We start from the raw sequence: 57671 nt of genomic DNA on the forward strand, positions 1-57671 counted from the left end.
TTGTTGCGGATTTATTTGACGAATTGCTGAAAACTTACTTTTAAACCAGCCGCCCACGATGAGTGCAACTAAAGCAACCCAAGCTAAACTTAATATCGGATGATTACCGACAAATTCAATATATTGATCCATGCGTCTTCCACTATGAAAATTGTCCCGCGCCTGTAGCACTGGGGTTAAACGTAAGGGCAATGCCCTAGCCACGCAAGTATACGTGCTTGATTAGAAATTACCAGAGAGTGAAATATTTTAATATGTCCCTTTGATTGCTGATCATAACCACAAAACACGGTATGCTAAGGCTAAGCAGGAGCTAATTTTCAGGAACAAAAATGACACAACATAAAAAACCTCTCGTATTAATGATTTTAGATGGTTGGGGATACCGTGAAGATACCCAAAGCAACGCAATTTTAGCGGCAAATACCCCTGTTTTAGACGAACTTTGGGCAACTCGCCCGCACACCCTAATTTCTGCATCAGGTTTAGATGTTGGTCTTCCTGATGGGCAAATGGGCAACTCAGAAGTAGGCCACGTCAACTTAGGTGCTGGCCGTGTGGTTTATCAAGATTTCACCCGTATCACTAAAGCAATAAACGACGGTGAGTTTGCACATAATCCAACACTAGTTGAAAACATTGATAAAGCAGTGAATGCTGATAAAGCGGTGCATTTAATGGGTTTATTAAGCCCAGGTGGTGTGCATAGTCATGAAGATCATATTGTAGCTGCAATTGAATTAGCTGCAGCGCGCGGTGCTAAAGAAGTGTATTTTCATGCATTTTTAGATGGCCGAGACACTCCACCACGTAGCGCAAAAACGTCAATTGAACGTATTGAAGCGCTGTTTAGCAAATTAAACTGTGGTCGCTTAGCATCAATCATTGGGCGCTACTATGCAATGGACCGCGATAATCGCTGGAACCGAGTAGAGCAAGCCTACGACCTAATGGTCAGTGGGATCGCACAACATAGCTACGAAAATGGTGTTGATGCATTAGCTGCGGCTTACGAACGTGATGAAAACGATGAGTTTGTTGCTGCAACTACCATAGCAGCACAAGGCCAAGACGCAGTACAAATTAATGACGGTGATACGGTTATTTTCTTAAACTTTAGAGCCGACCGTGCTCGTGAAATGACCCGCGCATTTGTTGATAAAGACTTTGACGGTTTCGCCAAGAAAAAAGCCCCCGCACTAAGCGGCTTTGTTATGTTGACCGAATACGCAGCAGACATCGACGCACCAGCAGCCTTTGCCACAGTCCCTTTGACTAATGTATTGGGTGAATGGTTTGAAAAACACCATAAAACACAGCTACGTATTTCTGAAACTGAAAAATATGCACATGTGACGTTTTTCTTTAGTGGCGGACGTGAAGATGAATTTGAAGGTGAAACCCGCGAGCTGATCCCATCACCACAAGTTGCGACCTACGATTTACAACCTGAAATGAATTCAGAAATGCTCACCGATAAACTCGTCGAAGCGATTAAAAGCGGTAAATACGATGCAATTATTTGTAACTATCCAAATGGCGATATGGTCGGTCACTCAGGTGTATTTGAAGCCGCAGTAAAAGCCTGTGAAGCAGTCGATCAATGTATTGGTCGTGTTGTTGCTGCCCTTGAAGAATTTGGTGGTGAAGCATTAATTACAGCTGATCACGGCAATGCTGAACAAATGGCTAACCTTAAAACTGGCCAAGCGCATACCGCACACACCAGTGAACCGGTTCATTTCATTTATGTTGGTCGTGATGCAACACCAAGCGAAGGCAAAGCCCTCAGTGATGTTGCGCCAACCATGTTGCACTTAATGGGCATGGAACAACCAAGCGAGATGACTGGCACACCAATCATGACATTGAAATAAACCATGAACAAAAGTATTAACCCATTAATTTTTAGTACGCTCGTTGTTACTGCGTTAATACTCACTTCATTAGTGACGGCCCCTGCCGTCGCTAATGAAGATCGTACTAAAAAAGATCTCAGCGAAATCCAAACAGCATTAAAGCAAAGCCAAGCTGAACTTGCCGCCCAGCGTAAAGACATCGAAAAATCGCAAAAGAACCTGCAACAGCACGAACTCGAGATCGCAAAAAATGCCAAGGCACTGAATATTGCCGAGCAATCAATTCGCGATACTGAAAAACAACAACAGCAGCAACAGCAGCAAGCTGAAGCACTTGAGGAAAAACGCCTAGAGCAGCAACATGCACTCGCCGCACAAATTAAAAGTGCCTATATGTCTGGCGGACATGACTACTCTAAAATGCTATTAAATCAAGAAAATACTGCACAGGTTGAACGCACCTTAAGTTATTATAATTACCTCAACAAAGCGCGTATTGAGCAAATTGATGAGTTAAAAGCACTCCTGATTGAAATAGCGGATGTACAAACCGAACTTGAAAAAACCAAGCAACACTTAGTTGTGCTCCATAAAGAGCAAGCCAATCGTCATCAAGCACTCATTGCAGCGCAACAACAACGAAAAGCCAACATCAGTGAATTAAAAACCAAGCTTAGCTCAACCAAAAACTCAATTGATTACTTAAAAGATAATGAAAAAACCCTAGTAGCTACCTTGCAAGAACTTGAAAAAGAAAAAACTAAAAAGGTTGAGTTGCTGGGCCTATCAGCCAGTAAAGGTAAATTAAACTGGCCAACAAAAGGTAAAATTGAGCACAGCTTCGGCCAACATAAGCACGGTGGTATTGACTGGAAAGGCGTATTAATTGGCGCTAATGAAGGCAATAATGTGCATAGCGTCCACAACGGTCAAGTCGTGTTTGCTGATTGGTTAAAAGGCTACGGCTGGGTTATTGTTATTGACCACGGTGAAGGCTTTATGAGTTTATACGGCCATACTCAAACCTTACTAAAAGACGTAGGTGATATAGTACGCCAAGGCGATATTATCGCTTTAGTTGGTCAAAGCGGCGGACAAGCAAATTCTGGTCTATACTTTGAAATACGCCACAAAGGACGCGCAGTAAATCCTGTAACATGGTGCAGACGCATTTAATTGATTAAACAGCTGCACCCCACTGGGAGCAGCTGATGCTAAATACACAATTACAAATACAGCGGTTACAATACCCTGTTTTTAATCGCATTCTAATAAGCTATTTATTACTCGTTAGCGTTTTTTTGTGCCTGAGTTTTAATTGCTTTGCAGTGACCTCGGTGGGCGATTTAAAAAGCCAACAAAAAAACGAAATCCTCTTTAATATCCATGCCTATTATGTTGAAGACTTAGCTTTACAACAAAGCTTTGAAAGCAGCCAACAATTTGAAGCCCTGCTTGCACAGCTAGACCCATACTCTAAGTACCTTGATGAACACGAGTTAGAAGCGCTATTTAGCAGCACTAACGGCCGCTATACAGGCCTTGGGATTGAAGTAAAACAGCAACAACAAAAAATTATTATTGTAAATACGATCAAAGATTCTCCCGCAGCCATTGCCGGAGTACAAATGAATGATGTGCTACTTGCCGTTAATCAGCAAACGGTCGCACATAAAGACATCAATCAAGTTGCACAAATGATTAAAGCGAGTGACACAGCAACGGTTACCTTAACGATTGAACGAGGTAATTCACCACAAGCCATTTATTTTACTCTGACTAGATCAGAAATTAACTTAGAGAGTGTCACCAGTTCATTATCAGAGTTTGGTATTGGTTATTTGGCAATAAATAGTTTTACCAATCACACCTTGCATGATGTTGCGCGGCAAATAACAGCACTGCAAAGCCATTACGGTAATCCACTTACAGGCTTAGTGCTCGATTTACGCGACAATCCAGGCGGCACATTACAAAGTGCTGTAGCGGTATCGGATCTGTTTTTACAAAGTGGCACCATAGTCACCACCAAAGGTCGCTTTTATGATGCAAACCAGCACTTTCGCGCCAAAAAAGGTGATATTTTAAATGGTGCGCCAATCGTGGTACTTATTAATGAAAACTCGGCCTCAGCAGCAGAGATTTTAGCCGCTGCACTTAAAGACAATCACCGTGCCACACTAATTGGCAGCCAATCATTTGGCAAAGGCTCTGTGCAGTCTCTGATCCCATTAGGCAATGGTAATACAGCACTAAAACTAACCACTGCAAAATACTTTACCCCCTCAGGACAATCAATTGATGGCATTGGCGTAACCCCTGATGTGGCGATTAATCAATCAACCCTTTCGCAAATTGATAAAGTAGTTATAATAAAAAACGAACAAGGAAATGACGATCAGCTATGGTCACGCACAGACTCAGCTGATCCACTGTTATTAAAAGCACAGCAGCTATTAACTATGAAATAAAGCTTTTAGCTCACTATAAATAACTATGAAATAAAGCTTTTAGCTCACTATAAAAAAGATAATAAAAATTATAAACGTGAAAAAATTAACTTGGTTGTTCTGGCTTTTTTTTAGCTTGCCTACGCTTGCCGCAAATAAGCAAATAGCGATTGTAATTGATGATATTGGCAACCATCAACGCGACCTCGAAATCCTAAATTTACCAGGTAAAATATCGTTCTCGATTTTGCCTCATACCCCGTATTCGCAAATTTTTGCGCGCTTAGCCAGTAAATCAAATAAAGAATTACTGCTACATATTCCCATGCAAGCACTGGATAACAGTAAAGCACTAGGCCCCGGCGCACTTACCAGCGATATGAGCAAAGAACAATTACAAATCACCCTCGGCAATGCGCTTGCAACCTTACCTCAGGTGAAAGGTGTAAATAATCATATGGGCTCAGCACTTACTCAAGAAAGCCTGCCCATGAAATGGACTATGGAGGTGCTGAAAAAGCGCAACCTGTACTTTTTAGATAGCCGCACTACTGGCTTAAGCCAAGCGCAAAATGTTGCCAACTTATATGGCGTTGAAAATGTCGGCCGCCATGTGTTTTTAGATAATATTCCCAATGAGAAACAGTTACAATTTCGCCTCAACGAACTAAAGTATAAAGCCGAACGTTATAACTTCGCCATCGCGATTGCCCACCCTTACCCTGAAACCATTGAATTTTTACAGCGCATGCTACCCGAACTTGAACAACAAGGTTTTGAACTCGTGCCGCTATCGCAGCTGGTAGAGCGAAAATATATACAACTCGCACAAGCTGAGCATAAAGGGGTTAGTGCGAGGTAAGCGACAAGTTGCAAGGGAAAAGGAGCGAGGTTCTAGGAAAACAGAATAGTCCGTCGTTAAATTAACTACCGTAGGTTGTGGTTGAGAGCAACGAAACCCAACAATGTAAGAATAAAATTGAGTGACGGCTTCGAGCGATAACCAGTCATTCAGATGAGTCGTCTTTATCTTAGTAATAATAAGAGGAAACTTTCCCCTTTCCAAATGTTTAAATAAGATACAGTAAGCATTATATTTATAGCTGGTAATAACTTACACTATTTGTTATTAATATAAGTTAACAAAATAAGGATGTTTTCGCGCTAAAAAACGAAAAGTGTTCTCTGATAAAGTTGTTATACAACTACCCAATCTACTCATTATTTCGAAAATTAGAAGGTTTAAATGGTATTTAAAAGTTTTAGTAAAAAGAGCTCAGGAGCCCTTTTTCTCGGATCCCCTGAAGCAGAGGCAGAGTCGTTACCTACATCGAAAGTAATGCTGCATAATGTTTATCAAGATCACCATAATTTATTTACCGAATTATCGAATGAAAAATTTATTGTTGTAGGAAGAAAGGGTTGTGGTAAAAGTGCTTTCGCCGAGTATGCTCACGCCTTATCTCAAGATGAAGCTAACTTATTTACCTCGTTTATTAGGCAAGATACTGTAAGTATGGAAGCTCTTGTTCAACTAGGGCACGTCGAAGGGCAAGAACAAAACAGTAAAGAACATTTGTTTAAATGGCTGATATACACTCATATCCTCACATTGTTCTTTAATAATGAAGCCGCAAATCAATCAACTCAATTTAAATTATTAAAAGAATTTTTGAAAAAAAACTCTGGATATATTGATATAGATAAAGGTGAAATAATAGAGTTAATCAAAAAGCATAAATTTGAAGTTAGCATTGAACAATTTAAACGGTTTTTCAAAGGGAAGTATGGTCAAGATATTCAGATTAAGGAATCTAGGGCGCCTTATTACAAGCTACTTCCTCATCTAGAGAAGGTTGTAGTAAGTGTTCTATCCTCAAATGCCAACGTGGATAATGAAAATTCATACGTAGTATTTTTCGATGACTTAGATATCGGTTTTAATTCAGATAACCCTGAGTCTGTTGATACCGTTATAAACCTGTTACGTACAGCTAAATATGTTAACAACAACGTTTTTGCAAAAAATCACACTTCAGCAAAAGCGATAATTCTAATTAGAGATGACGTTGAAAGGTTGTTATCTCCTATGGGAGCCGATATCGCAAAGATATTTTCATCTTATTCTGTAAGCTTAGATTGGTATCAAGAAGAATATCTTAGCAAGCATAAAGAAAACGAATTAGGCCTTAAGAAGTTAATTGAAAAAAGAGCAAAAAATGCCTTCGAAGTAGCTGGGATAAAAATGAAAAAGCAATCTGCTTGGGAAAGCCTTGTTTCAGATAGTTTTCATCCTAAAAGCAGCTTTAAATATATATGTGACCATACTTATCTAAGACCTAGAGATCTCATATTATTTTTTAAACCTTTAGAGACTGGCAGATATTCATTACCTCTTACAAAGCATAGTGTTAATAGTTTATTAGGTCAGTATGCATCGGAATTAGTTAAAGAGCTTAGTAATGAACTATCTTCATTTTATACCCCTGTTCAAATACAAAATATCTTTGATTCATTGAGAGAAATACATAGACAATATAACTGCACATATTTTCAAGCAGTAAATATAATTAAAAAAAATTGTGATATTCCAAGTGCAGAAAATCTACTTGATGATTTATTTGCAAGGTCGCTAATTGGTACTATTGAAAGAGATAACGGTTTTGTGAAGTTTAGGCATAAAACATCTAAAAAAGATGCTGGTGAATATAACTTGAATAAAGATGGCTATTTAATTGTGCATACAGGACTTAATGTATATTTGCAAAATAGATAGTTGTATAACAAGTTGCTTGAACGGACAATGCTCGGTTTCCTTTGCTACAAAGTTTTAGCAAACTAATAAAAGGTGGGTGTTAACGTCCGCTGTTGGCACATTCAAGACAGTCGATAAGTCAAAACTTTGTAGTTTATAGGTTTGGATATTTTTAGTTGGATTTCGCTGCGCTCAAACCAACCTATGTTGATAACTCTAAAGCGCGGCGCCTCTAACCTATTTGTGAATAATTAACTTAAAGTTCTTTTTCTATAATGTTTCGCAAGAGGACAAGAAGATAGTGGTGGCTGCGTTTGTCACTTATGGCTTAAAACTTACCACTTAAAACTAAAAACTAAAAACTAAAAAGAAGCTAGCAGGGCTATATCTGCCCTACTAGCTATAACGTCAAACTACAGGATAAAGGTGGCGACTTTTTCATTTAAGTCAGTGGCGCGGTCTTTCAGTACCTTTGCTTGGCTTAAATGCGTTGTTGCTGATGCCGTGATTTCATCAGTGACATCTTTAATTGCGACCGTATTTCGGGTTATCTCATTTGTTACTTGAGTTTGCTCCTCAGCTGCGACTGCAATGTGCCCTGCCATGTCGGAAATCTCATTCACTGCGTGAGTAATTTCTTCTAAAGCTTGTGCTGCGGCGTTGACGTCGTGAACACTGTTATTAGCTAAACTTTTACTGCTATCCATCAAGCTAACCGCTTTTTTAGTGGTATTTTGCAACGTTTCAATCGTGGTATAAATCTCTGCGGTAGAGTTTTGAGTACGATGTGATAACACGCGAACTTCGTCTGCGACAACAGCAAAACCACGGCCTTGCTCGCCGGCACGCGCCGCTTCAATCGCAGCATTTAATGCCAGTAAATTAGTTTGCTCTGCAATCTCCTGAATCGTCGTTAAAATACTTGAGATTGCTTGTGCATGCAGGCTCAGCTCACTGATCACAACTGTGGTTTCATCAATTTCTGATGCCAATGAGTTAATCGTGGTTCTGGTTTTATCAACTAAGCTTTTCCCCTGAATACTGCTTTGCGCCGATTGCTGGGATGCAGCAGCGGTATTTTCAGCGTTAGCTGCAATTTCATGAGTAGCACTGGACATCTCTGTAACTGCGGTAGCAACCATTGTAACTTCTTGCTGTTGGCGCTGTAGTTCATTAACGCTTGATTGATTGGTTAACAGACTTTTCTCTGCATCTGAGTCTAGATCAGTCGCTAGTTGACGAATATGACTGATCAGCTGATGTTGACTACTTACAAAACTATTAAAGCTATCAGCTAACATGCCGACTTCGTCTTGGCTGTCGACTGTAATACGCTGAGTTAAATCACCATTGCCTGCAGCAATACGAGATAACGCTTGCGACACGCGACTTAGTGGCCTTAGTAACAAACTTAACAACCAAGAAATAGATAATACACTAATGATCAGTGCTAACGTTGCCAGTCCTAACTGGGTGACCATCAAGCTAACTAATGGTGCCTCTAACGTTTGTTTGTCGAGTACAAAAACTAGCTGCCAATCTGTATTGGGGATTTTTTCACTCCAAATTAGCTTATCCCGAGCTTCAGTTTCAAAATAAACAGGCGTAAGTTGGCCTGTTTGGCTACTTGATTCTATTAGTCGGCTGCTTAATTTAGTCTCAATATTGGTGATTTTACCCATCAATTTACTTGAGTCTTTATAGGCGATCACAGTACCGTCTTCATGCATCATGATGGCATAACCGTTTGCCGGTAGAGACATATTGCTAACGCTATCGACAATACTCGCAATTGACACATCACCGCCAACCACACCATTACGCGCTGGATGAGCTATGGTAACGACCAATAGATTAAAGGCAACATCCAAATAAGGCTTGGTAATTATGCTGCTACGAGCTTGCTGTGACTGCTGATACCAAGGACGTGTTCTAGGATCATAACCTGAGCGGTCAATGCTGGGATCAGAGTCCACCATCAGCCCGTCGCGGTTACCAAAATAGGTTAATTGAAAATCGCCAGATACCTGTGCTTGCTGCAATGCATTAAGCGTATCACCTTCAACTTTAGTGGCGACAGAAGCGATCACTCGCTGACGATCGGTTAACCATGCTTCGATACGCGCGGCTTGCTGTTTACCTGCTTGCCTCACACTATCAACACTGTTTTGCAGTAACAACGCTTTTTGCGTGGAGTAGCTATACCATGACAATAATACAACAACAATTACGAGGGCGAGAACAACCGATAATAATATTTTTTTCTTTAGTGAATATGAATTCATATTGAGTGCTAATACTGACTTTAATTAAATTGAAATACGGATATAAATACAGCTTGGGGTTAGCTTAATTTAGAGTATGAATTGAGAGACAATTCTCAATCTTGTTCTATTTTCGCATACAAGATTTGAATAATAAATTAAAATCAGTGATTTAAGTGAATATAAAAAGAATCATTATTAATTCAATGTAAAACTTAAATTAATAACCTAACGAGTGTAAATAAATAGCACGGTATAAATACTGCAGGTATATTTTTATTTAAAATAATTGTAACGCCTAGGGTCTGTTGACCTTTGCGGATTAATATTTGTTCAAACTAGGGGCAATTTAATCGCGGCGCGAGGTTTGTAACCTAGTGGGCTAAGTAAAAATCGAGTAACAAAGAGTTAATTGCCCCTAGGCAGAACCCTTCGGGCAGCGCCTGTTTGGCATTGATGCTGCGTTATAGCCTATTTATGGGGAATAACCACACCACATAGACTCTGCCTTGCCTAAATACCAAACAGACTGCTGCAAATTCAACCTTGAAAGATCAACAGACCCTAGTCATTATATTAAATTAAGCAAAAGTAATAGCCGTGACGACGGAGCAGTCGCCCTGTATGAAATCCATATTATTTTTGCTACTTATGACTTATCGCTTAAAACTTATAGCTTCCCTAAACGCAAAAAGCCCCGCATTTTCATGCAGGGCTTTTAATAATTTTGTAAAACTGTGATTAACTCATTGCAGCTTGTAACTTTTTCATCGCTGTTTTTTCAAGTTGACGAACACGCTCTGCAGATACGCTGTATTTTTCAGCCAGTTCTTGCAGTGTTGCTTTATCGTCTGATAACCAACGAGCACTAACAATGTCTTGTGAACGTTCATCTAGGGTTTTTAACGCACTAAATAAACGTGTATGAGATTGCTCTTGATATTGTTGCTGTTCAACTTCTTCAGCTAAATCATTACTGCCATCAGTTAAGTATTGCACAGGCGAATAGGTACTAGTTGGTGCGTCATCGCTGTCGTCACCGGTTAAATCAAAGCCCATGTCTTGGCCGCTCATGCGCGATTCCATTTCACGAACTTCTTTTTCACTCACACCTAGCTCACTCGCTACGGTAGCAACTTCAGCTTGGTTAAACCAACCTAAACGTTTTTTGTTTTTACGAAGATTAAAAAACAATTTGCGTTGCGCTTTAGTGGTCGCAACTTTAACAATGCGCCAGTTTTTAAGTACAAATTCGTGTATTTCGGCTTTGATCCAATGCACTGCAAATGAAACCAAACGTACGCCCACTGATGGGTCAAAACGTTTTACTGCTTTCATCAGGCCGATATTGCCTTCTTGAATCAAATCAGCTTGCGGTAGACCGTAACCTGAGTAACCTTTAGCTATATGTGCAACAAAACGAAGGTGAGACATGATGAGTTGCTTTGCAGCGTTAAGATCGCCATCTTCCTGTAAGCGAGTCGCTAACTCTTTTTCTTGCTCAGCACCTAGCATAGGTATAGTGCTTACCGCTTGAAGGTAGCCGTCCACACTTGCGCTTTGCTGTCCAACTGTGAGTGCCATTGCGTATAAATCTTTACTCATTTTTTCACCTCAGTGATAAACATTTGAAACCATCTTAGCACTCTTTCACTTAGAGTGCTAACTTCAATGTAAAACTTTTTTTCGATTGAAGCAAGTGGTTTTTTAGTGTTTTTTATTCTACTTTAAACGCCTGAATAAGCGATGAATTCTAGCTTTGCGGTCAGTTGGTTATGATAAAGCAATTCACCACAACCAACTTAATCAATGATTATAAACAATAATTGTTACACTTTATCGGGTTCGATTTCTTTTATATATCGATTAACAGATAAGTAAGAGCCAACAAACCCTAAGCTGGTTGCAAGTAGCACTAACGCGCCAAATTCGCCTAAGCTTAAGCCGATTAAATTAAAGTTAGTTTGATACACTCCAGCGACTTGGGTGACTGCAGATCCAAGCCACCACATCATGAGGGCCACACATATAAAAGCAAACAAACCACCAACAATGCCATACCAAATGCCGGTCCATAAAAATGGCGCATGAATAAAGGTATTGGTTGCACCGACTAGCTTCATCACTTGGATCTCTTCTTTCTTATCCATAATTGATAAGCGAATAGTGTTGCCTATGATCAAAGTTACCGAAGTCAGTAATAACAACGCGATGGTGATCACGCTTTCTTTTAACAGGCTTAATAATGCATTTAAGCGCTCAAGCCAGGCAATATCTAATTTACCAAAATCAACTTCACGCTCTGCTTCAAGCTTTTTTAATAATGCTTGCGCGGCGTTTGGTTGACGATGGCGAGAAGTCGGCGTGACGATAACAACATCTGGCAGAGGATTGCTATCTAAATATTCAAGTGCTTGGCCAAACCCTGATACTTCTTTAAATTCAATGAGCGCATTTTGTTTAGAAATAAAAGTGACATTATCAATTTCTGGGTAGAGTGCTAAGCGTTTAACAAGCGTTTTTGTTTCTTGTTCACTCATGGATTCTTTTACAAATAATGAAATCTCTGCAGCTTCTTCAAAGCCACTGCTGACCTGCTGCACATTTTTAACCACTAAATACAAGGTCGCTGGTAAGGTTAAACTTAAACCCAACACCGCAATGGTCATCATTGACGCCATCGGTGTGCGCCACATTTCCCCTAGGCTATATACACCTTGGCGAAATATATTCAGCACAAAAAAATAGCCGGCTGCAAAAACTGATTTTTTTACTCGTTCATTTTGGCTTTTTCGGCCTTTGAATAACAAACTCATAGTGTTGCCTCTGCCAATGGATCTTCACTCATGCGACCATCTTTTAAGGTTAAGCTACGGTATTTCATTCGCGAGATCAGCCCTAAATCATGAGTGGCAATTAAGACTGTAGTGCCATGATTATTAAATTCTTCAAACAAACGCAAGATATCCATGGAAAGCTCAGGATCTAGGTTACCGGTTGGTTCATCTGCAAGTAATAATGGCGGAGAGTTTACAATTGCCCGGGCAATCCCAACTCGCTGTTGTTCACCACCAGAGAGTGTTGAAGGGTGGCATTTTACTTTATCTAGCAAGCCAACTTTATCAAGTGCGCCATGCACACGCTTTTCAATTTGCTTATGATGCGTACCTTCGATAATTAGCGGCAAGGCAACATTATCAAAAATAGTGTGGCGCTCTAATAAACGGTGGTTTTGAAATATGATACCAATATCACGGCGGACATAAGGAATTTGCCGCGATTTTACTGCATTTAAATCAACGCCATTAATAAAAACATGACCCGCCGACGGGCGTTCCATTAAACTAATGAGTTTAAGTAAGGTACTTTTACCGGCACCACTGTGACCTGTTAAAAAAGCCAATTCACCCGGTTTAACATGGAAATTAACTTTTTCCAGTGCTCGGTGACCACCGGGATATGTTTTGCTGACTTGCTGAAAATTTATCATTTTAGTTATCAATCATCCACAGCTGAAAAGGGAGCAAGCTCCCCTTTGAAATTTAAACTTCGTCCTCATCTTGGCTAAATAGCGCATCAATGAAGTCATTACTATTAAATTCACGTAAATCATCAATGCCTTCACCAACACCAATATAGCGGATCGGAATATTAAATTTATCGGCGACAGCAAAAATAACCCCACCTTTGGCTGTACCATCTAACTTAGACAATGTAATACCGGTAAGGCCAACACACTGATTAAATAAGTTCACTTGGCTAATTGCATTTTGCCCTGTGCCTGCATCGATGGTTAGCATCACTTCATGCGGTGCATCGGGATCAATTTTCTTCATCACCCGGGCTATTTTTTCAAGCTCTTGCATCAAGTTGTCTTTATTTTGCAAGCGACCAGCTGTATCTGCAATTAACACATCAACGTTACGCGCTTTGGCAGCTTGAAATGCATCAAATATCACTGAGGCACTATCAGCACCGGTGTGCTGTGCGATTACTGGGATTTTATTACGCTCGCCCCATACTTGTAATTGCTCAACCGCAGCTGCACGGAAAGTATCACCTGCAGCTAACATGACTGATTTACCTTGATCCTGAAATTGCTTAGCAAGTTTACCAATGGTCGTTGTTTTACCAACTCCATTAACACCCACCATTAATATAACAAATGGTTTTTTATCAGCAGGAATTTCTAATGGCTGTTCTGCCGTTTTAAGCATCGCCGCCATTTCTTGCTTCATTAGCTCATATAATGCATCACCATCCTTTAACTGTTTGCGGTTAGCCGCATCAGTCAAACGATCGATCAGCTTCATGGTGGTATCAACACCTAAGTCGGCTGTTAATAGCTGAGTTTCAAGATCTTCAAATAATTCATCATCAATTTTCTTACCAGTGAAAATCGATGCAAAGCCAGAACCTAAGTTTACTTTGGTTTTTAATAAGCCTTTTTTAAGACGAGCAAAGAACCCTTCTTTCTTAGGCTTTTCAGCTGTTTTTGCTTCCTCGCTGGCAAGCTCGGCTGTTAATCGCTCTTGCTCTAAACGCTCAGCTTCCGCCTCTTCGGCAGCAATACGTTGTTGCTCTACACGCTCAGCTTCGGCCTGCTCTGTGGCAATGCGTTGTTGCTCTGCACGTTCAGCTTCGGCTTGCTCGGCAGCAATACGCTCTCGCTCTACACGTTCAGCTTCGGCTTGCTCTGCAGCAATACGCTCGCGTTCAACACGTTCAGCTTCCGCCTGTTCTGCGGCAATGCGTTGTTGCTCTACACGCTCAGCTTCGGCTTGCTCGGCAGCAATACGCTCTTGCTCTACACGTTCAGCTTCGGCTTGCTCGGCAGCAATACGCTCTTGCTCTACACGTTCAGCTTCGGCTTGCTCGGCAGCAATACGCTCTTGCTCTACACGTTCAGCTTCGGCTTGCTCCGCGGCAATACGCTCTTGCTCTAAACGCTCAGCTTCCGCTTGCTCAGTAACAATACGCTCTTGCTCTAAACGCTCAGCTTCGGCTTGCTCTGCTGCGATACGTTCTTGCTCTAAAAGCATTGCTTCTTCTTGCTGCACTAAACGAGCGGCTTCATCGCGGCGTTGTTGTTCTGCTTGTTCTGTTGCTGCTAATTCAGCATCTGTGATGGCTTGGCGTTCAGCATCACGTGCCTCAGCTTGCTCTACAGCAATACGCTGTTGTTCTAAGCGCTCTGCCTCAGCTTGCTCTGCAACAATGCGCTGTTGTTCTAAGCGCTCTGCTTCAGCTTGCTCTGCAACAATGCGCTGTTGTTCTAAGCGCTCAGCTTCCGCTTGCTCTGCAACAATGCGCTGTTGTTCTAAGCGCTCAGCTTCAGCTTGCTCTGCAACAATGCGCTGTTGTTCTAAGCGCTCAGCTTCCGCTTGCTCTGCAGCAATGCGCTGTTGCTCTGCGCGCTCAGCTTCCGCCTCTTCTGCAGCAATTCGTTGTTGCTCTAAACGCTCAGCTTCAGCTTGCTCTGCGGCAATACGCTGTTGTTCTAAGCGCTCAACTTCCGCTTGTTGGTTATCGGCCTCTTGGGCGGTCTGCTCTACTTGTTGGTTTTTATCTGACTTACCAAAACCAAACCAAGACAGGAATTTATTTTTTTTTGCCATACTTGCTAATAACCACTTATAAAAATCTGATAAACTAACGGTAATACTTTGTGTATTCGCTGCATTGCTTTAAAAGCACAGCCGCTAATAACCACAACATATTGTCTAAGATGCTCATAGTAACACTTTTAGCGCAGTTGAAAAATGACACGCTACTATATGATTGCAATATTATCTGAGCTGGATTCTAGATACCATTTTTTAGTGAGCTAAATGAGAAATAAATCACCACAAAAACAAGTGAGTAATAAAGCCAGCGATGGCGTTATTAGGATCATCAGCGGGCAATTTCGTGGCCGTAAATTACCAGTAAAAGATGTGCAAGGTCTTCGTCCAACCACAGATCGTATCAAAGAAACGGTATTTAACTGGTTAATGCAAGATACTCGCGATACTAAAGTACTCGATTGTTTTGCAGGTTCCGGTGGATTAGGTTTTGAAGCACTCTCTCGTTTAGCTCTCAGTGCACGCTTTTTAGAGATGGATAAACTAGCCGCCAACCAATTACAAACTAATATTGACACGTTAAAACTCACTAATGCTGAAGTAATTTGCACCGACAGTTTGCTTTATTTAAGTAACAATACTCAGCAACAACAGTTTAACTTAGTGTTTATTGATCCACCTTTTCGCCAAGGTTTAGCCCAAAAATGCTGTGACTTACTTACTGAAAATGACTGGCTAAGTAAAAATGCCCTCATTTATGTTGAAGTAGAAAGTGAGATGAGTGCGTTGCAAACGCCTAGCAATTGGCTGTTATTAAAAGAAAAAGCGGCGGGACAAGTATTTTGCCGCCTCTATGAACTACAGTAAAATTAGTAACATAGAAATATTTTTTGTTTCCACTTGGAGCAGACAATATTTATCCTTTACATGTGGTGCGGCTTCGGATTACAATACTGCACCATTTTTGAACCACTTGATCATTGTTTGATCAACTTGAGCAACGCTCATTATTTAGGTAGGTGAATTTTTAATGCCAGTAATTAAAGTAAGAGAGAACGAACCGTTTGACGTAGCACTTCGTCGCTTCAAGCGTTCATGTGAAAAAGCAGGTATCCTTTCAGAAGTTCGTCGTCGCGAGCACTATGAAAAGCCAACAGCTGAGCGTAAGCGTAAAAAAGCTGCAGCGGTTAAGCGTCACATGAAGAAGCTTTCTCGCGATAACGCACGTCGCGTTAAATTATATTGATCAGTATTGGTCTTGTATAAATGAGCCTTTTAATAAAGCTAAAAGATGCGCAAAAAGATGCGATGCGAGCGAAAGACAAATCTCGTCTTAACCCAATTCGTATGGTGCTTGCTGCAATCAAGCAGCGTGAAATTGACGAGCAAATAACACTTGATGATGACGGTATTACCGCAGTATTAGTGAAGCTTGTTAAACAACGCCGTGATTCTTACACTCAGTATACTGATGCTGGCCGTGAAGATTTAGCCGAAATTGAAGCCAATGAGATTACAGCTCTTGAAGAATTCTTACCTCAACAATTGAGTGAAGAAGAAATCATAGCTCTTATTGATGCGGCTATTGCTGATACTAACGCAGCAGGTATGCAAGATATGGGTAAAGTAATGGGTATAATCAAAAGCAAAGCTGAAGGTCGCGCCGATTTAGGTAAGATCTCTGGTTTAATTAAGCAACGATTAACTGCCTAATACTCCCACATACAGATGTATGATTTAAGCAAACCGAGCCATGTGCTCGGTTTCTTCGTTTTTCGCTTTAATAAAAATAGCATTTGTGTTCAAATCTAAATTGTAGAACTAAATTATCTGATATTTCGTTCACCTTATTTTCTATTTATCTCAGGACTACACTTTACTAATGGCTGGAAAGATCCCACGTAATTTTATAGATGATTTACTTGCCAGAACCGATATTGTTGAGCTAATTGACTCCAAAGTTGGCTTAAAAAAAGCGGGCAAAGATTACCAAGCCTGTTGCCCTTTTCATAACGAAAAATCCCCATCATTTACCGTATCTCAAGACAAACAGTTTTATCATTGCTTTGGTTGTGGTGCGAACGGCAACGCTATTTCATTTGTTATGGAATACGACAAGCTTGAATTTGTTGATGCCATTGAAGAACTTGCAAGCATCCTAAATCTCGATGTTCCCCGCGAGCAAGGCACCAGTAATGGCCCAGAGCGTACCGCAGAACAAAAACGCTCAGATTACGATTTAATGCTCCATAGTGCGCGTTTTTATCAACACCAGTTAAAACATCATGCTAATTCAGCAACCGTAATAGACTATGTAAAAGGCCGAGGCCTAAGTGGCGAAACCGTTAAAAAGTTTATGATTGGTTATGCCCCCAGTGAATGGGAAGGCCTTTGCCAACAACTTGGCCGCAATAAAGCACAAAAAGAGCAATTAGTTGAGCTAAAGCTGGCCTCAGAGAAAACCCCAGGCCGCCAATTTGACTTCTTTCGTGATCGCTTAATGTTCCCTATTCGCGATAAACGTGGTCGTGTTATTGCTTTTGGTGGCCGTGTGATGCAAGCGGATCAAGGACCTAAATATTTAAACTCGCCAGAAACCCGTATCTTCCATAAAGGCTTTGAACTATATGGATTATATGAAGCAAAACAAGCGCATAAAAAGCTCGACCATGTACTCATAGTTGAAGGCTATATGGATGTTGTGGCACTGAGCGAGCAAGGTATTGAATATGCGGTAGCTGCGCTTGGTACTGCCACCACCACTGAACACATGCATACATTGTTTAGAGCCACTGACCGGGTAATTTGTTGTTATGATGGTGACCGCGCTGGCCGAGATGCCGCTTGGCGTGCACTCGAAAATGCCCTGCCCTATTTAAATGATGGCAAAGCGCTACTGTTTGTATTTTTACCAGACGGTGAAGATCCCGATTCATTAGTACAAAAAGAAGGCAAAGAAGCGTTTGAACTACGTTTATCTCAAGCCGATGATTTTACTAAAGTGCTATTTAATAAACTCAGCCAAGAGATTGATTTAACTACCGATGCAGGTAAAGCTAAGCTTCTTAGTGCTGTGCTTCCGTTGGTTGAGAAAATCCCTAGTCAGTTTTATCAAGAAAACTTATTAGAGCACTTAGGTCGATTAATAGGCCGCACTAAAGAGCAGTTAAACAATCGCTTAAAAACACCTAAACAGCAGCATGCGATTGAGCGAAAATTTAAAATTACGCCAATGCGTCGCGCAATTGGGTTACTAATTCAGCACCCTAAATTAGCCAATACAGTGCCTTATTTAGCTGATTTAGCACAAATGAATATTGCCGGTATCGCCTTGCTTATTAGGTTGCAACATTGCGCTTTACAAAAAAGTGACATTACTACAGCGCAATTAATTGAATCATTTCGAGAAACACCCGAGTACGAGGCGCTCATTAAGCTCGCTACTTGGCGTCATGAGATCAATGACGACCGTTTAGAGGACGAATTTAAAAATACTTTCAGATTTATTGAAGATCAGTGTTTAAATTATCGACTCGAGACCTTATTAATAAAAGACAAGACCCAAGGACTTACGAGTGAAGAAAGACTAGAATGTTTAGCCCTTACTCAAGCGTTAAAAGGGTCGAAAAGACACTAACAGCTAGTCAAAAATGAATTATGCTGTTATACTGTGCTATTCACTGCGTCAAATAATACTTAGCTTGGCTTAATAAATAAGCAAGCTGGCGCCTGTTGTATCAACTTATCAGAGTGGAAGAAACAATCTCTATGGATCCAACTCCTCAGTCACAATTAAAACTTCTGATTCAAAAAGGTAAAGAGCAAGGTTACTTAACTTTTGCAGAAGTTAATGATCACCTTCCACAAGATATTATCGATTCAGATCAAGTAGAAGATATCATTAGTATGATCAATGATATGGGTATCAAGGTTAGCGAAAACGCGCCTGATGCCGATGAATTGATGATGCAAGAAACAACAACAGATGAAGACGCAGCGGAAGCTGCAGCCGCTGCGCTTGCTACTGTAGATAAAGAAATCGGCCGTACAACGGATCCGGTTCGTATGTACATGCGTGAAATGGGTACTGTTGAATTGCTTACCCGTGAAGGCGAAATTGTTATCGCTAAGCGTATTGAAGAAGGGATCAACCAAGTACAAATCTCGGTTGCAGAATACCCTGAAGCAATTACATACCTACTTGAGCAATGGGATAAGTTTGAAGCAGAAGAAATGCGCTTAAGCGACATTATCTCTGGTTTCTTCGATCCTAATGAAGATGCTGCGCCAATCTCTGCTACCCATATCGGTTCTGAATTAAGCGAAAAAGAACTTGATGATGAAGATGACGATGATACTGATAGCGATGATGAAGACGAAGAAGAAGTAGATACTGGCCCAGATCCTGAAGAGGCTCGTGTTCACTTTGAAAATCTTCGTGATCTTTATAATAAAGCGCGCGACACGTTTGATAGTAAAGGCCGTTCACATCCAGAATCGCAAGCTGCGATTTTTGAGATTGGTGAGCTGTTTAAAACCTTTAAACTAGTGCCGAAACAGTTTGATCGTATGGTTAACAACATGCGTGAAATGATGGACAGAGTTCGTGTTCAAGAACGTATCGTCATGAAACAAGCTGTACAAATCGCTAAGTTACCGAAGAAAACTTTTGTTAAGCACTTTGCTAATAATGAAACTGATGCTGCATGGATTGATCTTGAGATTGCTGCGAATGAAAAACATTCTGCAAAATTAGAAGAAATCAAACCAGAAATCATCCGCTGTATTAATAAACTATGTGTAATCGAAGAAAGCACAGGTTTAAGCATTGAGCGTATTAAAGACATCAACCGTCGTATGAGCATTGGTGAAGCAAAAGCGCGCCGTGCGAAAAAAGAAATGGTTGAAGCTAACTTACGTCTTGTGATCTCAATTGCGAAAAAATACACCAACCGTGGTTTACAATTTTTGGACTTAATCCAAGAAGGTAACATTGGTTTGATGAAAGCTGTTGATAAGTTTGAATATCGCCGTGGTTATAAGTTTTCAACTTATGCTACGTGGTGGATCCGTCAAGCAATCACCCGCTCTATCGCCGACCAAGCGCGTACAATCCGTATTCCGGTGCATATGATTGAAACGATTAATAAACTTAATCGTATTTCTCGTCAAATGCTGCAAGAAATGGGTCGTGAGCCAAATCCAGAAGAATTAGCAGAACGCATGATGATGCCTGAGGATAAAATCCGTAAGGTACTTAAGATTGCTAAAGAGCCAATTTCAATGGAAACGCCAATCGGTGATGATGAAGATTCGCACTTAGGTGACTTTATCGAAGATACCACTATTGATTCGCCAATCGACTCGGCAACAATGGAATCTCTTCGTGGCGCTACCAATGATGTGCTTGCTGGCTTAACAGCCCGCGAAGCTAAAGTATTGCGTATGCGTTTTGGTATCGATATGAATACCGACCATACCCTAGAAGAAGTAGGTAAGCAGTTTGACGTAACGCGTGAGCGTATTCGTCAAATCGAAGCGAAGGCACTACGTAAATTACGCCACCCTTCACGCTCTGACTTATTGAAAAGCTTCTTAGATGCTAAGTAATTAGCAAATACAGATTTAAATTTAAAAGGCCGCTGTAGCGGCCTTTTTTCTATTTACAGGAAATAATTATGGCTTGGATCCAAATCCGTATCAATGCTAATGCTGCAACCGCAGATGCAGTAAGTGATCTATTAATGGAGGCAGGTAGTGCGTCTGTTACCTTTATTGATGCTAAAGACACCCCTATTTACGAACCAAAAATCGGCACTGTGGTGTTTTGGGCTGACACGACTGTAATTGGTTTATTCGAAGCTAACCACGATATGAATGCGGTGATAGCTCTATTACAGCGCCATGATGAGTTAAAAGACACCTTAGTGTACAAAATAGAGCAACTTGAAGACAAAGACTGGGAACGTGAATGGATGGATAACTTCCACCCAATTCAGTTTGGTGAAAAACTATGGATCTGCCCAAGCTGGCGTGATATTCCCGATCCTGATGCCGTCAATGTACTGCTTGACCCTGGCCTTGCTTTTGGCACTGGCACTCATGCTACCACCGCTTTGTGCTTAAAATGGCTTGAAAGCCAAGATTTGACCGGTAAAACTGTGGTCGACTTTGGTTGTGGCTCTGGAATTCTAGGTATCGCAGCTATCAAACTTGGCGCTGAGCGCATGATCGGCATCGATATAGACCCTCAAGCCCTTGAAGCAAGCTTAGATAACGCACAGCGTAACGGCGTTGCCGATAAACTCGAAGTATACCTGCCAGAAAATCAGCCTGAGTTTAGCGCCGATATCGTGGTGGCCAATATTTTAGCTGCGCCACTGCGTGAATTACACAGTGTGATATTAGGCTTGTTAAAACCAGGTGGTAAAATTGCCATGTCGGGAATTTTAGAAGAACAAGCGCAGTCGGTAGCAGATGTTTATGCCCCTTTTTTAGCGCTTGATGATATCGCTGTTGAAGGTGAATGGACACGAGTAAGTGGCATAAAAAAAGCTTAACTTACTGGGATCGGCAATTTAGAGTATTAACGTAAAACCTTCAGGTAAAGCCTGTAATTAACAGGCTTTACCTATTATTTACACGCCAAAAAACAGAATGATTTCTTACCACAAATTACTTCTGTATAAAATTCACACAAATAAAGCCATTCGTCAAACTGTTATCAAATGTCAATACGCAAAAGTCAAAAAAAAGTCACTTTTGTTCAATTTATAGCCTTTGATTTTTGCAAAAAAAACCGTAAACTTAGCGCCCCTTGAAAAGAGGCCTATTGAATACAGTGCGTATCGGAACATACCAATTAGAGAACAATGTAATTGTAGCGCCAATGGCGGGAATTACTGATAGACCATTTAGACAACTTTGTCGCCGCTTAGGTGCGGGGCTTGCCGTGTCTGAAATGCTCTCGTCGAATCCTTTGGTATGGAAAACCGAGAAATCGATGAACCGTATGGATCATAGTGGTGAATCGGGAATACGTGCGGTGCAAATCGCAGGAGCTGATCCCGAGCTTATGGCTCAGGCTGCACAATTCAATGTAACTAATGGTGCACAGATCATAGATATAAATATGGGGTGCCCAGCAAAGAAAGTGAACAAGAAACTCGCAGGCTCAGCCCTATTACAGTTTCCTGATTTAGTGGAAGAGATTATTGATGCAGTGGTTAGCGCTGTTGATGTACCTGTAACACTAAAAATCCGTACAGGATGGGATCAGGACAACCGTAACGGTGTCGAGATTGCGAGAATAGCTGAACGTTATGGCATAGCTTCATTGGCCGTACATGGGCGTACACGCGCATGTATGTACAAAGGTGAAGCTGAATACGCCACTATTAGGGATATTAAACGTTCAGTGTCGATACCTGTCGTTGCAAATGGAGATATAACGTCTCCTGAAAAAGCAAAACAGGTTTTGGACTATACGGGTGCAGATGCCATTATGATTGGTCGAGCCGCCCAAGGTCGCCCTTGGATATTTAGGGAGATAGACCACTATTTGCGAACCGGTGAACATTTACCTGTGCCTCCAATTGAGGAAGTACGTGGTATTTTGATGGAACACTTAGTGAACCTTCATGCGTTTTACGGCGAACCAATGGGAGCGCGCATCGCTCGCAAACATGTATCTTGGTATTTGCAAACCCATGACAGTGACGGTCAGTTTAGGCGAGTATTTAATGCTCTCGATAATCCACAGGCACAAATCGAGACATTAGAGCAATACTTTAAAACACTAGCAGCTAACTAAGAAAGAAAGAGATATAAACAATGTTCGAACAAAACGTGACTTCTCCATTTATCACTAACCCTCATGTTCAGTCACACGAGAAACCGCAGCCATTACGCGATGCAGTGAAGAAAGCTGTTCATCACTATTTAAAACAGCTTAACGGTCAAGATGTGCAAGACGTTTACGACCTTGTTCTTTCAGAGCTAGAAGCACCATTACTTGAAGAAGTAATGACTTACACACGTGGCAACCAAACACGTGCGGCAATCTTACTAGGTATCAACCGCGGTACTTTACGTAAGAAACTAAAGAAATACGGCATGAACTAATACCGTGTTGTGATTTATCACAACATTCGTTTGAAAAAGCACCTTCGGGTGCTTTTTTTATATCTTTAAAAATCCTCAAAAAAGCGTCTAATTGCAAAATCCTCACTCTGTATACCCAAATGACTTGTGTATAAATATCGTTTTTTAAGCGATATTCAGTTAAAATAGCGCCTTTCTAAGCTAGCTCAAACACTGAGGTAATCAAACTACAATGGATACACATCGTCCAATTCGTCGCGCACTACTAAGTGTGTCAGATAAAACCGGTATTGTTGAATTTGCTCGCGCTCTTGAATCACAAGGCGTAGACATCTTATCAACTGGCGGTACTTGTAAATTACTTGCTGATAACGGCATTAAAGTCACTGAAGTATCTGACCACACAGGTCACCCTGAGATCATGGATGGTCGCGTAAAAACTCTTCACCCAAAAATTCATGGCGGCATTTTAGCGCGTCGTGGTCAAGATGAAGATGTAATGGACGCTCATAACATCTCAGCTATCGATATCGTTGTAGTTAACTTATACCCCTTTGCGAATACAGTCGCTCAAGAAAACTGCAGCCTTGAAGATGCCATTGAGAACATTGATATCGGCGGCCCAACGATGGTGCGTGCTGCGGCCAAAAACCACAAAGACGTGACTATTGTAGTAAACGCCAAAGATTACGACCGCGTGATCAGCGAAATGCAAAGCAACAATGGTTCAACTACATACAAAACACGTTTTGATCTTGCCATTGCAGCTTACGAGCACACCGCGCAGTACGATGGCATGATTGCTAACTACTTCGGTAAGATGGTTGCTGATTACACTGATGAAGCAGCTGAGGAAACTAAATTCCCACGCACTATCAATATGCAGTTTACTAAAAAACAAGACATGCGCTACGGTGAAAATTCACACCAAGATGCAGCTTTTTATGTTGAAAACGACGTTCAAGAAGCGTCTGTTGCAACTGCCATACAACTGCAAGGTAAAGCACTTTCTTTCAATAATATTGCTGATACAGATGCAGCTCTTGAATGTGTGAAAGAATTTGATGTACCAGCCTGTGTTATTGTTAAACATGCTAACCCTTGTGGCGTTTCAATCGGTGACAACATCCTTGAAGCCTATGATCGCGCATTCAAAACCGATCCTACGTCAGCATTTGGTGGCATCATCGCCTTTAACCAAGAGCTTGATGCTGATACCGCTGAAGCGATTGTGTCTCGTCAATTCGTTGAAGTGATCATTGCGCCTAAAGTATCAGAAGCTGCGGCACAAATTATTTCGGCTAAGCAAAATGTACGCTTACTAGAGTGTGGCCAATGGTCAGGCAAAGCGACAGGTCATGACATCAAACGCGTTAATGGCGGTGTACTCATCCAAGACCGTGATTTAGGTATGGTAACGCAAGGCGACTTAACGGTTGTGTCTAAGCGCCAGCCTACTGAGCAAGAACTTAAAGACTTATTATTCTGCTGGAAAGTGGCTAAATTTGTTAAATCAAACGCCATTGTTTATGCCCGTGACGGTATGACCATTGGTGTAGGCGCAGGCCAAATGAGCCGCGTTTACTCAGCTAAAATTGCCGGAATTAAAGCCGCTGATGAAAACCTTGAAGTTAAAGGTTCAGTAATGGCATCTGATGCGTTCTTCCCATTCCGTGATGGTATTGATGCAGCTGCAGAGGCTGGTATTACTGCGGTAATCCAACCAGGTGGTTCAATGCGCGATGAAGAAGTTATCGCTGCCGCTGACGAAGCTGGTATGGCAATGGTGTTTACTGGCATGCGTCACTTCCGCCATTAATCACAAAAAGAGCTAACTGCATCAGTTAGCTCTTTTTGTTTGCTACAAATTCACGTATTCTGCTTATTCTATAACCTATTCTAAAAATATAATGTGAAGGAACAGACGATGAAATTTGCACTAAAATCTCTACTTGTTGCCACCCTTGCGATGACATCAACTATGGCTATTAGCCATGAGCATGGCCATGATTCAGCATTAAATAATGCAGTTAAATCAAGCGAGCGCAGCAGTGATCGCGATCAATACCGCCACCCTGTCGAAACATTAGAGTTTTTTGGTTTTAAACCAACTATGACTGTTGTTGAGATTGCGCCTGGCGGCGGCTGGTACAGTGAAATTTTAGCGCCAGCACTGAAAGAGCAAGGCACTTATTATGCCGCGCATTTCCCTGCTGACTCATCGGTGGGTTATTACCAACGAGCTCTAGCTGGCTTTAAAAAGAAAATTGCTGAAGATGAGCGATTCAATAAAGTAAAGCTGACTGAATTCGCCCCTTCAACACATTTAGACATTGCCCCGGCGAGCAGCGCAGACATGGTGTTAACCTTCCGCAATGTACATAATTGGTATATGAGCAAAGATAAAGACGCCGCAGCTAATGCATTTAAGTCTTTTTACAAAGCACTTAAACCAGGTGGTACTTTAGGTGTGGTTGAGCATCGCCTACCTGAAGCGCAAGCTGATGAAATGCAAAAGTCATCAGGTTATATGAAGCAAAGCGTGGTAATCGAACTTGCTAAACAAGCAGGCTTTGAACTTGCAGCAAGCAGTGACATAAATGCAAACTCACTTGATACAGCCGATCACCCACAGGGTGTATGGACCCTTCCACCAAGCCTTAAACTTGGCGAGCAAGATGCCGCTAAATATAAAGCTATTGGTGAAAGCGACCGCATGACGCTGAAATTTAAAAAACCGCTTTAAATAGGATATTCGCCATGAATGTATTAGTCATTGGCAGCGGCGGCCGCGAACACGCACTTGCGTTCAAAGCCGCTCAAAATACAAAAGTAAACACTGTTTATGTTGCACCAGGTAATGCCGGTACAGCGCTTGAACCCAAGCTTGAGAATGTTGCCATTAACGTTGAAGATCTCGATGGCCTACTTAGCTTTGCACAAAGCAATAATGTTGAGCTAACCATTGTTGGACCTGAAGTACCATTAGTACTTGGCGTGGTAGATAAATTCCGTGAACACGGTTTAGCTATCTTTGGCCCAACAGCAGGCGCTGCGCAACTAGAAGGCTCTAAGTCATTCACTAAAGACTTTTTAGCCCGTCATGCTATCCCAACTGCGGATTATCAAACGTTTGAACAAATCGCCCCTGCGCTTGCTTATTTAAAAGAAAAAGGCGCGCCGATTGTAATCAAAGCTGATGGTCTTGCCGCAGGTAAAGGCGTCATTGTTGCCATGACTGAAGTTGAGGCTGAAGATGCTATTCGCGATATGCTAGCCGGTAACGCTTTTGGTGAAGCTGGCAGCCGCGTGGTAATCGAAGAGTTCTTAGAAGGTGAAGAAGCCTCATTTATCGTGATGGTTGATGGTAAAAACGTATTACCTTTTGCTACCAGCCAAGACCACAAACGCGCTTATAATGGCGATCAAGGTCCGAACACTGGCGGTATGGGGGCATACTCACCAGCGCCAGTGGTAACCGATGAAATTCATCAGCGCATTATGAACGAAGTGATCTACCCAACAGTAGAAGGTATGGCAAGCGAAGGCCATCCTTACACTGGCTTCCTCTATGCTGGTTTGATGATCGATGACTCTGGGACCCCTAAAGTAATCGAATACAATTGCCGTTTTGGTGATCCTGAAACACAACCTATGATGCTTCGTTTACAGTCTGACTTAGTTGAACTGATTGAAGCAGCTAATCGTGTTGAACTTGATAAAACGACGATTGAGTTTGACTCACGCGCAGCAGTGGGTGTGGTACTTGCAGCTAAAGGCTACCCTGATAACTACCCAAAAGGTGATGCAATCAGTGGCTTGAAAGTAACCTACCCAGAAGGCGAAAAAGTCTTCCATGCGGGTACTAAGCAAGACGGCGATAACGTAGTGACTGCCGGTGGCCGAGTATTATGTGCAACGGCGCTAGGTAACACAGTTACCGAAGCGCAGCAACGTGCCTACCAACTAGTTGATGAAATTAGCTGGCAAGGTATGGAATACCGTACAGATATTGCTTATCGCGCTATTGCTCGCGAAAAATAGGTCTAACCAGCAGCTATTAATAATAAGCGCAGTTTATCTGCGCTTTTTTAGTGCTACACTAAAACCGTGATGTATTACATATAAGTAGCACCTTGGAACAACAGCCATTTAAATACCATATTATTGCATTGTTTATTTTGAGCATACTATTGTTCATCGTATATACGTTTGCGAATCATTTAGCCACCCCTACTCGCTATACAATCAATAAAACAGCTGCGGTTTATTTAGCGCAAAGCTATCGCATAGATCCATCAAAATCATTAACACTTACAGCATTTTTAGACGAATCTAATTCACGTATTGCAGAGCCCTTTGACACCATTCCATGGGGGCTAAAATCTCAAAACTATTGGCTGCTGATGAAGTTAGACAATAGGACAGCAGTATCAAAAGAGCTTTACGCCCACTTTGATAATCCGATGATTGATTATTTGACTGTTTATCAACTCGATAACCAAGGCCAGTTAATTAACACCTTTAATTTAGGCGATCGGCAAACAGGATTAAGCTTATTTGAATACAGTGTACCGCATATAGAATTTACTGTTGCCGCACAAAACCAGAGTTTTTTGGTCATAAAAATAGACACTACAGGGATCAGTAAAACCCCAATTAACTTATATGGCGAGGCTGAATTTAAAGATTTACTCCGTGCACAAACCGCTATCTGGGGCATTTTTGTTGGCGTACTAATCATGGCGGCTTTATATAATTTAGTACTGTATTTTGGTATTCGTGATCGGGTTTATCTTATTTATATTGGCTACATACTGTCAGCGTTGATCCTAATGGGCTCGGTATTAGGCTTTGGTTTTTACTTATGGCCAGTATCCTTACAACAGCTTTTTAACCTCCATATAGTGGTAAGTAATTACGCCATCGCATTTTTTACGCTGTCATTTTGTACTATGTTTTTACGTTATCATAAAGATAAATGCTGGCGCTATAAACTAAGCCTAATACTATTGGGCTTAATGTTCGTTTTAGGGTTCGCCAGCTTTTTCATTGTTGAATATATTTCTTCGCAAATATTTTTTGCTGTGTTGGTATTACTCTATATTGTTTGTATTATTTTAATTTACAACAAACTACTTAGCGGCTTTCGTTGGGCTAAGTTTTATATGATCTCGTGGATCCCACTGATCATTGGCGCTGCAATCCAACCTTTAGAACTAACAGGCGTATTAGAATATAGCTTCACCACCCGCCATGCTTTTTTGGTTGCGATTCTTTGTGAAGTCATCTTAATGGCTATGGCGCTTGCCGATAGAGTGCGCTATCAACGAGAAAAGGCGTTGTACCACGCCACTCATACAGAACAAACCAAGTTATTAAACAGTGCTATGCTAAAACAAGCCTATATGACTTTACAGCTCAATCAGCGCACAGCAAGCTTATGCTTAATTAGAATTACTGATTTTAATTCTCTCAGTCATATTTTAAATCAAACTCAAAGCTGTCAGCTCGTTGTTGCTATAGCTAAATCTCTTGAGCTGCAACTGAGTAAAGAGCGCGAGTTTATCAATTTAGATAACAATTTAGATACCTATCCGCGGATTGCCGATTTGAGCAACGGTGTGCTAGCATTCATTTCAATTAAAACTCAAAGTGCGCAATCACTGCATGATAAATTAACCAAAATCCGCAAAAGCTTACCGAAGCATCATCCAGTGCAAGGGTTTGATTTACAGTTAAACTACGCAATGGGTTATTGTATCCTAGATGGTGAAAGTGGCTTTGATACATGGTTGCAAAATGGCTATTTTTCATTAACCGAAGCGCCACAAACAAGCTATCCAAATAATCACTCAAAAGTAATGCCTGTCACTATGAACATTAGCTTAGCGGCTGCATTTCAAAATGCCTTAAAAACTAACCAGTTAACTATTTATCATCAGCCACAAATAGATTTACGCAGCGGCCAAACGATTGGCAGTGAAGCCTTATTGCGCTGGCCTAATGCTCCTTATGAACAAATCAATATTGAAGCTTTAATTCTATTAGCTGAACGTACTGGTCTTATCAATGAACTTACATTATGGGTGCTCGATCAGGCTTGCCAAGATATCGCTAAGTTTAATCACGCAGGTTTTTTTAAGCATAAAGTAAGCGTTAATTTAAGTGCTAAAAACTTAATGATCCATAATTTAATTGAGAAAATTGAAAACACTTTACTCAAACATAACGTTCCTGCTAAACAACTTAAATTTGAACTTACTGAGTCAGCTTTAATTGCAAACCAACAGCAAATGATTAGCTTAGTTGAACAATTAACCCGCCTTGGTATTGAAGTGATTTTAGATGATTTTGGCACTGGCTATTCGTCACTAAATTGTTTTGTTAGCTACAACTTTTCAACCTTAAAAGTAGATAAATCATTTATTATAGGTCTCCCTACTCACAGTGCTAATCGAGTAATTGTTAAGGCTGCGATAGAAATGGCGCATAGTTTGGGTTTAAAAGTTACCGTCGAGGGAGTTGAAGATGTCACAACACAACAACTTTTAAAGGCCATGGGGGCAGACTACGGGCAAGGCTACTATTACTCCAAAGCCATCGCTGTGGATGACTATTTGCTGTGGTTAGCTGAAAATAAACAAGCTAATTAAGTAAAATTGCCACATGTTTAAGGATTACTGATAGAATCCTCTTTTTCACATCTTTAGGGGCGTAAAGATGCAAGGCACTATCAAAAAATTAAAATCATCGCTAACACAACCGATTCAGTATCATTTGCCTGTGGGTGATGAGTTGGTCGATCTTAATGCCTATATTGGCAAGCAACTTACACTGACTTTTAATGGCGCTATTGTATGTTCTAGCTGCGGTAAAAAAACCAAAAAAAGTTACTCGCAAGGTCATTGTTTTGTATGTATGCGTAAGCTTGCTAGCTGCGATATGTGCATTATGAAACCTGAAACATGTCACTTTGACCAAGGTACTTGTCGTGAGCCACAGTGGGGCGAAGAAAACTGTATGATCCCACATTATGTCTATCTTGCGAACACGTCAGGGCTGAAAGTGGGGATCACCCGTCATACACAAATTCCAACCCGCTGGATTGACCAAGGTGCAACGCAAGCACTGCCAATATTCAAAGTACAAACGCGCTTACAATCAGGATTAGTTGAAGTTGCCTTAGCACAATTTATTGCCGATAAAACCAATTGGCGTAATATGCTCAAAGGACAAAGCGATGTCCTTGATTTAAAAGCTGCTGCGGCAGAACTTATTCCACAAATTGCCGATAAACTAAATGAACTTGCAGAGCTCTTTGGTGCTACAGCGATAGAACAACTTGATGAAGAAGTGGTTGAATTAGAGTTTCCAGTTACTACCTACCCAACCAAAATCAGTTCATTTAATTTTGATAAAGAACCGGTCGTCAGTGGTATTTTAAACGGTATTAAAGGCCAGTACTTGATCTTTGATACTGGCGTTATCAACATTCGTAAATTTACTTCTTACGATATCACCGTAGGTTGATTTTGCAGCTGATAAAATTCAAACCATTGCCGCTGCGTTAACGGGCGGCAATAGTAATAGCCTTGGATCACATCGCAGCCTAAATCCAATAAGTAACTATACTGGGCAAGCTTTTCAACCCCTTCAGCGATAACTTGTAAATTAAGACTATTCGCCATTGCCACTATCGCGGCAACAATCTCACTATTACCGTATTCATCGGGTACTTTAGCAATAAAGCTGGCATCTATCTTTAATGTATCTATGGGTAATTTTGTAAGGTAACTCAGTGCCGAATAGCCGGTACCAAAGTCATCTAGCGCAATCTGTATGCCCATTTTTTTAAGTTGCCACAACTCTCTTTTCGCCTGACTAAACGAGCTAATAAAACTACTTTCAGTTAACTCTATTTCAAGACAATTTCCCGATAAATTATAGCGCTGGAGCATTTTTTCAACGTTACTTGATAAACTTCCCTGACTAAGATGGCAAGCTGAGATATTAATTGCCAACCGACCAGCCGTTATTCCTTGTTGTTGCCATAATGCCAATTGCATGCCTGCATTATTGAGCACCCAGAGATCCAGCTTTACAATTAGACCGAGTTCTTCCGCCAATGGAATAAACTGTGCAGGCGATATTATGCCAAGCGCGGGATCTTGCCAACGTAAGAGTGCTTCAACACCTTTGATAGCTTTACTTCTTAAACACTGTTTAGGCTGAAAATATAGTTCAAATTCATCATTTTCGAGCGCATATTGAAACCGGCTCATCATCGCCAAGCGCTCTAAAGAGCGTGCATTCATCGATGCTTTAAATAACTGAAATGAGTTTCTACCCACTTCTTTAGAGCGATACATGGCAATATCAGCATGTTTTAGTAAAGTTTCACTATCGAGACCATCATCAGGATAGACCGCTGCACCGATTGATGCTGTCGCGCCTACCTCAAGCCCTTCGAGCTGAAAAGGAGTGTTTAAGTTATTTAAAATTTGATCGGCTAAACTAATCACAGCGCTAATGTCTTCAATCTCGCACAGCACCACAAATTCGTCGCCACCTAAACGTGCTAAAGTATCACCTTCACATAATACGTTTTGCAGCCGTATTGCCACCATTTTTAATAACTCATCCCCAGCGCTATGCCCTAAGCTATCATTGATTTCCTTAAACCGATCTAGGTCAATAAACATCACTGCTAACATGTCATTATTACGATGTGCAGCAGCTAATGCCATAGTTAACCTGTCATTAAATAAGCGCCTATTAGGCAAGCCAGTTAGCTCATCAAAATAAGCTAACTGAACGATTTTCTCTTCTGCAGTTTTACGTTCAGTGATATCGCTAAAAATCGCCGCATACACTAGCTCATCATCATTTGGCTCGCGGATAGCAATAATAGTTAGCCATTCAACATACAAATCACCATTTTTTTTACGATTGCATATTTCCCCTTGCCACACACCAGTTTGGGTAATGGATTGCCACATTTTTACGTAGAAATTTTTACCGTGCTTTCCGGAGCTTAGAATTCTAGGGTGTTTGCCGACCACTTCATATTCTTGATAGCCAGTAAGGGCGGTAAAAGCAGGATTAACTTGCATGATCACACCATCTTGTTGGGTGATCATAATGCCATCAAGTGACGCATCAATTATTTTATTCGCGAGATACAAATTACGCTGTGAATGCTGAAGATCCATATCACGTTGTTCAAGTACTTTTTCAAGATCACTGCAATAAGCGCTTTCTATTTCATTAACAAGATGCTCAATGGCGAGCACCCCTTTAATCTCCAAATCGTCACTGACCACTAAATGGCGTACATTGTTAGTAGACATTAACCGATATGCATCGAATAAACTGCTTTTTGAGCTTACCCGATACAAGGGCCGACTTGCAAAACTCCAACATGACGCATTACTATCGGGTTCGACGATCAAATGCAGTAAATCTCGCTGGGTGATAATGCCATGTTCGTCTTGCTGCTGGTTATACACTAAAATAACTTGGGCGGTTCGCTCGCGCATCATTTCAACGCCTTCACTGAGCGTCAAATAACTAGGTACCACTAACACATCTTTATGATATTGCTCTTTGATTGGTCTAAATTGTAAATAGTGATCAAGCCCTTGATTACGTACAATATCACTAATACTAATAACGCCGCATGGTAGCTCATCATCATCCACAACTAATAAATGACGAACACTGTGTTGATAAAAAATAAGCGCGGCATCACACAGTAATTGCTGACAGGAGATTTTCAATACCGGGCTACTCATTACGCTTTGAATTTCAATATGTTTAAGGTTGCTGTCAGTAAAATCTAGTTTAATGCAATCTGCTTCAGTCCAAATACCAACGATTTCTTGCCGTTTTTTTATAAAAATTGCACTTATATTATGAACCTGCATCAACCGTACAGCATCAACTAAAGAGGTATCGGTGGAACAACATACTAATTTCCTTGAAAAGATATCTGATACCTGTTGAGGGTGGCGAGTTTGTTTCATAATATTCGTCCTTAGTATAATACGAACTATAATTATATTATTATATTGCTCGCGCTATTTGATACAGGACAATAAATACATGCATACTTACTTCCCTTACTTGATATGTAGTGACAACGAGCTAGAAATTATTAATGAACAACGGGATTTAAATGACTATCTACACAGTTTAACCGCTGAACAACAGCAACACTGTGTGATATTGAATAAACAAGGCGAATATTTTGATTTAGCATTTAACCTTGCAACACCGCTGACTAACATAGAGTTAGCTCGCAGAGTAACGCAGCACTTAGCACAAGAAGGACACTGCTGCTTAACTAAAATAACCAGCCTAACAGCTTCCCAAGCATTTGATCTATTAGGAATAAAATAGCACGTTTAGTTGCATCAGCCGTTTTATCCATGAGTTTAGTCGCCTGTGGTGGCAGCGATAACAATAAAGAACAGCAAACCCCACCAGCGACTTCTACACCGGTAACCTAGTAATTACAGTTTATTTATTACAAATAAAGAAAAAGCTTACTATCATGAACACGCCTTTAATATTGATTTAACGCATATCGTTTACAGTGATAAAAATGATATTATAAACATCTCGTTATACTCAGCTCAGTAAGGCATATAGCAATGAGTACACCTAATTTATCAAGACGCATGCGCAGGCTTCGCCACAGTGACGCAATGCGACAGTTAGTACGCGAATTTGATTTTAATATTGGCGATCTTATCCATCCTATTTTTATCGAAGAGTCGTTAACTGAAAGTCTAGAAATATCCACTATGCCTGGTATACAGCGCATTCCTGAACATGCATTAGCCCAAGAAATTACTGAACTGCATAGATTAGGAATTCAGTATGTTATGCCTTTTGGCATATCGCATCATAAAGACAGTGTTGGCAGTGATACATGGCACGATGATGGTTTACTGGCACGTATGATTAAAACAATCAAACAAACATGCCCCGAGATGATGGTAATACCCGACATTTGTTTTTGTGAATATACAGATCATGGACACTGTGGCGTTGTTGAAGATAATCAAGTTTGTAACGACGAAACTGTTGCTAATCTTGTAAAGCAGAGTGTGTGCGCAGCAAAAGCAGGTGCCGATATGCTAGCCCCATCTGCGATGATGGATGGTCAAGTTAAAGCTATTCGAGAAGGCCTTGATAATGCAGGGTTTGAACATGTTGCCATTTTAGCTCACGCCATTAAATTTGCTTCATCTTTCTATGGTCCATTTAGAGCTGCTGTTGATTGTGAATTAAGCGGTGATCGCAAAGGCTATCAAATGGATTACGCAAATATTCGTCAAGCGCTTCAAGAAGCCCTTCTTGATGAACAAGAAGGCGCTGATATTCTAATGGTGAAACCAGGCACGCCCTATCTTGATGTCCTTAGCAGCTTGAGAGAGAAAACAAACTTACCTTTAGCTGCCTACCAAGTTGGTGGTGAGTATGCCGCTATTAAATTTGCAGCTTTAGCAGGTGCCCTTGATGAAAAAAAAGTGGTATTTGAAACACTGACCGGCTTCAAACGTGCAGGCGCTGATTTAATAGTGAGTTATTATACAAAACAAGTTGCACAGTGGTTAAAAGAATAACCGTTGTCACTTTTTGGGCATGTAACATTTTAGAACACGCTAACCCTATATTGGCTTAGTTTAAACCTACGTAAATATCTTAACGTGTTACATGCGCAAAAATTAAAAAACAAAACTTGATCTCGTAAATCATAATTTGTCTTGTTTTATAGAGTGGGGATAAGTAATGTTTGCTGTGTTTTTACAAATATTGCTCATAGATAACCGATAAAAAGAGTCAATAATCACCACAACTTTGAATAATCAAGGAAGTACTATGTTCAAAAAATTTACTAGTAAGCTTTTCGGTGAAGATAAACAAATAACCATCAAAGATTTATTAATAGTTGCTTGCCAAGGCTATAACCATACGCAAACAGGCTTAGCCGCTAAGGTTGCTCATTACTTAGTAACAGGAGAAGGAGCTGATTGTCTTAACATATTAAATCAACTACCTAATTCGCGCCATTCGCAACTGCCAGGCCACTACTCGGTAAATAATAATGGCGAGTATGATAGACGCTCTTTAGTAGCCATGCAGCATGTTTTAAAGTCAGCTACAGGCCATCAAAACGACTTTTTACATCGTTTAGGTTTAGTAACAGAGGCGATTGCAAAGCATCACTATTTAAATCATATGGAGTCTAAACTAACAGGCTGGTTTGCCTTCTTACTGTTTTATTTTAACCAACACACTGATTTTGAATATGACACCAAGGCAACTCAATTCCCTAGTCGTGATGAACTGCTTACGCTGCTAGAAACGTATGACCAACCGCTGTGGTATATTGATGCCTATATTCTTGAGCGCTCCTATGCACAAAGAGGCTTTATCTATCCAGATCATTTGCTAGCTAATAGTGATTGGATAACGATTTGTTCAACACCTGAAAAATGCCAACAACTACAAAAAATCGACGCCAGCGGTCGTAATACGCTTTGCCAGTTTCTACTTAAGCAGCCGGTAATTCCAACTTCGTTATTACCGTTTTTAGCACAGCTTAGCGCTGATAAGTCCAGTCAGGTGCGTCTGTCAGCTAACAGTGTGATCCGTAAAATCGATGATGCACAATGCCTTGAGTTTTTCTCTGAACATTATGAAAAGGCTAATGCAAGCACACGAACTCACTGGATAAGCAGTGTGGTTGAGTGTAGTAATGCATTAACATTACTTGAAACATGGCAAGCCAGTGAAAAAACAGCATCAGTACACACTAAACTTACACTCGCCATTGAGCAATATCAGTTAAAGCAGCAAAGCGACAACTTTGATTGGCAGTTGCCTGCATACACAAACGTGAACTTTCACGGTGATTTCCCAGCGCATTGGGTTGAAGACTGTATGCAAAGCTTAGAAAAGCTAATTGCGCGTTCTGAACGATATATAAAAAACAGCAAGCCCGAAGCACCCGGCAGCTACTGGGCAAAGGCGATAGAGCGTGAAAAAGAAGAGCTTGCGATATATAAAACGATCACTAAAGATGATGTTGTTCAAGCTTTAAACGCTCTAGAACAAGGTCAAAAGCTTGGTAATGACATCTTTTATGACATTATCGATGAAGCTAAATTACTCAAACAGCCAAACATTGCAATAGCACATTTTTTTCAACTGCAGAAAATTGGCAGATGGCACATTAATAATCTGTTAAATGCAGCCAATACGAGCAAATTACTGCAAGAGAATCTTAGCGATGCTCGCCAATTACTGCCATTACTACAAGAGTTTAACTTTAGCGTTTGTGACTTAACGAACATACTTGTAAGTTCCCATGGTGAAGAGTTGGGTACTCGCCCATTGGCGTTAGAATCAATTGATGTGTGGCCCTTATTCGCCGAGTACCCAGAAACAATAGATTACGCACTTGATGGCCTATACACAAAGCTCATCCAGCAAGGAGATGACACAAAGCCAACGATTATCGATCGCCTCGACTCCAAGGATAACTATGATAACTATATGGTTATCAACCAGACACTGGCTTTATTAGCTGATTTTCCTAAACTTCCTCCCCATTGGTTACAACGCATCTATCAATTAGCGTTTGATAGTCGAAAATCAGTGCGCTTCACGGCACAAGCGACCGCACAAAAGCATGGCATCGTTGTTGAGCGAGTCAGCAAAGAATTACTATCAAGCGGCAATGATACTCGTAGTATTGCAGCAAAATGGCTGCAAACACTGGCGCTCAGTGATGCCCAACCAGCACTACAACAAGCAATTAGAAAAGAAAAAGATACCGCAATTCGTGCGCAAATGTTAGATGCCTTGCAGCAATGTGGCGGTGATATTAGTGAATTTACCTCACCAACTGCATTGGCTGAAGAAGCAGCTGCAGGGCTTCAAAAAGCAGTGCCTAAAAATATGCTTTGGCTGCAACGAGATAGGCTACCTAGCTGTAAATTTGTTAATGGTGAAGCAGTCGACACTGATATTATTTATTGGTGGTGTGTGCTCGCCGTTAAACTAAAACAGCCCGAAGGTAGTAACTTGCTACATTTGTATTTATCACTGCTTGATGATAATAGCCAAGCACAACTCGCTCACTGTTTATTATCAGCATTTATCACCCAAGATACACTTTGCCCTACCGAGCAACAAGCGCATGAATACGCCCAAGCTCATAAGCAGCAAGAGTTTGATATGTATCAACGTTGGGCTCAAAGTGAATGGGGGAAACAGTACAAAACGCATACTTTGGAAGATGCATATAATGCGTGTTACAAACAGAAAAAGTCAGAGCTATTAGGTAGTGCTATTAAAGAAAAAGGTTTGCTCGCCTTAATTATTGGCGGTAAACCGAATGAGCTTTTAGCCCTACTACAACCCTACATGAAGCAGTATTATGTACGTCGTGCGCAGATTGAAGCAATATTGAGTGCTATCGCCAATATTAATGATCCGATAATTATTCAATTTATGCTGTCGTTATCGCGACGTTACCGCACCAAATCAATACAAGAGTTAGCACGTCAGTTAGTTGATAAAATTGCCCAGCGAAACGGCTGGACGACCGATGAACTAGGCGATCGTACTATTCAAACTGCAGGCTTTGAAAACACACAAGGGCCAACACCTTTTAATTTAGGTCAGCGTACGCTGCAACTCCAGCTAAGCGATGATCTTAAATTTCAACTACTCAACGAAGAAGGCAAGGTGCTTAAGTCACTGCCGCAAGCGCGTAAAGATGATGACGATGCAGCCATCAGCGAAACTAAAAAATGGTTTAGCAGCTGTAAAAAAGAGCTAAAACAGGTAATAACGCAACAAACTAGTCGTCTATATGAGTCTATGGTTACTGAGCGTCATTGGCCTGCAAGCGACTGGCAAGAATATTTACATCAGCATCCTATCATGTTTCGTTTATTGCAACGTACGCTTTGGCAAGTACAGCTTGATGATGGTTGGCACAGTTTTCGCCCCACAGAAGATGGCGCACTCATTGATACAGAAGATGATGAAATTGAATTACCAGCCCAGGCCAGTATCCGCTTGCTAAGTGGTAATCAACTCAATAGTGAAGCAAGCCAAGCTTGGCAGGCCCACTTAAAAGATTACAAAATTAAACCGCTGTTTGAGCAACTCAAGTCGCTTGAAGTAAATATAACTGCAGAACAGTTAGCATTGGATCATCATAAAGGCTTGATGACTGATACCTTCACACTACGCAGCTTATTGACCAAAAAAGACTACAAGCAAGGCGACCCTGAAGACGCAGGATTTTTTGATCATTACTATAAACTGTTTGATCAATTAGGACTTAGAGTTCAATTTGACTTCAGTGGTAACTGTGTCCCCGAAGAGAATGTTTCTGCAGCTATTTATAGCATCACAGTATGGCAATTTAATCCAAAAGCACGTGGCTGGAACCGCTATGATGCATTACCGCTTACTCAAGTCCCTGCTAATCTGCTTAACGCTATCGCCTTGGATTACGAAGAGGTGGCGAAAAAGTGTCATGCAGATCCACTGTGGCAGCAAAAGCTACCGTTTAATTAGCCGCTATAACAGTAAATGCTGGCCACATTAACGATGGCCAGCGTTTAGAAATCAAGATGATCTATCTAGCAAGGACGTTTTATGCTTAATACGTTAAACACGCCTCCGAACACAGACATTGCTGAACTATTAACTCTTGCCTGTAAAGGCTATGAAATAGCAGAATCAGGTCTCGCTCATAACGTTACACATTACTTATTACATGGGGAAAATCCCCGTTGTTTAATTACTTTAGCACAGCTTCCCGATACAAAAAGTAAACAGGCACCTGGTTGCTATGACTGGGAAGCAGCAGAAGCGATGTGGCAAGTACTCATGTCTACTCAAAGCCAGCAACTGGACTTTTTGCATCGCTTAGGTTTAGTCGTTGCTTGTTTTAACGAGCCCTATTTTGATGCGTTTAGCCATGTACTTTCGAGCTTTGATAACTGGTTTGCCTATCTTCTAAACTTCCTGAACAGGCAATTTAAAACGCATACAGCGTCATCTGTAGAGCAATTACCCAATCGACACACACTGCTGGAATTATTAAAAATATATCAATTACCTAGCTGGTATATTGATGCTTTTATATTAGAGCGTAATAACAAGTATGTTCCAGCAGAGTATGCCCAATATTTACTCACACATACCAACTGGCTAAGTGTCAGCAACGAGCCTGATTTCGACCAACAGCTACAACAACTTCATAGCGAAGGTCGTTACATTTTCGGTTGTCAACTGACAAAGTACTGTGAACTACCCAACACCTTACTACCGCTAGTAATGACATTAGCGGATGATTCCACCAGCAAAGTACGACAAGCCGCGGCGCTTGCCTTCGCACGCCTTGATACAGCAATGTGGGTCAACTACCTTAAAGAACACTTTCATGATGCAAGCACCACCACCCAAGCCCATTGGATTACACTTATTAGCCGTTATAATGCGGCGCAGCCACTTTTAACCCAGTGGCTTAGTGAAACAAACAGCAAAGTATTGCAACAACAACTCACGCAGGCATTGCATGAATATCAGCTGATACAAAAAAGTCAGTATTTTGATTGGCCACTGCCAAGCCTCCCCCCCCTTTCTATCAGCCATGATTTTCCAGAGCGTTGGCTTGATGTTTGCCAGCAAGTGTTAAGCACTGAAATAGCCAAAGCGGAACAAGAAATTGCAACGGCGCAGCAAGCACTTTTGGATTATCCGCAAAATTGTCACCAAAGGCAGCAACGTTTGGCATCTGATCGTGACGACTTACAAGGGCTGCGCTCACTTACGCCAGAACAACTTGCCCAAGCGCTTGCGCAACTACAGCAACGCCAAATACAAACACAGCCCGGCTACGATATTATTTATAGGCTAGTTGATAATAAATACGCAGCCCAAATTATTGGCGAAGCTAAACTGATGAACCAAAGTGATGCTCAACTAGTGCACTTTTTCCTATTAGCTACTGGTTTATTTTATGGGCTTTCAACGGTACTCGAAGAGCCTCACCCTAGTAAATTGATCCAACGTGATATCAAAGATATACGCCAGTTACAGCCAGTACTGCACCCTTTTGGTATTAGCCCTAGCGATTTAACTAATTACATCCTTGATATTAGACATGAACCTAGTGGCAGCCTCCCGATAGCTTTAGAGTCATTTGAAATATGGCCGCTATTTGCGCACTATCCACAAACGATGACGCTAGCACTTGATGGCCAACTGAGCAGCGCAACATTTAGTTCAAGTACCGACTCATGGATCATTGAGTCACTTCTCAATGATCGTATCGATAGCACGCGCATTACTGAACAAGCCTTGGCTTTATTAGCTGATTTTCCAGCGATACCCCCCTATTGGCTCGAACGCATATATCAACTCGCCTTTGATAATCGCAAGCACGTACGCAAGTTAGCGCAATACGCCGTGCAGCAGCATGAATTGCTCATTGAAAAAATAACGACAGGTTTAGCATCAAGCAATAAAGAAACCCGCAGCCTCACTGCACAGTGGTTAACTCACCTGCAACACCCTGATGCGAAGCCCGCACTGCAAGACGCGATCACCACAGAAAAAGATACCACTACTCGTAACCAATTATTGGATGCGCTACAACAATGCGGCGGTGATATTAGCTATTTCATCACCCCCGCTATTTTAGCTGAAGAAGCAGCTACAGGGCTCAAAAAAGCAGCCCCTAAACATATGGCCTGGCTACAACAAGCGATGTTACCCACCTGCCACTTTCGTCATGGCGACCCTGTGGAGCCAAGCATTATCTATTGGTGGTGTGTGTTAGCCGTAAAGCTTAAACAACCCCAAGGGAGCAACCTATTAAGGTTATATTTATCACTCCTCGATGATGACAGTCAGGCTCGCCTAGGCCACTTTTTATTATCAGCTTTTATAAGTCAAGATACGCTTGCCCCTTCTGATCAACAGGCGCATGACTATGCGCAAGCGAATAAGCAACGCGAGTACAACAGGTACCAAGATTTAGCGCAATATGATTGGGGCCAAGAATACGCTACACGCACATTACTCGATGCTTACAATGCATGTTACAACTTATATAAATCTCAATTGCATGGCTCGGCTATTAAAGAAAAAGGCTTACTGGCATTAATCAATGGTGGTAATCCCCAAGCGTTGCTAGCACTGATCCAGCCGTATATGAAAAAACACTATCTGCGCCGTACACAAATAGAGGCGATGATCAGCGCTCTTGCCCACATTAACGATACGGTGATTATTCAATTTATGCTGTCGATAGCCCGCCAACATCGTACCCAATCAATACAAGCGTTGGCGCGCGAGTTAGTTGGCAAAATTGCAAAGCGTAACAGCTGGACGACTGATGAATTGGCAGATCGCACCATCCAAACCGCGGGCTTAGAGCATATACAAGATCCAACACCGTTTAGCTTTGGCAATCGCACTTTACAACTGCAACTGAGCGACTCACTTAAGCTGCAATTAATAAACGAAGAAGGCAAGGTGATTAAATCGCTGCCACAACCACGCAAAGAGGATAGCGAAGATCAGATCAACCAAACTAAAAAATGGTTTAGTGGTTGTAAAAAAGAGCTAAAACAAGTGATTGAACAACAACATGCCCGCCTATATGCAGCCATGATCACCGAGCGTCACTGGCCTTTAAATGAGTGGCATGAATATTTACACCAACATCCGGTGATGTTTCGCTTACTACAACGCACCTTATGGCAATTACAACTTGATAATGATTGGCATACCTTTCGCCCGACTGAAGATGGTAGTTTAGTCGATGTAAATGATGAAGAGGTTACGCTAACATCGGGTGCAAGTATCCGTTTGCTCAGTGCTAATCAGCTTGATAAAGCCGCCCTTAAAGCATGGCAGCTACACTTAAAAGATTACAAAATAAAGCCACTTTTTGAGCAGCTCAAATCCGCTGATATTAGTGTTACATCTAAGCAAATTTCATTGGAGCATCATTTGGGCCTTATGAGTGATGCTTTTACTCTGCGCGGTTTACTCACCAAACTCGGTTATCAACGCGGTGAAACAGAAGATGGGGCGTTTTTTAATTACTACGAAAAATCATTTGAGCAGGTAGGACTTCGCATTCAATTTGAGTTTAGTGGTAACTATTTACCAGAGGAAAATGAACCCGCTGCCATTTATGGCTGCAAAATATTGCAGCAAATTCAAGGTTCTCGCACGCGTAATCGCTATAAAACGATACCACTTGCGCAAGCGCCAGCAAATCTACTCAACGCTATCGCACTGGATTATCAACATGTTGCAAAAAAATGCCATGCAGATCCTAATTGGCTATCAAAATTACCGTGGTAACAAAGTTATTTATACTTCGTTGTTTGCCCTGACTCCGGCAAAGAACGCTATATACAGTCAGAACTGTAGTAAAGGACGTACCTAATGAATGAACAGATTATTCGTGCTCGCGCCGAACAACGCTATCAAGTTGAATTAGTACAGCTCATTGCCACTGATAGTGGTGCTCGCCCGAGCGGCTGGCAGCTTTCAGCAAGTGCCGTAAAACGCTTTATTAGTGGCGATAAACAGCACAATATCAGCCGTAAATATTATGGTGATGATGCACTTGTTGAACGTGCGATTGTCAGCCTAATGGGCAACAATGGCCTGATGATGGTTGGCGAACCAGGTACTGCAAAATCAATGTTGTCAGAGCTACTCGCGGCGGCGATAAGTGGCACCAGCGAGTTATTGATCCAAGGTACTGCGGGGACGACTGAGGAGCAAGTTAAATATAGTTGGAACTTTGCCATGCTGCTAGCCAATGGCCCTAGCTTTGATGCGCTACTAAAAAGTCCTATTTATACTGCTATGGAGCAAGGTAAATTAGTACGTATTGAAGAGATCACTCGCTGCCCGCAGGAAATCCAAGATGTGCTTATTTCCTTAATGTCGGAAAAAACACTCACGATCCCAGAGCTGGGGATCGCCATTCAAGCCAAACCGGGATTTAATGTAATTGCCACCGCCAACTTACTCGATCGCGGCGTTAATGAGATGTCGAGCGCCCTTAAACGTCGCTTTAATTTTGAAACAGTGCCAGTACTTAATGATGTAAAACTAGAGCAAGAGCTTATTTTATCTCAGGTCAATGCCCGCTTTATTAACGAAGCACAGCAACCACAAATTAATGAAGAGTTAGTACAGTTATTAGTACAGGTATTTCATGACTTGCGTAACAACCTTGGTGCACAATCTTTAGATGCTACTTTATCAACTGCCGAAGCGGTCAATATTGTGCATTCTTGTGCCTTACATAGTCTCTATTGGCATCAACCCATGAGTGCTGAGCAGTTAGTACAACAGATGCACGGCACCTTGATTAAAGATAAACCCGATGACATTAAAAAATTGGCTCACTATCTTGATGCTGTTGTACGTGAACGCAAAGAGTGGCGTGCTTTTTTTGATGCAGGTAAAGCGTTGTGGATGAAATAACACCAGATAACAACGGCTTTAGCCAAGCATTAGCAAAGTTCAGCCAACGTTATTTACATGATGAAAAAGTACGTTGGTTACCTGTGCGCCATCACAGTCCTGCTTGTGCGCATTTTGCTTTAGCTCAATTAAACGCTTGGCAACCAGATGTTGTATTGATTGAAGCACCGCACAGTTTTGGGCAACACCTTGGCCTATTGCAAAACAAGCAGGTGGTGCCACCGATTGCAGTTTATCAACAGCAAAGCTATTTTCCTTTCGCTGAAAATAGCCCTGAGTGGCAAGCACTGCGCTGGGCTGGCGACAACCACGTGCCAGTACAATTTATTGACTTAGACAGCACTGACGAGCAGCAAGAAGAACCACTTGATCGCTACAGCGATGCCCGTATTTTAAGCTCAAGCTATAGTCGTCAGCTACAACAAACCATGGGTTGCCGTGATGCCGATGAGCTTTGGCTGCGCTTATTTGAGCTACAAAATTTTGAAAGTGCGAATGATTTTTTTGAGCAAGTATTACTATTTTGTGCTGCTAGCCGCCTTTATTATGATCAAAAAAGTTTGCAGCAACTAGGCGATCTAGACCGCGAGAAACAAATGCGTGCCTGCATTCGCACAGCTAGTCATGATTATCAACGCATCGCGGTAATGACCGGCGGTTTCCATACCAGTGCACTGTTTGATTACGAGCAAGAATCAACTTCTATTCGTAAAAGTACTGAGGATAGTTTTGTGATCCGTTACAGCGATTCTTTACTTGATGCTCATCAAGGCTACCAAGCGGGAATGCCCTACCCTGCGTTTTGCCGTTGGCTGTTTGAACAACGTTCATTATCAGCCAGTGATTGGCTACTGTATTTATTAGCACAAATGCCTAAGTTAACGCTTATAGCTAAACAAAATGTTTTTGAGCACTTAAGTCAGCTCTGTCAGTTGCGGGGAATTGTGCGCGCTGGTTGCTATGATCTACTCGATTCTTTAGGAAGTTGCCAGTTTAAACAACAAAGTAGCTCGCGCGACTATCGACCTTGGCAGCAGCTGTTGCGTGGCGAAAACATGGGACAACTACCAGCAAATCAACGTAATTTGCCATTAGTCGACGATGTATTAGCCCATTGCAAACATGTACAACTGACAATTGGTACAGTTAATCGTAGCCATTTTTCTTTATATGAATTAACCGAGCGGCAACGCCAGCGCCGCCAACTATTGAGCCAATTACTATTTTTAGACATCGGCTTTTGCCAATACGAACAAAGCATGCATGCCTTTTATAATATTCATACAGCCGCAAAGCATGAGAGCTGGCGCTACCATTGGACCCCTTCAGTAGAAGTGGCATTAATTGAATTAAGTACTTTAGGCGGCACTCTCAAAACAGTTGTACAGCATCGCTTGGCGCAACAAAGTGAAAGCGATTTGCCACAAATGCTTGATAAATTAATACTGTCACTTCAATTAGGCGTGCAATATCAATTTAACTCAGTTGCAATAACCCGTGAAATAAACGATTGCAGTACCATAAAAATACTATCAGATAGCTTCATTAAGTTATATCGCACCAGTAAGCACCCGCTTTTTAATGACTACCACCAGCAACTCAACGCATTAATTACACCGTTGTGGCGTCAATTAAGCTTTCACTTGCCCTCGTTAAATCAACTACCTGAAGATGAAGCGCAACAAGTACTGTTGTCATTACAAGCTATTGCACGCCAACAAATGGATGTACTTAAACAACCTTGGCGTGAGCGTTTACACTGGCTAATAGAACACAATGAACACACCCCTACCCTTTGGTTTGCGCTTAAAGCGTTGGCTGTAGACTTAGATGAGTTAGACCCTGCCTCTTTATTAAATGAACTACAACGCTATAGCGGCGACCGTTTCACTATTTTGCGCACACTGCTGACGGTTGTACCCCATTGGCTCAATCATCAAAACGGGCTATTGTCATTACTCAATCACAGTATTGAGCAACTCGATGATGAGCAGTTTGTTGAGCAGTTACCACAATTACGTGGGCTATTTTGCGATAAAGATGCACGGGAAATTGATGGTATTAGCCAGCAACTCGGTACACTTAATCAATGGCAACAGCAATTAAATTGGCTCAATGAAGATATCAGCGAGCATGATGTAAACCAAGCAATGTTATTAGATAAACAATTACAACAGCAACTGCTTGAACAAGGATTAAGTGCATGGACTACTCGCTAAAACAGCGCTGGCGTTTAGTATTAGGGCGCTATGCTGAATCACTTGATACCAGTTTATCAAGTGAGCAAAATCAACAAGACCAAGTCCTTGAGCAACTCTACCAACAGGGTTTAAAAGAGCGCGGCTTTCAAATCTCTGGTGGCTTAGAAGCAAGCCAGCCATCGGTAGTACAGTGGCTCGATAACGCTGAAAAGCTGTTTCCTAAAAGTGTTAATGACACCTTGCAACATCAAGCATTAGAGCGCTTTAATCTTAAGCAGCTGTTAGAAGAACCACGAGTACTACAAAATATTTCACCCTCTATGGGGTTGTTAAAGCAATTAATGAGTATTTCAGCGCATACCAACCCTAAATTACAGCAGCAAGTGCAACAAATCATTACAACTGTAGTAGAGGATTTGCTAAAGCAATTACGACCACTGTTTAATAACAAGCTCAATGGTAAGCTAAATCGCCAAGCGCACAGTCCACAAAAACGACTTGCTAACTTAGATTGGCAAACAAGTATTCGCAAGAACCTTAAACACTTTGATGGCAAACGCGTGCTATTTGAGCGCATTTACTTTCATGCTCGCCAGCAACCACAATTGCCTTGGCACGTTGTTTTATGTATCGACCAATCAGGCTCTATGTCCAGTTCTATGGTGTATTCAGCGGTGATCGCTGGTATTTTAAAACAACTCCCCTGTATAAAACTCTCGCTGGTGGTGTTTGATACACAAGTTGTTGATCTTTCCGAGCAAGCTGATGATCCCGTAAAAGTATTGCTCTCGACTCAACTTGGTGGTGGCACTTTAATTGCTAAAGCATGGCAATACTGTGAGCAGCTAATCGAGACTCCTTCGCGTACCATTATTGCTACCGTGTCTGATTTTTGTGAAGGTGGCCCTGAGCAAGCAATGTTTCAACAAGCTCAGCATCTTATTGATAGTGGGGTGACAATGTTAGGCATGACCGCATTGAGCCCAGAATCAATGCCTTTTTATGATACTAACGCAACAGCCAAACTTAGCCGTATGAAAATGCAGATTGCTTCATTAACGCCTGACCACTTTGCAAGTTGGCTAGCATCCACGATGGGATTACAAAAATGAGCAGCATGAGCATAAAACAATAATGGATATCAGTATTTTTGAAACCCTCGCCAGTGCGGGGTTAGTCCGCCGAGCACAAAAAGCGCTCGATAAATCCAGCCCACATATAAGTGGCGCTTCGCCAATTCAGTTTACATTCGAAGGCCAGCAAGGTGTACTGGATTTACATAATCCTAATAATAGCCAATGTGATTGCGCCGCAAATGGTATTTGTAAGCATATCATTGCAGCCAGCATATTTGCTTGGCAACAATCGCCAGTATCTGCAGCAACGATTGAAGAAAATGAAGTGCCGCAAATCGATACTAATACGTTATTAGCCAGTGCTGGCAAAGTAAAAATACGCCAGCTTTATCGTCAAGTTCAGCGTCGTTGGCAAGCTGACATCGTGCAACAAGGCGCGCAGGTTTGCATTACTATCAAGGAGCACACGCTCCATTTTACTAACGTAACCACAATTAATGATATTATCTGCAATGAAGATAGCCAAGCATACGCACTACTGGGCGTTTACTTGTGGCTTGAGCAACAAGGTGAAATGCTGCAATGGCCCGACTGGTTGCAACTAGAACAAGAGCACCAAAAAACACTATTAAACCAAACACAAACGCAGCTTAAGCAGGCATGCTACGCTGAGCTCATTATGCTTGCAGGAGTACCCTTAGCGCAACTGCGCAGTGAATCACTGCTCACTATTGAATTACTGCAGATCCCGATGGAAAAGGCAGGCTTTAACATTGCACCACTAAAACGTTTATGCGGCACACTCGCACGCTATCTTAGTGGTGAACATCTGCGAGACAAACGCACTGTTTTGCTTGAACTAGCACACGTTTTGGTGATGCTTGAACGCCAAGAGCAAACACAAACGCAAGATGCTGAACATATTTGTCCTCCACAGCAGTTGTTATGTTTAGGCGGTTATCCGTGGCGTCGTAGCAGTGGCGCACATGGATTGACGTTGGTTTTACAAGACGAATACGGCCGCTTTATTACGCTTGCCGAAAGTCGCACAACAACCGAGCAAACACTTAACTATAGCCAAATCTGGCAAGCAAACCAATTACTTGAAGGTGCGCCTTCTGGCAGCAATTGGTTTGGGCAAACACAACGTATTTCAAACGCTCAGCTCAATGGCTGGCAGCGGCTTCGCCAACTTAAAAAGACCTATGTTGAACCAAGCGAACAATCACTAAATCCACAATTCATCGATGATATAACACTGATTGATTGGCAAAACGACTATGTATGTTTTGCGCCAAGTTATAGTCATCAACACACATTTGATGAAGCCACGCAATGTATGCGGCTTAGCTATCAAGATAAACAGCACAATACGATCTTTTTTAGCTTGCCTTATAGCGAGCTGGCACACCATGCGATCAATAATATGATGCTATTTAAGCAGCAATTGCCACAGCTCATTGTGGCTCGTATTGAGCGCGATAGCACGCAGTGGCAGTTACGTCCGATTACTGTAAAACTGGATCGTTGGATTAATCTCTATTTTGATGATTTAACCGACAACAAAACAACTAATATATTTAGCAACTGGCTTGCAAAACAATCTCCACAGCCGCAACTGTCATCGCCAAGACGAGATAAAGTGCAGCAATTTTTGCTAAAAGTGCTCGATGAATTAGCGCAAAGCCATAGCATGCCTCAGCAATCACACAGTGAAATGGCGCAAAAATTAGGACTGCGCACGTTGAGCCATTTTTTAAGTAACTCTGGGCCAGAACATCGTTTAAAAGCAGCTTACTGCGCCGAGCAGCTACTACAGTTAAGCAGTCTTAAACCTGTAAAGTTCAATGAGCTGCAAAACTAAGTGCTGATTAAAGTTCAGCTATATTATGCATTTTTTTAGGGAGTATTATTGAGTATAACAGTAAGCACTTTCGCGCTGCCAAAACGGTACGCATGCTTGTAATTGGAGTCGGGAGATCCGCATGGGTTTTGCCCCTACACGATTAAAACTGAGTAATGGTGAGCAGAACATCGCTAACGGTGAGCTTAATTTTATCGATATAAACCAAGTTGATGCAACGCAAACAAACGTAGGCAAGTTACCCAAGAGTATGAATAAACTTTCTTCTGTTTAATCATTTTCAACAGCAAATTACCTCGTTCATCGCAACGCCCTAACAGGTCCTATATTTTTCTAAACTTAGCGCGTTGCAACAATCTCACCGCGAAAATAATAATGATATTTATCGTAAGCATCCGAATGAGTTTGTTCATCATACTGAGTGACTTTAAAGCTGTCAGCATCGACTTGTGTCATCGGCTTTGCCGACTTATATTGAGTTACGTAATAAACAGTCTCACCACTGCGATAGTAGTCGCGTTGAAAAATTTCAAAATTGCTGGGATCAGCCCCCATCAATACATGACTATCTTCACCATTTAAGTAAAAAATATGCTGATTATCGCTAGCAAAGTTCTCGTCTAATCGTGTAAAACTAGCGGTATCTACATCAATGTCAGTTAAGATGGCTATATTTGCGTAAAAGATATGTTGCTGGTCTTTACCGTAACTATCATCGATAGGTTTAAATGACTGCGCATCTATTTCAGGCACTGGCTCATCGTTATGGTAAATGACTTGTCGGCCTTTCCTTCCAGAGATATTCCAAAAGCTATAAGAATAGGCCTTATAACTTTTAGGATCAGCTCCTGCAACAATACGCTCGCCTTTAACCACTTGCGAATCATTAATCCAATAAAGATCAGTACCAATAATCTTAGCCTTTAGATTATTAGAGTTAACACCGCTAATGGCGTTACCACAATAGTAAAGGTGCTGTTTATCTTTGGCGTATAATGCAGCGTCATAGGTATTCAAATTGGCTAAACTGTAAGTAGTAAAGCTTTCAGCGTCAGCGTTTTCTATTAACTTAGCATTAAAGTAAACATGCTGGTCAACAACGCAATAACCCGCATTGGCAATACCTCGAAGCAGATTACTGATCATACCCGTATAGCCAAATATCACAAAGAAAAACCCAATAACAACAGCACTTATCAGCGCCATTTTATAACTATCAATACCAAAATAACTGCCGCCAAATAAACCAATAAGCAAAAATAATGGTACTGGAAAACTTAATATGAGTATGGCAGAGAACACTTTTTGCTTATTATTCATCGCGCCAGGGGCACCGAACATCATCGGCGACATCATCATCATGCTTCCCCAAAAGCACAGTGCCAACGTGACTAAGATATTAATTACTACAGACATTATCTTCCTTGTTTAATTAGTGGTATTGGTATCATACAACAACCAATATTTTTACTTAATTGTAGAATGAATATAAAGCTACTCTTCTGCTTGTGTAAACACTCTAATATGTTCTATGGCACTGCGCCCTAGCGCTGATAAATTATATCCTCCTTCTAAATAAGAGATAATCCCTCTACAGCCAGTACTTTTTACCATGTCACACAGCTGTTGTGTCAACCAGGCATAATCGGCCTCAACAAATTTGAGACTTGCCATATCATCTTCAAAATGCGCATCAAACCCTGCGCTGATAAACAATAACTCTGGCTTAAACTCTGTTAATTTAGGTAACCACTGTTGGTTATACAACGTTTTTAAATCATTGCCATCGCTGGCTATGGGCAACGGTGAATTAACCAATGTATCGTTATTTTCAACGGCGGTATTAGGGTAAAAAGGATGCTGAAATAATGAGCAAAGCAACACATTGTCATCATCGATAAAAATGTCTTGCGTGCCATTACCGTGGTGAACATCAAAATCGACAATCGCAATGCGCTTAATCCCTTTACTTTGCGCGTACTTCACCGAGATTGCTAAGTTATTAAACACACAAAAGCCGGCAGAGGTTGTACGGTTTGCATGATGACCCGGTGGCCGTACGGAGCAAAATGCGGCATCGAGGTTATCCGCTAATATTTCATCGACGGCTAATAGCCCTGCCCCTACTGCCCGCTCAATTGCCAAAAATGACTCTGGGCATAACCAAGTGTCGCCATCAAGTGATACTAAACCTTGTTCCGGGAGGGTGTTTTCCACCAGCGATACAAGGGCCTCATCATGGGCTAATAAGTAATGCTCACGTAATGCTTTAGGCGCTTGCTTTTGCTGCACGGCAATATCCAAGCCACTGGCCAAAAGACGATCGGTAATAGCATCTAAGCGCTCAGGACACTCTGGATGATCCGCGATCATTTTGTGTTTACGGCAAAAAGGATGAGAAATAATCGCAGTACGCATAAATGCTCCAAATGAGTTAACGACTGTAACTATAACAAAGCCACCCTTTGGTGGCTTTGCGACTTTGGTTTACTATTTAGCTTGCAAATGAAGATTTCTAAAATCAAAACTGAAATCAGTCACCGCTGTTGATACTGCACGCATTGTCGCTTCATTCACACGATTTTTAGTGCTCATATCAAAGCTAATATACGCATCAGCTTCGAGTAGCTTTTCATCCCACTTGACGATAAATGTGTTGCCCGTGTAATGCTCAAGCTGCCCTTTTAAACGTTTAGTATGCGTGAAATCAATACGTAGCTTACCGTCCAGCTCTTCAATAATAACATCACCATACCAATCATCATGCAAAGTGCCGGTGTAGCTAATATTTGGTAACTGTGGTTGATAGTCTGCAGGAGCGTCCGGCTTAGCATTAGCATACGCTTTTTGCTTACCTTCAAAATGCTTTTTAGCCAACTCTGCTACCCAGTCTTTATCTTCAAGTTCAAGGGCGTCTTCAAGCACTTCATGAGTAATAGCAGAGAGCGCACCGAATGCTTGCTGATTAGATAAAATAACAATCCCGAGGTTTTTCTCAGGCAATAACGTCACCTGCGATACCATTCCTAAAATACCACCACCATGGCCTAATTTTTTAATACCGTGGTAGTCTTCAATGCTCCAACCTAAACCATAACCTCTAAATTGCTGATGATAAGCCTCATAAGCGCTTTTTGACGCCAGTGAGGTAATATGTGGATGCCACATTTGCTCTTGTTGTTTTTCACTAAACAACTGCTCGCCATTTGGCATTTTACCATGGGCTAATTGTGTACGTAGCCATTGGCTCATATCATTCACACTGGATGCAATCGCGCCGGCACCACGAAAATCCTCTAAGTAATTAACGAAAAATGGATGTAATTGACCATCCATAGGAATATGACCCGTTGCCCAGTTATTATTACTTTTTGGAATACGCGAAAAACCAGCGCGTGAGTTATCCATGTGCAAAGGCTGGAGAATATTCTTTTCAATATAATCATTCCAGCTCATACCTGAGACCCGCGCGACTACCTCGCCAGCGGTCACAAACATCAAGTTGTTATAAGCGTATGTGCTGCGAAAGCTACTAGCTGGTTTTAAATATTTAAGGCCTGCGAGAATTTCTTCGATTGATTTATCGGTGTCAGGCCAAATCATTAAATCCCCTTGGCCTAACCCTAAACCACTACGGTGACTTAATAAATCACGGATCGTCATTTCGCGGGTTACATAAGGGTCGTATAAACGAAATTCAGGAAGGTGATCAATTACCTTGTCATCCCAACTAAGCTTTTCTTCATCAACTAATTTTGCCAATGCCGCAACCGTAAATGCTTTAGTATTTGATGCAATACCAAATAAGGTGTCTTTATTCACCTTGCTACCAGTATCTAAGTTACTAACACCAAAGCCTTTAGCAAAAATAACCTTATCGTTTTCAACAATCGCCACGGCCATACCCGGCACATCAAAGCGCGCCATTGAATTTTCAATCACTTGATTGATGTGCTTGGTATCAATATCGGCATAGCTATTAAATGCACAGCCTGCTAATAAGGTGGCCGCAATCGCTAGTTTAGTTAATTTCATAACAATCCTTGGAGTTATCATTTTAGTTTTTATTTTTGATGTACAGCAAACTCAATGGCTGCACGCGCACTGTCACTATCTTGGCAGGTTGGCCGAGACTTTATGGCATCACTGTACGCATTTGGCACACCAGCTTCAAGCGCACCGCGATGAACGTGCTGCATATACCAATCGTAAGGCAGTATCTGCGCATCAGTGGTGTTGGCAATATAACAATGCGCCGCTACTTGTTGCCCATCAAGTAATGTTACTTGAATATCCACGCAGTCATAACGGGGCCCTTCGATGGCGTCTAAAATCGTTTTTTCTGCGTCATTGAGTTGATATACCACGCCATATACTTGCGCGTTCTTATCATTTGACGGGCGTACATTGCCTTTTCCTGAGCCATCAGTACTTACCATATCAAAGGTTAACTCGTAACCGGCTAGTATTGCCGTACCAATACGAGTAGCGTTTGGTAAACGCGCCAATAAACGACTCGACGACATATTTGAACCAAACGAAAAATTATATACAGCCATATTCACCTACTACAGATTTCTGTTAAAACAACACTTACACTACAATTCTTATTGCTAGAGCGATCAAAATCACGCCAATACCACGGTCAAACCAATAGCCACTTTTTTGAAAAAAACCGCGAACACTAGGCTTTGATAGCACCAAGGATAGAAACGAAAACCACGCCCACGTTGCCAATGCCATATACAGCCCATAGCCTGCTTGCACAATTAATGGCGTTGACTGGCTGATCACTAAAGTAAACAACGACATAAAAAATAACGTGGCTTTTGGGTTTAACGCATTGGTTAAAAAGCCGCGACGAAATGCAATCCAACTGGATTCAACACCTTGAGATTGAAGAACAGTTTCTTGCTGCGCTGGCGCCGGTCTAGCACTTCTAAGCGCTTGCACACCAATGTAGGCCAAGTATGCACCCGCTAAAAATTTTAATGCCATAAATACGTTTGGCGATTGCGTTAATAAAACCGCAACCCCGAGTAAGCAATAACTAACATGTAATAAAATAGCCAGGCCTACCCCAAAGCTGGTCCACAATGCATTACGACGCCCCTGCTGAACACTTTGTTTAAGCACAATGGCAAAATCTGGGCCAGGGCTTGCTACAGCAAAAAAGTGTGCCAGTGCAATCAATAAAAACTCATCTAAATAAGCCACGATTACCCCGCTTTTTTATCATCAAGCGCTAACAACAACGGATTAGCAGTACTATTAACTAAGGCTTTTATTTCTTTTTGCGCCTTTTTGAATTGGCTGCGTAAGTGCGGCTTTAAATGCTTTTTAGAATCTTTATAGCCTTTAAAGTGGCAAATAAGGGCATGCATAAATAAGGTTTGCGGTTCACTAAGTGCAGCTTGCCTGTTCGCATAGGGGTTGTAACACGAGCCACAGCCCCCTTTAAACTGATACACCGTATTGCTCATCATTACCCCAAAACCTAAAAAACATGCCACGGCATCGGCGGCTTGTGGTAAAAACTCTTTACCGCCTGGTGGTAACACGCCCACATGGTGGATCATAATTGTCGCTAAAGTACCGGCAAAGCTGGCCACTAAATCTTGTGGCTGATTAATTTGATTTGGATTAAATGACACATTAACCGTATGGCTTGGCGGCACAATTAATTGGCTATTATCACCACGTAACTGATTACTAAAAGCAAAATGAGGAAATACTTGCGGCTGCAATTGCTGTGGAGCCACCAGCGTAATTGGCCAAGCTTGCAGCCCCGCATAGCCAACCACTCGCTCAAACACTTTACTGGCCATTTCTTCAATGCTTGAAACCGCATCGGGAAAGCATTGGTGGTTTGGCAAAACTAATTGCGAGTTATTAATGAAATAATCGCTGTCAAAATTTTCCACCGCCCACACAAAAGTATCAATCAGCCATTGCTGCTCTTGTTCATCTAATAAAGGTTTGCTTTTAAATAACGCTAACATAGTTTGCTCTTTTGCTTATTCTTGCTCTTGTGCCCATGCCCATGCTTGGGTGTTATACAATGGCACAGTGGATAACGCATGATGATGACTGCCGGTTGACTCTTTAGTTGAATACGACAGATATAACAGAGTTCGCGTTTGCGCATCATAAATTCGACGCACTTTTAATGATTTAAATAAAATACTTTTTGATGATTTAAATACCACCTCACCCGACTTACTACGGTCAATCGCTTGTAATTGGTCGGCAGTAATTGGTCCAGTTTGGCGACACGAAATAGACATATCAGAAGGATCAGCAAAATCTAAGTTCGCTTCGATATGGCTAATATGACAGGTTACGCCTTTTACTAGAGGGTCTTGTTGCGAGTTAACTTTAATATCTTTAGTGGTAAATAATCCCAAACTAACTGATGCAACATCATCAGAGCAGCCCGCTAAGGTGATCAATAAACCTGTCAATACGCCTATCATTATAGGTTTCATATATTACTTGCTCCATGTAGGGGTAAACGATTCGTGGCTTACATTTAATATTCAGCTATGTTTCAATACTAACTTAAATTAATCACAACAACGAGCACGACACCATGAAAAAAGTATTTGTTTTACTGTGCTTACTGTTAGTAAGTCAGAGTGCGTTAGCTGGTTATTCACTGAGTCTTTATACTGGCTTGTAACAATCGTCAATAATGCCAGTAACGTTTCATGTGCATTACCAACAGACGAAAACAAGCAATGCTTGTGGCATTTTGATGGTGATATACTCAATCAGTTTCAAACCAGCTTAGGTTTCACATATCGTTTTTAGGGGAGCAAATAGATAACATGCCACATATCATCATTGAACATTCTGAAGATTTACCGGTATTACCGCAGGTATTGGTTGAAAAAATTCATCAAGCAACGTTTAACAGTGGCTTGTTTGAATTAGCAACGATCAAAACTCGCGCTATAGCCTATACACATTATCAATTGGGCGATGGTAAGGAAGGTTTTATCCATATTAGCGCACACATTATGCAAGGACGTACGATTAAACAAAAGCAACAACTCAGCGAGCAGTTGTTAGACTGTTTAAAAATATACTGCCGAGAATCAGACAGCTTAAGTGTTAATGTTCACGATATGGAACACGAAATTTACCGAAAGTGTTAAATATTTAAAGTAAATTTCAATCTCTAATCAATTTGCAATAACAGCACCATCTTCGAAAGAAGGTGGTCTTAAATTTATTGGTCGCGTCAGATAAAAGTGAATAAGTCTTAACTTGATCTGTCAGATTCGATTAACAGGACTCAATCAAATCTGACAGTCGCATATGTGCCATTTGCAGTCATTCATGATCAACTCGTTTCTGCCCCTTTCCGCGTTTGCGCAATAAAACCGAGAATAATGTAATCTGAGAATTGCCTAACTTTTCCTAATGGTTGTAGTATCTATTGATTCGCAACAACAGTGGAACCAACGCAGTGAGAGCACCATTTCAGGTTCTGATATTTCCATATAAATTTAAAATTTCAGAACCTATCTTCTTGATTGCTTGCCGTACAGACAATGGTGAATGGCAGGCAATTTCTGGTGGTGGAGAAGATCAAGAGTCTTTGTTCGATGCCGCAAAAAGAGAATTGTATGAAGAGACGTCGTTAACAGGTAGTGACTGGGTTCAACTTGATTCTATGTGCATGTTACCTAGAGTGTTTTATTCTGGTCATGAAAAATGGAGCGATCACCCTTATGTGATACCAGAATACTCATTCTCAGTGCAGGTTTCGGGGGAGCCACAGTTATCTTCGGAACACACTGAATTCCGTTGGTGTAACGCAACTGAGGCGAGCGAACTTCTCAAGTATGATTCAAATCGAATAGCTTTATGGGAGTTAAGCGAACGACTTAAAGCCCATCAAATGAAGAATTAAAATCGAATCTGTCCATCTTCGTTTCAGCCCCTTTGTTCGTTAGTGCTTTTGCTCATACATATCCTATCAATACGAGTTTCCCCTACTGAAATTTATCAGGAAGGGGGATACATCACTAATCCTAGCCTGCTTTCTATACAAATCGATATGCAACTTGTATGATTATTGTTCGTATTATAAAGGAGGAAGATTTTAAAATGACACATTTAAGTGATGATGAGCGTACAAAGTACTACCTTGTTGATATTGAAACTAAAAATAAACCCGCAAACGCGGGCTTATTTACACACGGTAATTGGAGCAATACCGAGGGGATATTGATGGTCTAATTACCAAACGATTCGGCTCGTGCTTCACGTTTTACTTGCTATTCCACCAGCGACTTAAGCATCCACACATCACAGCTATTATGCAAGGTGTCAGCTAACGGCGCATCTAAGTGGTCAAAGCCTAAGTTTTCGTATAGACGAACTGCCACTTTCATTGAGGTTAATGTGTCTAAGTAACAGCTTTGATAACCTTGAGTACGAGCATAGTCTAAACACGCGATGGCCATTCTTTTACCTAGTCCATGCCCTCGTCCTTCAGGCAAAATGAACAGTTTTTTCAGCTCACACACATCTGGGCTGCTATTAAATGACGCTAAACCACAACCGCCGACAACTTTCCCATCCAATAGGGCCACCAAATAGAGGCTTTTACTTTCGTTTCCATAATGCTGACTCATGCAGAGCACTTCTGGGTCAGACGGCCCATACCCTTCACCAACGGCCCCAAACTCTGCTCCAACTTGCTCGATGATTTGTCTAACATTTTCATCATACTGAGCGGTTAACGGTTCAACGACACAAGACATACTACCCTTCCAATTCTAATTGATACTCTCCGAGTAACTCGGCTGTTCTATTTTGTTAAAGCCATCATAGCCAACTCAAGAACATTTCCATAATTGATAAAACGACACACAAGTGTGAATTTTTTTCATGCCTGTGCTGATTTACCTTGGTTTGCTGTGCTATAACGGTTCAATAACTAAAAAGATGGCGACCAAA

General features: G+C 41.4%; 45 protein-coding genes (1 of these 45 cut by a window edge). 30 read left to right on the forward strand and 15 right to left on the reverse strand.

The genetic code is table 11. The annotated features are described in order from the left end of the window. A protein-coding gene (locus tag H5154_RS01895; protein ID WP_149982153.1) for a rhodanese-like domain-containing protein crosses the window boundary here: on the reverse strand, positions 1–132 show its 5' portion. Its footprint begins 300 nt before the window's first position; 132 of the gene's 432 nt are visible here — the first part of the coding sequence; the start codon lies at positions 130–132; the stop codon falls past the left edge of the window. Positions 133–332: 200 nt separating this feature from the next. Here H5154_RS01895 and gpmM point away from each other — a divergent pair, with 200 nt between their 5' ends. From gpmM to H5154_RS01920, 5 genes are all read left to right on the forward strand, one after another. Then, positions 333–1877 (forward strand): 2,3-bisphosphoglycerate-independent phosphoglycerate mutase, encoded by a 1545-nt coding sequence (gpmM, locus tag H5154_RS01900; RefSeq protein ID WP_182717197.1) that lies wholly within the window; start codon positions 333–335, stop codon positions 1875–1877. A 3-nt stretch (positions 1878–1880) separates the two neighbouring features. Next, complete coding sequence (locus tag H5154_RS01905; protein ID WP_149982155.1) at positions 1881–3035, forward strand: murein hydrolase activator EnvC; 1155 nt, start codon at positions 1881–1883, stop codon at positions 3033–3035. Positions 3036–3070: 35 nt separating this feature from the next. Then, on the forward strand, positions 3071–4330 hold the full coding sequence (locus tag H5154_RS01910) for a S41 family peptidase (RefSeq protein ID WP_182717198.1): 1260 nt from the start codon (positions 3071–3073) through the stop codon (positions 4328–4330). 76 nt (positions 4331–4406) lie between these two features. Next, positions 4407–5171: a divergent polysaccharide deacetylase family protein gene (locus tag H5154_RS01915; RefSeq protein WP_182717199.1), complete on the forward strand. Its 765-nt coding sequence runs from the start codon at positions 4407–4409 to the stop codon at positions 5169–5171. A gap of 384 nt (positions 5172–5555) precedes the next feature. After that, a complete protein-coding gene (locus H5154_RS01920; protein ID WP_182717200.1) occupies positions 5556–7085 on the forward strand; it encodes a P-loop ATPase, Sll1717 family in 1530 nt (509 codons plus the stop codon). 392 nt (positions 7086–7477) lie between these two features. Here the strand turns inward: H5154_RS01920 and H5154_RS01925 are convergent, their stop codons facing one another. The 5 genes from H5154_RS01925 to ftsY all read right to left on the reverse strand — a co-directional run bounded on the left by H5154_RS01925 (position 7478) and on the right by ftsY (position 14946). Continuing rightward, a complete protein-coding gene (locus H5154_RS01925; protein WP_182717201.1) occupies positions 7478–9349 on the reverse strand; it encodes a methyl-accepting chemotaxis protein in 1872 nt (623 codons plus the stop codon). Between the two features lie 720 nt (positions 9350–10069). Next, positions 10070–10933 carry an RNA polymerase sigma factor RpoH gene (rpoH, locus tag H5154_RS01930; RefSeq protein ID WP_182717202.1) on the reverse strand — a complete coding sequence of 288 codons (864 nt, stop codon included), beginning with the start codon at positions 10931–10933 and terminating at the stop codon, positions 10070–10072. Positions 10934–11157: 224 nt separating this feature from the next. After that, positions 11158–12144 (reverse strand): permease-like cell division protein FtsX, encoded by a 987-nt coding sequence (gene ftsX / locus H5154_RS01935; RefSeq protein ID WP_182717203.1) that lies wholly within the window; start codon positions 12142–12144, stop codon positions 11158–11160. Next, on the reverse strand, positions 12141–12818 hold the full coding sequence (ftsE, locus tag H5154_RS01940; protein WP_182717204.1) for a cell division ATP-binding protein FtsE: 678 nt from the start codon (positions 12816–12818) through the stop codon (positions 12141–12143). The genes ftsX and ftsE overlap by 4 nt, the downstream gene beginning before the upstream one ends. A gap of 52 nt (positions 12819–12870) precedes the next feature. Continuing rightward, positions 12871–14946 (reverse strand): signal recognition particle-docking protein FtsY, encoded by a 2076-nt coding sequence (gene ftsY, locus H5154_RS01945; RefSeq protein ID WP_182717205.1) that lies wholly within the window; start codon positions 14944–14946, stop codon positions 12871–12873. A gap of 213 nt (positions 14947–15159) precedes the next feature. Between ftsY and rsmD the strand changes: the two genes are divergently transcribed. The 13 genes from rsmD (at position 15160) to H5154_RS02010 (ending at position 30528) form a co-directional block, all read left to right on the forward strand. Beyond that, positions 15160–15759: a 16S rRNA (guanine(966)-N(2))-methyltransferase RsmD gene (gene rsmD / locus H5154_RS01950; protein WP_182717206.1), complete on the forward strand. Its 600-nt coding sequence runs from the start codon at positions 15160–15162 to the stop codon at positions 15757–15759. Between the two features lie 163 nt (positions 15760–15922). Next, entirely contained in the window at positions 15923–16138 is a 216-nt protein-coding gene (rpsU, locus tag H5154_RS01955; RefSeq protein WP_002957797.1) for a 30S ribosomal protein S21, read from the forward strand. Positions 16139–16158: 20 nt separating this feature from the next. Further along, the gene (locus H5154_RS01960) at positions 16159–16605 is read left to right on the forward strand and encodes a GatB/YqeY domain-containing protein (RefSeq protein WP_145234803.1); all 447 of its coding nucleotides are present in this window, start codon (positions 16159–16161) and stop codon (positions 16603–16605) included. A 169-nt stretch (positions 16606–16774) separates the two neighbouring features. Next, positions 16775–18529: a DNA primase gene (dnaG, locus tag H5154_RS01965; protein ID WP_182717207.1), complete on the forward strand. Its 1755-nt coding sequence runs from the start codon at positions 16775–16777 to the stop codon at positions 18527–18529. A gap of 131 nt (positions 18530–18660) precedes the next feature. Next, the gene (rpoD, locus tag H5154_RS01970) at positions 18661–20502 is read left to right on the forward strand and encodes an RNA polymerase sigma factor RpoD (RefSeq protein WP_145234798.1); all 1842 of its coding nucleotides are present in this window, start codon (positions 18661–18663) and stop codon (positions 20500–20502) included. 68 nt (positions 20503–20570) lie between these two features. Continuing rightward, entirely contained in the window at positions 20571–21452 is an 882-nt protein-coding gene (gene prmA / locus H5154_RS01975) for a 50S ribosomal protein L11 methyltransferase (RefSeq protein WP_149983109.1), read from the forward strand. 281 nt (positions 21453–21733) lie between these two features. Next, positions 21734–22705: a tRNA dihydrouridine synthase DusB gene (gene dusB / locus H5154_RS01980; protein ID WP_179959235.1), complete on the forward strand. Its 972-nt coding sequence runs from the start codon at positions 21734–21736 to the stop codon at positions 22703–22705. A gap of 20 nt (positions 22706–22725) precedes the next feature. Beyond that, the gene (gene fis / locus H5154_RS01985) at positions 22726–23016 is read left to right on the forward strand and encodes a DNA-binding transcriptional regulator Fis (RefSeq protein WP_002957804.1); all 291 of its coding nucleotides are present in this window, start codon (positions 22726–22728) and stop codon (positions 23014–23016) included. Between the two features lie 211 nt (positions 23017–23227). Continuing rightward, complete coding sequence (gene purH / locus H5154_RS01990) at positions 23228–24814, forward strand: bifunctional phosphoribosylaminoimidazolecarboxamide formyltransferase/IMP cyclohydrolase (RefSeq protein ID WP_182717208.1); 1587 nt, start codon at positions 23228–23230, stop codon at positions 24812–24814. A gap of 108 nt (positions 24815–24922) precedes the next feature. After that, positions 24923–25741 carry a class I SAM-dependent methyltransferase gene (locus tag H5154_RS01995; protein WP_182717209.1) on the forward strand — a complete coding sequence of 273 codons (819 nt, stop codon included), beginning with the start codon at positions 24923–24925 and terminating at the stop codon, positions 25739–25741. A gap of 14 nt (positions 25742–25755) precedes the next feature. Beyond that, positions 25756–27039, forward strand: coding sequence for a phosphoribosylamine--glycine ligase (purD, locus tag H5154_RS02000; protein ID WP_182717210.1), 1284 nt, complete (start codon positions 25756–25758; stop codon positions 27037–27039). 92 nt (positions 27040–27131) lie between these two features. Next, positions 27132–29651 carry an EAL domain-containing protein gene (locus H5154_RS02005; protein WP_182717211.1) on the forward strand — a complete coding sequence of 840 codons (2520 nt, stop codon included), beginning with the start codon at positions 27132–27134 and terminating at the stop codon, positions 29649–29651. Positions 29652–29718: 67 nt separating this feature from the next. After that, complete coding sequence (locus H5154_RS02010) at positions 29719–30528, forward strand: DUF2797 domain-containing protein (protein ID WP_149983115.1); 810 nt, start codon at positions 29719–29721, stop codon at positions 30526–30528. On the opposite strand, the gene H5154_RS02015 is transcribed toward H5154_RS02010, so the two are convergent. After that, complete coding sequence (locus H5154_RS02015) at positions 30507–33023, reverse strand: EAL domain-containing protein (protein ID WP_182717212.1); 2517 nt, start codon at positions 33021–33023, stop codon at positions 30507–30509. The genes H5154_RS02010 and H5154_RS02015 overlap by 22 nt on opposite strands. Positions 33024–33102: 79 nt before the next feature. Between H5154_RS02015 and H5154_RS02020 the strand changes: the two genes are divergently transcribed. From H5154_RS02020 to H5154_RS02060, 9 genes are all read left to right on the forward strand, one after another. Further along, entirely contained in the window at positions 33103–33399 is a 297-nt protein-coding gene (locus tag H5154_RS02020; RefSeq protein WP_182717213.1) for a DUF4144 family protein, read from the forward strand. 254 nt (positions 33400–33653) lie between these two features. Next, on the forward strand, positions 33654–34631 hold the full coding sequence (hemB, locus tag H5154_RS02025) for a porphobilinogen synthase (RefSeq protein ID WP_182717214.1): 978 nt from the start codon (positions 33654–33656) through the stop codon (positions 34629–34631). A gap of 256 nt (positions 34632–34887) precedes the next feature. Continuing rightward, positions 34888–38607: a DUF4132 domain-containing protein gene (locus H5154_RS02030; protein WP_182717215.1), complete on the forward strand. Its 3720-nt coding sequence runs from the start codon at positions 34888–34890 to the stop codon at positions 38605–38607. 81 nt (positions 38608–38688) lie between these two features. After that, positions 38689–42417, forward strand: a complete 3729-nt coding sequence (locus H5154_RS02035; protein WP_182717216.1) for a DUF4132 domain-containing protein — start codon at positions 38689–38691, stop codon at positions 42415–42417. Positions 42418–42501: 84 nt separating this feature from the next. Beyond that, positions 42502–43557, forward strand: a complete 1056-nt coding sequence (locus H5154_RS02040; RefSeq protein WP_182717217.1) for an AAA family ATPase — start codon at positions 42502–42504, stop codon at positions 43555–43557. Further along, the gene (locus tag H5154_RS02045; RefSeq protein ID WP_182717218.1) at positions 43545–45776 is read left to right on the forward strand and encodes a DUF5682 family protein; all 2232 of its coding nucleotides are present in this window, start codon (positions 43545–43547) and stop codon (positions 45774–45776) included. Before H5154_RS02040 ends, H5154_RS02045 begins: the two co-directional genes overlap by 13 nt. Then, the gene (locus tag H5154_RS02050; protein ID WP_182717219.1) at positions 45761–46870 is read left to right on the forward strand and encodes a VWA domain-containing protein; all 1110 of its coding nucleotides are present in this window, start codon (positions 45761–45763) and stop codon (positions 46868–46870) included. Before H5154_RS02045 ends, H5154_RS02050 begins: the two co-directional genes overlap by 16 nt. Before the next feature lie 22 nt (positions 46871–46892). After that, positions 46893–48698 carry a hypothetical protein gene (locus H5154_RS02055; RefSeq protein WP_182717220.1) on the forward strand — a complete coding sequence of 602 codons (1806 nt, stop codon included), beginning with the start codon at positions 46893–46895 and terminating at the stop codon, positions 48696–48698. A 121-nt stretch (positions 48699–48819) separates the two neighbouring features. Then, the gene (locus H5154_RS02060) at positions 48820–48972 is read left to right on the forward strand and encodes a hypothetical protein (RefSeq protein ID WP_182717221.1); all 153 of its coding nucleotides are present in this window, start codon (positions 48820–48822) and stop codon (positions 48970–48972) included. A gap of 65 nt (positions 48973–49037) precedes the next feature. On the opposite strand, the gene H5154_RS02065 is transcribed toward H5154_RS02060, so the two are convergent. From H5154_RS02065 to H5154_RS02095, 7 genes are all read right to left on the reverse strand, one after another. Next, positions 49038–50114 (reverse strand): DKNYY domain-containing protein, encoded by a 1077-nt coding sequence (locus H5154_RS02065; protein ID WP_182717222.1) that lies wholly within the window; start codon positions 50112–50114, stop codon positions 49038–49040. Positions 50115–50192: 78 nt separating this feature from the next. Next, complete coding sequence (locus tag H5154_RS02070) at positions 50193–51116, reverse strand: histone deacetylase family protein (protein ID WP_182717223.1); 924 nt, start codon at positions 51114–51116, stop codon at positions 50193–50195. A gap of 72 nt (positions 51117–51188) precedes the next feature. Further along, complete coding sequence (locus tag H5154_RS02075; protein WP_182717224.1) at positions 51189–52733, reverse strand: serine hydrolase; 1545 nt, start codon at positions 52731–52733, stop codon at positions 51189–51191. Between the two features lie 29 nt (positions 52734–52762). Then, positions 52763–53257, reverse strand: coding sequence for a gamma-glutamylcyclotransferase family protein (locus tag H5154_RS02080; protein WP_145234768.1), 495 nt, complete (start codon positions 53255–53257; stop codon positions 52763–52765). A gap of 34 nt (positions 53258–53291) precedes the next feature. Next, on the reverse strand, positions 53292–53915 hold the full coding sequence (locus H5154_RS02085; protein ID WP_182717225.1) for a LysE family transporter: 624 nt from the start codon (positions 53913–53915) through the stop codon (positions 53292–53294). A gap of 2 nt (positions 53916–53917) precedes the next feature. Next, a complete protein-coding gene (locus H5154_RS02090) occupies positions 53918–54700 on the reverse strand; it encodes a hypothetical protein (protein WP_145234763.1) in 783 nt (260 codons plus the stop codon). Between the two features lie 15 nt (positions 54701–54715). Continuing rightward, on the reverse strand, positions 54716–55186 hold the full coding sequence (locus H5154_RS02095) for a CreA family protein (RefSeq protein ID WP_182717226.1): 471 nt from the start codon (positions 55184–55186) through the stop codon (positions 54716–54718). Between the two features lie 342 nt (positions 55187–55528). Here H5154_RS02095 and H5154_RS02100 point away from each other — a divergent pair, with 342 nt between their 5' ends. The 3 genes from H5154_RS02100 (at position 55529) to H5154_RS23545 (ending at position 56948) form a co-directional block, all read left to right on the forward strand. Then, positions 55529–55858: a 5-carboxymethyl-2-hydroxymuconate Delta-isomerase gene (locus tag H5154_RS02100; protein WP_149983139.1), complete on the forward strand. Its 330-nt coding sequence runs from the start codon at positions 55529–55531 to the stop codon at positions 55856–55858. A gap of 314 nt (positions 55859–56172) precedes the next feature. Continuing rightward, positions 56173–56619 carry an NUDIX pyrophosphatase gene (locus tag H5154_RS02105; RefSeq protein ID WP_114867254.1) on the forward strand — a complete coding sequence of 149 codons (447 nt, stop codon included), beginning with the start codon at positions 56173–56175 and terminating at the stop codon, positions 56617–56619. A gap of 197 nt (positions 56620–56816) precedes the next feature. Further along, a complete protein-coding gene (locus tag H5154_RS23545) occupies positions 56817–56948 on the forward strand; it encodes a hypothetical protein (RefSeq protein WP_259398433.1) in 132 nt (43 codons plus the stop codon). A gap of 38 nt (positions 56949–56986) precedes the next feature. Here H5154_RS23545 and H5154_RS02110 read toward each other — a convergent pair whose 3' ends face one another. After that, positions 56987–57475: a GNAT family N-acetyltransferase gene (locus H5154_RS02110; RefSeq protein WP_064626658.1), complete on the reverse strand. Its 489-nt coding sequence runs from the start codon at positions 57473–57475 to the stop codon at positions 56987–56989. Positions 57476–57671 lie beyond the last annotated feature (196 nt).

It is taken from the genome of Pseudoalteromonas sp. SR44-5 (genome assembly GCF_014163675.1).
Classification (GTDB): Bacteria; Pseudomonadota; Gammaproteobacteria; order Enterobacterales; family Alteromonadaceae; genus Pseudoalteromonas; species Pseudoalteromonas rhizosphaerae.

Bases quoted from the DNA above. Each gene is read 5' to 3' on its own strand.
- H5154_RS02080 (WP_145234768.1), bottom strand. From the start codon at position 53,257: ATGGCTGTATATAATTTTTCGTTTGGTTCAAATATGTCGTCGAGTCGT.
- ftsE (WP_182717204.1), bottom strand. From the start codon at position 12,818: ATGATAAATTTTCAGCAAGTCAGCAAAACATATCCCGGTGGTCACCGA.
- rpoH (WP_182717202.1), bottom strand. From the start codon at position 10,933: ATGAGTAAAGATTTATACGCAATGGCACTCACAGTTGGACAGCAAAGC.
- H5154_RS02010 (WP_149983115.1), top strand. From the start codon at position 29,719: ATGCAAGGCACTATCAAAAAATTAAAATCATCGCTAACACAACCGATT.
- H5154_RS01910 (WP_182717198.1), top strand. From the start codon at position 3,071: ATGCTAAATACACAATTACAAATACAGCGGTTACAATACCCTGTTTTT.
- H5154_RS02090 (WP_145234763.1), bottom strand. From the start codon at position 54,700: ATGTTAGCGTTATTTAAAAGCAAACCTTTATTAGATGAACAAGAGCAG.
- H5154_RS02100 (WP_149983139.1), top strand. From the start codon at position 55,529: ATGCCACATATCATCATTGAACATTCTGAAGATTTACCGGTATTACCG.
- dnaG (WP_182717207.1), top strand. From the start codon at position 16,775: ATGGCTGGAAAGATCCCACGTAATTTTATAGATGATTTACTTGCCAGA.
- H5154_RS02020 (WP_182717213.1), top strand. From the start codon at position 33,103: ATGCATACTTACTTCCCTTACTTGATATGTAGTGACAACGAGCTAGAA.
- H5154_RS02065 (WP_182717222.1), bottom strand. From the start codon at position 50,114: ATGTCTGTAGTAATTAATATCTTAGTCACGTTGGCACTGTGCTTTTGG.
- H5154_RS02070 (WP_182717223.1), bottom strand. From the start codon at position 51,116: ATGCGTACTGCGATTATTTCTCATCCTTTTTGCCGTAAACACAAAATG.
- H5154_RS01920 (WP_182717200.1), top strand. From the start codon at position 5,556: ATGGTATTTAAAAGTTTTAGTAAAAAGAGCTCAGGAGCCCTTTTTCTC.
- rpoD (WP_145234798.1), top strand. From the start codon at position 18,661: ATGGATCCAACTCCTCAGTCACAATTAAAACTTCTGATTCAAAAAGGT.
- H5154_RS02110 (WP_064626658.1), bottom strand. From the start codon at position 57,475: ATGTCTTGTGTCGTTGAACCGTTAACCGCTCAGTATGATGAAAATGTT.
- H5154_RS01925 (WP_182717201.1), bottom strand. From the start codon at position 9,349: ATGAATTCATATTCACTAAAGAAAAAAATATTATTATCGGTTGTTCTC.
- H5154_RS23545 (WP_259398433.1), top strand. From the start codon at position 56,817: ATGACACATTTAAGTGATGATGAGCGTACAAAGTACTACCTTGTTGAT.
- H5154_RS02055 (WP_182717220.1), top strand. From the start codon at position 46,893: ATGGATATCAGTATTTTTGAAACCCTCGCCAGTGCGGGGTTAGTCCGC.
- purD (WP_182717210.1), top strand. From the start codon at position 25,756: ATGAATGTATTAGTCATTGGCAGCGGCGGCCGCGAACACGCACTTGCG.
- H5154_RS02060 (WP_182717221.1), top strand. From the start codon at position 48,820: ATGGGTTTTGCCCCTACACGATTAAAACTGAGTAATGGTGAGCAGAAC.
- H5154_RS02035 (WP_182717216.1), top strand. From the start codon at position 38,689: ATGCTTAATACGTTAAACACGCCTCCGAACACAGACATTGCTGAACTA.
- prmA (WP_149983109.1), top strand. From the start codon at position 20,571: ATGGCTTGGATCCAAATCCGTATCAATGCTAATGCTGCAACCGCAGAT.
- H5154_RS02050 (WP_182717219.1), top strand. From the start codon at position 45,761: ATGGACTACTCGCTAAAACAGCGCTGGCGTTTAGTATTAGGGCGCTAT.
- H5154_RS02075 (WP_182717224.1), bottom strand. From the start codon at position 52,733: ATGAAATTAACTAAACTAGCGATTGCGGCCACCTTATTAGCAGGCTGT.
- rpsU (WP_002957797.1), top strand. From the start codon at position 15,923: ATGCCAGTAATTAAAGTAAGAGAGAACGAACCGTTTGACGTAGCACTT.
- H5154_RS02030 (WP_182717215.1), top strand. From the start codon at position 34,888: ATGTTCAAAAAATTTACTAGTAAGCTTTTCGGTGAAGATAAACAAATA.
- ftsX (WP_182717203.1), bottom strand. From the start codon at position 12,144: ATGAGTTTGTTATTCAAAGGCCGAAAAAGCCAAAATGAACGAGTAAAA.
- gpmM (WP_182717197.1), top strand. From the start codon at position 333: ATGACACAACATAAAAAACCTCTCGTATTAATGATTTTAGATGGTTGG.
- purH (WP_182717208.1), top strand. From the start codon at position 23,228: ATGGATACACATCGTCCAATTCGTCGCGCACTACTAAGTGTGTCAGAT.
- ftsY (WP_182717205.1), bottom strand. From the start codon at position 14,946: ATGGCAAAAAAAAATAAATTCCTGTCTTGGTTTGGTTTTGGTAAGTCA.
- hemB (WP_182717214.1), top strand. From the start codon at position 33,654: ATGAGTACACCTAATTTATCAAGACGCATGCGCAGGCTTCGCCACAGT.
- H5154_RS02040 (WP_182717217.1), top strand. From the start codon at position 42,502: ATGAATGAACAGATTATTCGTGCTCGCGCCGAACAACGCTATCAAGTT.
- H5154_RS01995 (WP_182717209.1), top strand. From the start codon at position 24,923: ATGAAATTTGCACTAAAATCTCTACTTGTTGCCACCCTTGCGATGACA.
- fis (WP_002957804.1), top strand. From the start codon at position 22,726: ATGTTCGAACAAAACGTGACTTCTCCATTTATCACTAACCCTCATGTT.
- H5154_RS02015 (WP_182717212.1), bottom strand. From the start codon at position 33,023: ATGAAACAAACTCGCCACCCTCAACAGGTATCAGATATCTTTTCAAGG.
- rsmD (WP_182717206.1), top strand. From the start codon at position 15,160: ATGAGAAATAAATCACCACAAAAACAAGTGAGTAATAAAGCCAGCGAT.
- H5154_RS01905 (WP_149982155.1), top strand. From the start codon at position 1,881: ATGAACAAAAGTATTAACCCATTAATTTTTAGTACGCTCGTTGTTACT.
- H5154_RS02095 (WP_182717226.1), bottom strand. From the start codon at position 55,186: ATGAAACCTATAATGATAGGCGTATTGACAGGTTTATTGATCACCTTA.
- H5154_RS01960 (WP_145234803.1), top strand. From the start codon at position 16,159: ATGAGCCTTTTAATAAAGCTAAAAGATGCGCAAAAAGATGCGATGCGA.